This window comes from Parasphingorhabdus marina DSM 22363 (genome assembly GCF_900128895.1).
Classification (GTDB): domain Bacteria; phylum Pseudomonadota; class Alphaproteobacteria; order Sphingomonadales; family Sphingomonadaceae; genus Parasphingorhabdus; species Parasphingorhabdus marina.
The window spans coordinates 286,076-341,453 of record NZ_FSQW01000002.1 but is presented as its reverse complement, the minus strand read 5'-3'; the positions used below and the strand labels follow the sequence as shown (position 1 = coordinate 341,453).

Sequence of the window (55,378 nt, the reverse complement as noted above, 5' to 3'; positions counted from 1 at the left end):
TTGGGAACTATCTTAAGGACTTGCGCCTGTCTGGACGTTCCTGTCGATATCATTGAACCCTGCGGATTTCCATTCAGCGATCGCAGCTTGAAACGGTCCGGAATGGACTATTTTGATCAGGCGGATTTCACCCGGCACGCAGACTGGTCGACCTTTCTCAATCAGATCACTCCAGAATCAGCTCGGATCGTCCTGCTCAGCAGCAAAGCGAGCCACCCCCTGCACGAATTTGTCTTTCGTAAAAATGATATCCTACTTTTTGGTTCGGAAAGCGCAGGGGTGCCGGATGATGTACATCAACGTGCAAACGAGAGAATCACCATAAAGATGAAATCCGGCATGCGATCATTAAACCTTGCAGTTGCCAATGGCATGGCGTTAGGCGAAGCCCTTCATCAAACAGGACAGTTTCCGGAATGACAGACAAGACTCTTGACCAGCAGCAACTGACCGCACAATCCTGGTTCCGGGAACTGCGCGACTCCATCTGCGCGGAGTTTGAAGCGATTGAACGGGAAGCCGAAAGCACCGCGGCTTTCGATTATATTCCCTGGGAACGGAAAAATCCGGACGGCTCGCCTGGCGGTGGTGGAACCCAGGGGTTGATGAAGGGCAAGATTTTCGAAAAAGTCGGAGTCAATATTTCGACTGTCGACGGCACGTTCAGTGAAGAATTCGCCAAGTCCATTCACGGAGCAGCAGAAGACCCGCATTTCTTCGCAACCGGAATCAGCCTGGTTGCGCACATGGCAAACCCGCACGTCCCTGCGGTGCATATGAACACACGTTTCCTCTGCACGACCAAACGCTGGTTTGGCGGCGGAGCCGATCTGAACCCGCCTATAGAATATGAAGAAGATACCTCGGAATTCCATGGGCGCCTGAAACAGGCCTGTGATGCGCATGATCCGAATTATCACCCCAAGTACAAGAAATGGGCCGATGACTATTTCTACATTCCCCATCGCAAGGTGCATCGGGGTGTCGGAGGCATATTCTATGATCATCTGGAGCTGAATTCCGACGACGAGTTCGACCGGCATTTTGCTTTTACACAGGATGTTGGCCGCGCCTTTCTCGACATCTTTCCGAAACTGGTCCGCCGCCGCATGCAGATGGAGTGGTCACCGGAAGAAAAAGAGAAGCAGCTGGTCTGGCGCGGACGCTATGCCGAGTTCAACCTCGTCTATGATCGCGGCACCACGTTTGGACTGAAGACGGGCGGCAATGTGGATGCGATTCTCATGAGCCTGCCACCCGAAGCCAAATGGACCTGAAGCCCGATATCCCTGGCGCCATTGCTGTGCCGAACGACCAGATCCCGATGGTCGTGACCTATCTGGAGATGACCGCGAAGCCGGAAATCGAGAATATCGAATCGAATCTGCAGCTTGTATCCTGGCCTGCACCGGCAGCGGCAGACTATCTCTCCTTGTTTCGCAAGGTTGGCGAACCCTGGCTATGGGCTTCACGGCTGTACATGGATGAAGCCACCCTGTTCACACAAATTAATCATCCGGACGTCGACATCTATATTGTCGAGGAGGGAAACAGATTCGTCGGGATGCTCGAGCTCGATTTCCGTGAGCGCGGTCAGTGCGAGATCGCCTTTTTTGGGCTGGTGCCCGAGATGGCTGGCGGTGGTCACGGCCGGTGGCTGATGTCGGAAACACTCCGAAAAGCCTGGCGGAAAGGCATACAACGCGTCTGGTTGCATACCTGTACAGCTGACTCTCCCAAAGCCCTGCCCTTTTATATGCGATCCGGGTTTAGTGCCTATAAACGCGAATTGGAAATGATGGCGGACCCGAGACTGACCGGTCATTTGCCCCGCGATGCCGCGCCGCACATTCCCCTGATCAGCTGAACACTTCCGCTACACTGGTACCCTTGCCGGTCAGTTGCCGGTAAACGGATGCGACGTTGGCCAGCAGCAAGATCTGAAACCCGGTTCCCAGAATATTGGACAGGATATTTTGCGCCAGAGGCCATCCGGTACCGCCAGAAACCAGAGCGAGGACAAGGCCGATCACAACACCAAAGACAATCAATGTTACCAGGCCGACCATCAGGATGATCAGCAGAAAGAAAAAAGTCGACCATCCATTGTTCTTGGTCACTGCCCAGCCTCTCTGCAAAGCCGTTGCAGGGTTTCGCTCATTCTCGTCGGCGATCACCATGGGAACGACTGCGAGCCTGCCAAACAGATAAAGACCCGGCACAATAAAAAGGAACAGGCCGCCAACCATCAGCAGGGCGACGAGGATGTTTGTGGCAATGAAAAAAACGGCCAGTGCCGCTGCCTGGACGAGCGCGTTGCTGACCGTACCAGTGAAGGAGGGGCTGAGCAGCCGGTAGATTGAAAGGCTGCCAATTGCGGTCACGACAAACATCAGAAGATATGCCAGCCAGTGTTCCGCAAAAAAGGCCAGATTGGCTGCCTGAATGGCATCGGGATCAACCAGCCCCTCAACATTGGGTTCACCGACAAACTGAGCTAGCAGAACGGATGGCAGAAACAGGAACACCCCGGCAATGGCCAGAACGGCTTCCTTGTGTTCTTTCAGCAAAGCCATCGCACCGTTCCAGCATTCCATGTAATTCAACTTCATAGCATCTGCCTTCTGGTCATTTTTCCTGCAGAGTCCTATTGCCACCACGATATGAAGAGTGCACGAAAAAAAGCGATGACGGCACAAGCAGAAATCGAATGGCGAACCAGCACCGGGACCATTGAATATCCCGACGCCGTGTTGCAGCAGGAAGAGCGCAATGCAGCCATTCAGCGCGGCCAGCAACCCGAGCTGATCTGGCTGCTGGAACATCCACCGCTATACACGGCCGGGACCAGCTCCGACCCAGACGAATTGCTCTCCAGCCAGTTTCCCGTTTTCGAAACCGGACGCGGTGGGCGGCACACCTATCATGGACCAGGTCAGCGCGTGGGTTATGTCCTGCTAGACCTCAAGCGCCGACAGTCGGATGTGCGGAATTTTGTCCACGCGGTCGAAAACTGGGTGATTGCCGCGCTGGCGGAATTTGACGTTGCGTGCCGCGCGGTGGAAGGCCGTGTCGGAATCTGGTGTGATACGCCGGATGGCCAGGAAGCCAAGATCGGCGCGATCGGGATTCGCATCCGGAAATGGGTGACGATGCACGGGTTTGCGGTAAACATCGACCCTGACCTTTCCCATTTTTCCGGCATTGTTCCCTGCGGGATCAGCGAGTTTCCGGTCACCAGCCTGCATCAACTGGGAATCGCGGCAACAATGTCCGACTTTGACGAGGCCCTCAAAAAAACCGCGCCTTCCTTTTTCGAGGCAATCGCATAATATACCGCCCAGCAATCCCATAAAAAGAGATATCACATGTCTATCAAAACTGCTTCCGCCATCCTGGCTACCAGTCTCTTTCTCGTTGCCTGTTCCGATGATGCCGAATTGCCCGAATCCGACGAAGTCACTGAAACCCGCATGGACGAGGTCGATGTTATCGACGGAACCATCAGCGATGACATGACCAATGTCGATACCGCCAGTTCCGAAGAAACCGACGTGGCAGAGAACGAAGGATCGGAGGAAGACTCGTCGGACGCCGATTCCGAATAGTGTCAGGCCAGCCCCAGGATCTTGTGTGTCTGAAGTGAAAGACGCCATTTCGGGTTCAGCTGGACAAATTTGATCGCTGACCGGACATTGGCTTCGCTGACGACAGGATCTCCCAATGCATCCATCGGCTGGATCAGCAGATTGGCAAAGTCCCAATTCTCCATCTCCTCCCAGTCACTTCCGGACTGAGGCCAGACCAGCTTGAGTTCGTCTCCGGTCTTTTGCACCGTTTCGCTGCCAGCCTTCGGACTAATGCAAATCCAGTCAATGGCGCGAGGCACAGCGATAGTTCCATTGGATTCAATCGCAATTTCAAATCCGGCGTCATGCAGCGCATCAATCAACGCCGCGTCAACCTGCAACATCGGTTCCCCGCCCGTGAGCACGACAAACCTTCGTTCTTTTTCATCACCCCAGAGCCGGGCCACTGCGTCCGCGAAAGCATCGGCATCGGCAAAGCGCCCCCCGCCTTCCCCGTCCATGCCGACAAAATCGGTATCACAGAATCTGCAAACGGCATTCGCCCGGTCCTTCTCCAGACCGGACCACAGATTGCATCCGGCGAAGCGGGCAAACACCGCCCGGCGTCCGGCATGCACGCCTTCGCCCTGCAAGGTCAGGAACATTTCTTTTACCGCGTAATTCATGTCGATGACACATAGCGGGTCGGGTCAGCAATTCCCGCTTCCTCAAAGCCCTTCTGACGCAATCGGCAACTGTCACAGCGGCCGCAATGCAGATTTCCCTCGGCCGGGTCATAGCAGGACCAGCTGAGAGCCGGGTCGATTTGGAGTCTGTGCGCCTCTTTGGCGATATCTGCCTTGGTCATGAACTGCAGAGGCGTGCGGATATTGAAACCGCTGCCCTCATCTCCTGCTTTGGTCGCAAGATCGGCCAGACGTTCGAACCCTTCAATAAACTCGGGCCGGCAATCGGGGTAACCCGAATAGTCCAACGCATTGACGCCGATGAATATATCCCGCGCATCACGGGCCTCCGCCAGCCCGAGAGTCAGTGACAGGAAAATCAGGTTTCGCGCCGGCACATAAGTGACCGGAATGTCATTGGTGACGCCGGATTTCGGTACGGCAATGTCATCGGTCAGCGCCGATCCCCCGAACCGGCTCAGATCCAGCGGCAGGACAATATGTTCGGCGACACCCAGCTCTGCGGCAATCTGCAACGCAGACTGCAATTCGATTTTGTGCCGCTGGTTATAGTCAACAGTTAGCGCAACGATGTCATAGCCCTGCTCGCGCGCGATCGCACCGGCGACCATCGAGTCGAGACCGCCTGACAAAAGGATGATGGCTGTTTTCCGAACCTGGCTCATGGTTCGCCCCGCTAGTCATCTTCCTGCCGGGAAGCAAGCCTTCTGCGCGAAGACCAAATTGCCTGTGCAAAAAAAATGGGCCGTCTTTCGAAAGGAAAGCGGCCCAGTTTGGCTTCTAGTTCAAGCCATAAAGGGAGGAATTCATGCAATCGCATGATGCAGTTGTTGCTAAATGAACAAGGTTAAGAAATTGTTAAAGCAGTCCCGGTGCCCGGCTGTCTTCAGCAGGATCCGGTACGGCGGCCTTCTACTGAAAAGGAAAAAGGCGCGTTATTTTTGATACCCTGTGACTGGATCTGGACGAGCTGGCTGGATTCGCGACGAATGGTGGTTACACCATGGTCGCTTCCTCCGCATTTGTAACTCACCCGAACGGATTGAGGCCGATCCTCGATCACATAATAGGAGCAACTTTCCTGCGCATGCCGAATCTGCAGCAAAATCGCCGGATCACCAAGACATAGCTGCTGTCCGGCACCGGTGCTGCCACGGGGTTTCAGAGTCCATTGACCTTTCTGCAGTCCGTCGAGCAGGGCAAGAGCAGGAGCCTGAGCAGGTGCAGAGGCCGCAAAAGCAAAGAAAGTCACGGATACCGCGCCGAAATACTTCAGCATTTTTGTACCTTTCATTGCTCTTACTCCTGTTTTGTACCTCGGGTTTCCGCCTCGAGAATCATCCGATACCCGACGAATATGGCACTTATCGCGCTCAATTGCGGCATTTGATTGGACAGATTGGACAGTTGTTGCGCCGGATGCCCCCTTCGCATGCTTCTAATTGTTCAGACTTGCAGCCGTAATACTGAACTTCTTGCTGCAGAACGCACAGTCGATCGAGATGGTTCCGTCATCTCCTACCATATGTTCTTTGTCCTCTTTCGGAAATCTCGCAATGACATCCCGAATATGATCATCTGTACAACGACAAGCCTTAACACACGGTTTACCGCTCAAAACCCTCACTTCGTCGCTCTCGCTGAACAAACGCCACAGCAGGTCCGCCATCGGGAGGTTTTTGTCCGTCAGTTCCGACGGCTCGACACTCCCGGCCATGATTTCGACATGTTCCCATTCCGGATGATCCATCCGGACGTGCAGGCGTTCGCGGCCTTCTTCGCCTTCGGGCAGGTGCTGCACCAGCAAACCGCCCGCCGTGATATTTTCTCCGCTATCATCCACCGCCACCCGCACAAGTGTGGGCAATTGCTCGGACTGCACGAAATAATTCTGCACCGCTTCGGTCAGGCTGGCACCTTCGAGAGGCACAATCCCCTGGTTTCGCCCCTGCGGAGCCGGCAGATCGAACGTGATTGCGAGATATCCCTTGCCGAACAGAGCCATCAGACTGGGTTCCACCGGCTGTTGCACGAGACGTTCGGCATCAAACTGCACATAGCCACGCAATCCGCCGTCCTTATAGTCACAGGCGAGAAGGCTGATCACCCCGGCCTCGGTCTGCGCCTGCATGGTGAGCTGGGCGTCCTCGTGCTTCAGCAAAGCACCCAGCATGGCGGTAAGGCAAACCGCCTCTGCCAACACCGCCCGGATCTGCGGCGGATAGCGATGTGCCGTCAGGATATCATCCAGTGCCGGTCCCAGACGCACCGCCCTGCCCCGGCAATGTTTGGCAGGAATGGCAAAGGACAGGTTGCGGTCAATGAACGAGACGTCTGCCACTAGATCTGACCAAACACCCATCGCAGGATTGATTTTTGCGCGTGAATCCGGTTTTCCGCCTCATCCCAGACCACCGATTGCGGGCCATCAATCACCGACGGCATGACTTCCTCCCCGCGATGGGCGGGAAGACAGTGCAGAAACAGCGCGTCAGGTTTTGCCTGTTCCATAAGAACGTCATTGACCTGAAACGGCATCATCGCCGCCATTTTATTGTGGACATGCTCCTGACCCATGGACACCCAGGTATCGGTCACCACGACATCTGCTCCGGCCACCGCTTCGGCCTCATCTCGAAAAATCGTGACGCCCGCCCCGGCATTCTGTGCCGCTGCGATGAAGCTGCTATCCGGATCATAGCCTTCCGGACAGCCGATACGCACATTGAATTTCATCAGGCCCGCCGCTTCAATGATGCTGTTGAGCACATTGTTTCCGTCTCCCAGCCAGGCGACCTCCAGACCGGGCAATGCCTTGCCATGCTCGACAAGAGTCAGAAGGTCCGCAACAATCTGGCAAGGGTGGGACAGATCGGTCAAACCATTGATTACCGGCACATCCGCATATTCTGCCAGTTCCTCGATCTTCCCATGATCGTCGGTCCGGATCATGATGGCATCGCACATGCGGGACAGGACCCGGGCCGTGTCAGCCACGGTCTCCCCGCGGCCCAGCTGCATCGAGCCGCTGTCCATCACGATACTGGTGCCGCCCAGTTGCCGGATCCCGATGTCAAAAGACACCCGTGTCCGCGTACTGCTCTTCTCGAATATCATTGCGAGAACGTGATCAGCCAGCGGCGCATCCGCATCGGCCTTGCCTTTCGGCCAGTCTTTGCGCGCCGCCTTGCGATCCATTGCGTCATTGATCATTGCCGCGACCGCATCACCACCGGCGTCAGAGAGGTTCAGAAAATGCCGGGTCATGACTCCGGTGCCTCATAATCGGCAGCGCCCGCGGAGAGCTTCTCGATAAATGTCGCAATATGGCCTTCATCAATGTTGAGCGGTGGCAGGACACGGAGCGTGTTGTCGCCGGCGGCAACCGTCAGAAGGCCGTGATTGTCGCGCAAATGGGCCACGAAAGAACGTGTTTCCCGCGTCATGGTGATTCCCAGCATCAGGCCCTTGCCGCGGACACCCGTGAACAGGTCGGGATAATTGCCGATAAACTGCTCAATAGCCGCGCGCAGCTTTTCCCCGATAGTCCGGACATGTTCCAGAAATTCGTCATTGGCGACAACATCCCAGACCGCATTGCCGGCAGCCATGGCCAGCGGATTGCCGCCATATGTCGATCCGTGCGTTCCCACGACCATGCCCCGGGCGGCTTCCTCGGTGGCGAGGCAGGCGCCGAACGGGAAACCACCGCCGATACCCTTGGCACTGGCCATGATGTCCGGCGTAATGCCGTAAAGTTCATGCGCATAAAGCGCGCCGGTCCGGGCCACACCGCATTGCACTTCGTCAAGCACCAGCAAAATGCCATGCTCGTCCGCCAGTTCGCGCAGGCCTTTCATGAACGCGTCGGATGCGGGGCGGACACCACCCTCACCTTGAATCGGCTCCACCAAAAACGCCGCCGTATTTTCATTGATCGCGGCTTTGGCACCTTCGAGATCGTCGAAATCCACATAGCGAAAGCCGTTCAGCAGTGGCGAAAAGCCATGATGCATTTTTTCCTGATTGGACGCGGAGATCGTCGCCATCGTCCGGCCATGAAAGGCGTTTTTGAAGGTGATGATCTCGAACCGGTCACTGCCCTGCGACTGATGATAGGCGCGCGCGGCCTTGATCGCGCACTCCACCGCCTCCGCACCGGAATTGGTGAAGAACACCGTGTCCGCGAAAGTGGTGTCGACCAGGCGCTGCGCAAAGATTTCACCTTGCGGGCTGCCATAAAGGTTGGACACGTGCATCAAGGTTGCTGCCTGCTCCTGAATCGCTTGGGTCAGATGCGGGTGGCCATGTCCGAGCAGGTTCACCGCAATACCACTGGCAAAATCCAGCGCCCGGCTGCCATCTTCGGAAATCAGCCAGGCTCCTTCGCCTCGGACCGGACGAAAACCACACCGGGGATAAACGGGCATGAGAGGTGTAATCGTCATCATCTTTTCCTTTGATGGCCGGGGTTTGCCGGCGTTTCGCAAACAGAAAAGGCGACCCGACTGGCCGCCCTTCGATAGCGCGTTTTCCTATACGCCTGACGGCAACGGTCCGTCAATCCGTAGCGTCGAGAGAAGCCTTTGCCTTTTCCCAGTTTTGCCCGTCAAACTTGCGAATGCGCGGTTTCAGTCCATGCCCATCATCGAGGCAGTTGTAATTGATGCTCCAGCTGTCCGGATGCGAACGCGGCTGATAGTAGCTTTTGACTCCGCAATGCGTGCAGAACAGGTGATCCGCCTGCTTGCTGCCGAACTGATAATGCGTTCGGTCACCCTCCCCGCTCAGCAGACGAAAATCACTTTGGGGAACAATCAGGTGCAGAAATCCGGTTTTGGCGCATATTGAGCAATTACATTCCAAAAGTTCGGACTCAGGCGATACATCCGCTTCAAAACGCACGGCTCCGCAATGGCAACCACCGGTAATCTGGATCATTCGCGCACCAGCGTGCTGTGAATATCGATCCGGTTCTGCAAGGTCCGGTGCACCGGGCACTTGTCAGCAATCTCCATCAGTTTCTCGCGCTGCTCATCGGTTAGATTCCCGTGGATGGTAATCGACCGGTCAATCACATCGATGCGATTGTCGTCATTGTTGCAGGTCTGGCAATCCTCCACATGATCCCGGCTGTGCTCCAGTTCTATGTGCACGCCCTCCAGCGGTATGTCCTTGCGATCCGCATACATTTTCATGGTCATCGAGGTGCAGCTGCCGAGCGCGGCGAGAAGCAAATCATAGGGTGACGGCCCGCTATCCAGGCCACCAAACGACACGGGCTCGTCGGCCAGAAATTCGTGCTGGCCGACCTTGACCGTCTGTTGAAATTTCCCGCCAGCGGTCTCGACGGCGACAATGGAAGGATTGCTGGACATGACTACTCCACCGTGACCGATTTCGCGAGATTGCGGGGCTGATCGACATCGGTGCCCTTGGCCACGGCAACATGATAGGCCAGAAGCTGCACAGGTACAGCATAAACCAGCGGTGCAATCAGCGGATGGACGCGGGGCATTTCTATCGTCGCCATGCAGCCTTCGCCGGCTTCGGCAAGACCGTCAGCGTCGGAGATCAGCACGATCTTGCCACCCCGCGCTCGGACTTCCTGCATGTTTGACACGGTTTTTTCAAACAGCGGACCGGATGGAGCCAGCACGATGACCGGAACGGCCTCGTCAATCAGCGCAATCGGCCCGTGCTTCATTTCGCCTGATGCGTAACCTTCCGCGTGGATATAGCTGATTTCCTTCAACTTCAACGCGCCTTCCAGAGCCAGTGGATAGTCCGGTCCGCGGCCGAGATACAGCACGTCCCGGGCCGGAGCGACCAGATGCGCCATGTCGGCAATCGCCTCGTCATAGGCCAGTGCCGCATTCAACGCTGCCGGAGCTTCGGTCAGATGGCGGACAACGTCCATTTCCTCTTCGCGCGACATCTTGCCCTTCACCACCGCCAGATGCGCCGCCAGCGCGGCTAGAACCGCCAGCTGGCAGGAGAAGGCCTTGGTTGACGCCACTCCGATTTCCGGTCCGGCATGGGTGGGCAACAACAGGTCCGCTTCCCGCGCCATCGAGCTGGTCGGGACGTTGACAACTACGGCGATCTTCTGGTCATTCTCCTTGCTGTGCCGCAAGGCTGCCAATGTGTCGGCCGTCTCTCCCGACTGCGAGATGAAAAGTGCCAGTCCGCCAGGTTCCAGCACGGGTTCCCGATAGCGGAACTCCGAGGCCACATCGAGATCGACCGGCACCCTCGCGAATGTCTCGAACCAGTATTTGGCGACCATTCCGGCATAATAACTGGTGCCGCAGGCCACGATGGTGATCCGCTTGATGCTTTCGAGATCAAAACCCATCTGCGGCAGCGCCACCTGCTGCTCCAGTGGACGGATATAGCTTTGCAGCGTCTGGGCAACCACCGTCGGCTGCTCGAAAATCTCCTTCTGCATATAGTGCCGGTACTGGCCTTTTTCGATCGTCGCTGCAGAAACCCCCGACGTCGTCACTTCGCGCTCCACTGCCTTGTTCTGATTGTCATAAATGGTGGCACCATCTTCGGTCACGACCACCCAGTCTCCTTCCTCGAGATAGGAGATCTGCTGCGTCAGTGGTGCTAGAGCCAGCGCATCGGAGCCGAGATAGGTTTCTCCGTCCCCATAGCCAACAACCAGCGGTGAACCAAGCCGAGCTCCAATCAAGAGACCGGGATGGGAGCGGAAAGCAATGGCCAGCGCAAAGGCCCCGCGCAACTGCGGCAGCACGGCCTGCACCGCCTCTTCCGGAGATTTCCCGTCTTCTACCTGCTCGCTGACCAGATGTGCAACGACTTCGGTATCGGTTTCGCTTTCAAACTGCCGCCCGCGCTTGATCAGCTCGTCCCGCAGCGGCTTGAAATTCTCGATAATCCCGTTGTGCACCAGCGCGACTTCGCCGGTGGCATGCGGATGGGCATTGGATGTGGTTGGCGCACCATGGGTGGCCCAGCGCGTATGGGCGATGCCGGTATGGCCCGGTGCATCATCTGATTTCAGCACATTGACCAGATTGAACAGCTTGCCTTCGGCGCGGCGGCGGATCAGCTGGCTGTTTTCCACCGTGCAAACACCGGCACTGTCATAGCCACGATATTCCATGCGTTTGAGACCGTCGACCAGACGATCCGAGACAGCTTCCTTGCCAACAATTCCGATAATTCCACACATAGATTCTGGGCTTTCCGGTTAGAGAGTATAGGGGATGCGAATTCCCGGCATTTCCGCCGGAAAATCGCGATTGTTTCGGGTGATAAGGATCCGTCCGGTGAGCTGGGCGGAGGCGAGAACAACGGCATCCATCGCCTTCAGCCGCCGCCGGTCACTGCGCAGCAGAGCGGCGCGACGGGCGATCTCTTCATTGACTTCGATAACATTGAAAAAGGACAGGAATTCTTCCGCGCGATCGCCGTCATCGGGCAGGGCTTTGGTCAAAATCTCTATCCAGGTCAGTCTGCTGATATAACGCCGGTCATATCGCTGCAGCTCGACACTGGCACGACCAATGTCATTGAGTGCATCAAACAGGATGTTGGAATCAAAAACCGCTTCGTTCATGTGCGTCAGGCCTGCTTCCGGCGATAACGCTCGGCTTCGCGGTCATCATCAGCATCAAACAGATCGGGAAATTCCTTGCGGACATCCCAGTAATCGGGATCCCAGGGCCGGGTCCAGGAAGCCCGCTCCCGCCTTTGCCACTCGACCGGATCCTGCGGGCTGCGCCGGTCGCGCCAAATCCCGAAATATTTCTCGATCCCCTGTTTGGACGCATCCGCCCGGAACGCCGCCACGGCATCGCGCAACAATTGCGCCCGCGACGTCCCCTGCCCCACCGCCTGCGCGTCGAGCCACTGGACATCATCTTCCGAGAGATCTGCAAGAATGCGAGTCATGATATGGTGATATCATATCATGATATCATGTCAATTGGGAAAGTGACGGCGCATTTTTTCCTTCAACAATCTAATGAGATCAGAGTCCATGAAACGGTAGTTGTCCGGAATGCCCAACACGACGATTTTCTTGCCGTTTATGGCCGTTTTGAAACGTTGCTGAATCTTGGTCCGGTGTTGGCGCTCCATTGCCACGATGACGTCGGCCCACTCGACCTGCTCAGTATCGAGGGGGTTTTCAGCATCATTGTTGGTGCCGGCTGAGCTGACGTCAATATCTGTTCGTTCTGAAAAGATCTGCTCGGCGGTTGGGCTTCTCCATTTGTTTTGACTGCAAACAAACAGAAACTTCCGCTTCACTTCCCGGCCTTCTTCTTCGCGCTCACCGCGTTGAACCGGTCGGCCCAGCCCTTTTTCGCGGTTTGCTCGGGGCGCACCAATGCCAGATCTCCGGCTTTCACGTCTTTGGTGACTGTCGCTCCGGCCCCGACAATCGCGCCATCACCGATATTTACCGGCGCCACCAGTGCGCTGTTGCTGCCAATGAAAGCGCCTTTGCCGATGGTAGTTTTGTACTTGAAATAGCCGTCATAATTGCAGGTGATCGTGCCGGCACCGATATTGGCGCCCTCGCCCACTTCGGCATCGCCGAGATAAGTGAGATGGCTGGCCTTGGCACCCTTGCCCAGCACCGCCTTCTTCATTTCGACAAAATTGCCGATTTTTGCCCCTTCTTCCAGCACGGCACCGGGACGCAGACGTGCGAAGGGACCCGCCTTGGCCCCCGCCCCGATAGTTGCCCCCTCGATATGGCTGTGACCGAATATGGTCGCACCGGATGCAATGGATACGCCTGGTCCAAAAATGACATTGGGTTCTATGACGACATCTGAAGAAACGGCTGTATCATGCGAAAACCAGACGGTTTCCGGGGCAATCAGGGTCACACCATCGGCCATGGCCTGCTCGCGACGACGCGCCTGCCATTCGGCTTCGACGGCGGCCAGTTCACTGCGGCTGTTGACCCCCGCCACTTCCGCCGGTTCATCAACCTCGATAACCGCGCTGTGCTGGCCGGGCAGCATCACGATGTCGGGGAGATAATATTCGCCCGCCGCATTGTCATTGCTGATTTGGTCAAGCAAGATGAAGAGATCGGTCGACCGCACGGCCATCAGCCCGCTATTGCACAGATTCACCGCGCGTTCGGCGTCATTGGCATCTTTATACTCAACCATCCTGGCGATTTCGCCCTGGTCATCGGCAATAATCCGGCCATAGGCACCGGCATCGTTCGGCCGGAACCCCAGGACCACTGCACGGGGATCGGTGCCGTCGTTCAGGCGCGCTATCATCCGTTCCATCGTTGCAGCGCTGACCATCGGCACGTCGCCGTAGAGAATCAGCACGTCTCCCGCAAAGCCTTCGAGGGCGTCATGGGCCTGCGCCACGGCATGGCCTGTGCCGAGCTGGTCTTCCTGCACAGCGATATCGACCTGACGATCTGCGACACTGGCCTCGATTTGCTCCCGACGTGCGCCGACCACGACCACGGTCCGTTCCACACCGATAGAGTCCACTGTGTCCAGCAAGTGATGCAGCATCGGTTTGCCCGCGATTGGATGCAGAACCTTGTGGGTTTCGGACTTCATCCGGGTGCCCTGACCGGCGGCCAGAATGATTGCGGCGAGAGGTCGAGTGGTCATTGATATTTTCCCGTAAACATGACTTGCCGCCCCATGCCACGGGACAGCGGCTTATGCCAGTCTGATTGCAGTTGTGATGTCATGCAGCCCCCTGCCCCTTGCGCCACTTCACAAACAGATGCCGTGCGAGCATCAGCGGCGGCATCCGCAGCCAGTGAGAGCGAATATAGAATATCAGGCGGGTCAGTTTGCGCGTTTCCCGTCCCCAGCCGTCGCGCGCGAGCAGGCGGCGTTCATGGATCCAGTCAGAGAATTGCCCGACTCCGGCAACAGACTGCGAAACAGGTGTACCGTAAAGCCGGGCAGCAAGCCGCAAGGCGCGGGCCAAATGTGGGGCAAGACCATGCGCTTTTGCCCGTTCTTCGACGCTGACCCAGAATGCCTCGTCGCCTTTGGCAAATTCCCTGATCAGCTGGTCAATATCCCACAGGTTTCGGAGACCCCCGGCGAGGTCTCCGTCGGCAACAAGATGGGCCACGGCGTGCAGAACCATATCTGCCGGGGCCATAACATATTGGCCTGTTTCAAGCTGAACCGCGGCATCCAGCATCGCTCGTGCATCGGGTGTTGGCCTGGCCGTCAGCGGCAACGTCGTATGATGCACATCGATCATCCGGTCGCGATCCCGGTGGATCAGCGGCGGCAATTCATGCATGTGCTCGCGGTAATATTGATCGTCATAGGGATCCGGCTTGACCCATTCCCAGCCCGCGTCGAGCAGCATATGCTCAACCTGCTTCAGATCCTCCCGCGCCACCATGATGTCGAGATCACCGATGCTGCGGCCGATACCCGCGTCGAGATCGACAGCGACATAAGCAGTCCCTTTCATCAAGACCACTTTCCCGGAGTAACCGGCCAGCGCCCGGCGCGTGCAATCGGCTTCCCATAGAGCCTGTTGCCGGGCCAGTTGGTGCGCAGCGATGGCATCATCCAGCACCGGGCGTACCCGAGCGGGCACATCCTCCTCCTTTAACCGGTGCGCCAGACTGCCGATCAGGGATTCCGCGCGGGCCATGCTGACAAGATTGGTCCAGCCTGCCCCATCAAGCCCCCGGACCGAAGCCGGATCCCGCAGCGCGCGGACAAGAGGCCAGGCATTGCTCATGATGCCAGCTCGTCCCAAAGCCGGTTGATAATTTCCTCTGCTTCCGCACCCGACTGGTAGTCGATGGCACGCGCCGGCACCTGATCGACAAATTCGGTGAGCGCGCGAAAACCGGCCTCTCCCAAAGCAACATAATTGGTCGATGCCTGGGTCAGCCGGACAAAAATTTCTGATTGACCCATTTTGCGAATAGCGGGTTCGTAACCAAAGCGCGGGAACAGCAGAAGTGCAGGCCTGGCTGGTTCATGCATATTGGCAATGGCTTCGGCGGCAGGTTTGAGGTGACGAATGTCGCCCTTTGGCGTCGCCTTCAGAAGCGGTCCGAATCTGTCATCCGGAAGCTCCTTTTGCATCGCCGCGATGGCCGAGTTCTTCAAACTGACCAGACGCGGAAAGGCATATATCTGCCCGGTATCTGGGCACAGCAAAGCAAATTCATCACCCATGAAGCGCCAGCCCCGTTCTCCCAGCATTGCCGAAAGCGTGGATTTTCCGGACCCGGACAAGCCGGTCATGATCAACGCCCGGCCATCCTTCTCCACCGTACTGGCATGCAGCAAAAGGTGGCGCCGCCAGCCCAGTGCCATTTGCAGGTTCATTCCCATTTCTGCCGCCAGAAGGCCCTGCTCAAGCGGCAATGGCGCGGCGTCCGGCAACCAGAAATCTCCGGAAATATGGACAGAAGGCCGAATGAAGCGCCGCCATGGCTTGTCCGGTTCCAGACGGACGGTAAAATCGGCAAACCCGTCATCAGGATCGGGATAGTCGGCATATAGCCGTTTCAACAGTTCAAGCGGCTGCTTCCAGGCCAAAGCGATCCGGAACCGGGCAGGACCGATTGCCAGATGGGTTTCCTGTAGCGGATTCACGGCGCCGTACGCCGTTCCACCAGGCCCAGCTGCCACAGCTCCTCGAGCCGCGCTGCGACAACCGCCGCCACGTCGGCATCGGCCTGGAGATCAAACTGGCGTTGCAGACGTTCAGCGACCTGATCGCTGTCCACAAATTGATCGCTCAGGACTTCCAATATCGCCGGAACCGGATCGGTGACCAGATGCGTTATTCCAGATGACGCCTGAAAGACAGCGGTCATGCTGTCGAGCACATGCTCGATCAGGGTTTCCCCGGTCCTGAGTTTATACTGCTGGCTCATCGTGCTTTTACAAAGTTCCGCATCATGCAAGTCATTCAATTTGCATGGTTGGATAGCAGAAAAACGTTAAAATTGGTTGCCCGGAAAAACCGGCTTAAAACCCGCCTAGCGCGGCATCTGCAGAGATGCGTAGCAAGTGAATCCGCTTTGACCGGATTGCAGGCGGCGTACATAGTTCACATAAGCCTTGGACTGCTCCCGGGAAACACCGGGCAACGAACGACCGCTCATCGCGCGCCGGATTTCCTCTCCCGAGAAACTGTCATAGGCAGGCGGAAAAGCGCCTGGAGTGTCCGGTGGCACCACCTTTCCATCAGGCGCTATATATCCCCCGGCCGCATGATTGCCCGGGATGGGGATTTCACAGTTCAGCACGGATCCTGCGGTCTGGGCAAGCGCGGGTTTGATACTGACCACAGCAGAAGCGGTCACAGCCCCCATCATCAGAGCCCGACGACGGGTCACGATGCCAGCATTTTCGCCTTTCTGACGGTCTTGACCGCTTTGCGGATTGGGTTTGCTATCGTTCGCCATGCTGCTGTCCGTTCCTGTTGAACGGCCATATATAGGCAAATTCCGTTAATGGCGAGAAAACAGTTGGCTGCCTGATTTGTCGTCCACAATCGGGACAAATGCCGGTAACTTGTTAATGACGTCATGACGTCAGCGCCGGAAATCCCACAAATGCATTGCGATGTTGGCGCGATCGGGAGTAAAATCGATTCCGTACCAAGTTCCTCATCCGGGTGGCCGCTCCTTTGACCGTACGTTTCCTTGTTGCCATGTTCCTTGTCGTCGCCGGCGCGATACTGGCCAGCAGCGCCGCCAGCACTCTGGCGGAAATCCTGTTCATGTCGGTCATGGGACTGGCCGCTATTGCCGTTGTAGCCCTTCACAATCCAAGGGAAACACGGCCAGATCTGGCGCAGCTGGACCGGGAAAGAAAGCAGATATTGTTTCAGGGCCGGTCAGCAGCCTATCAGGATATTATCGATCCAATCACCGATCCGATCTTGCTGATCCGCAACGCGAAAGTAGCGGCAGCAAATCCTGCAGCAGAGGCGGTTCTGGGAAATCACATTGTTGGCGAAGACGTCCGTATCGCGATCCGCCACCCCGCTGCCGCCGATCGGCTGGCCAACCCTAATGCAAAGCATAGCGGCGAACCCATTCTGCTGGTTGGTGTCGGGAACGCCGAGCAGCGCTGGGAACTGCGCATTCACGGGTTGAATGACGGACTCAAGCTCGTGCAGCTGTCCGACCAGAGCAGCCGTTATGCCGCTGAGCGCATGCGGACAGATTTTGTTGCCAATGCCAGCCACGAGTTGCGCACGCCGCTGGCGGCAATCAAGGGCTTTCTGGAAACCCTTGAAGATCCCGCAGCCGGCAAGGATGATGACACCAGAGCCCGTTTTCTGAAGGTCATGTATGACGAAGCGGACCGCATGCAACGTCTTGTCGAAGACCTGATGTCGCTGTCGCGGATTGAGGCCGAAAAATTCCAGCTCCCCGAAGAACCGCTGGATCTTGAAAATCTGATCATGGACGTGCGGCGGTTTTATCTTGAGAGCCGGGGCCGGAAGGACGCAGATTTCAAGCTAAGCCTGCCTGACGAGATGCCCAAGATCCGCGGTGACTTGTCGCAACTATCGCAACTGCTCCACAATCTGGTCAGCAATGCCTATAAATATGGCCACAAGGCCAAACCGGTGACCGTCAAGGTGGAACCCAATCGCTCAGGCTCGATGTTGAGGCTCTCGGTCACAGATCAGGGTGATGGAATTGCTGTGGATCACATACCCCGCCTCACCGAAAGATTTTACCGGGTCGACAAAGGTCGCAGCAAGGCCATTGGCGGGACTGGTCTGGGACTCGCCATCGTGAAACACATCACCCAACGACATGGCGGCCGGATGGAAATCACCAGCGAATTGGGGGTCGGCACCACGGTATCCGTCTACCTGCCAGTCATGAAGGAATCTGCAACTGCAGATGAATCGGGAAAGGCCGCTGGCGAGGCTGTCACAAATTTGTAATATATCTGTCATCTACCGGACATTGCATCTGCCTAATAAGCGGTCATTCCGAACGGGAATTGGTTAGTGATTCTTGTACGAAAAACACGCTCTAACATTAGATTTACGGGGACAGCCAAATGATTAAGAAAATCGCGCTTCTCGCGATACCTGCGCTCGCACTCTCCGCCTGTCAGGACCAGGCGTCCGGAGGCCAGGGTGGAAACCGGAGTGAAATCCGCATTGTCGGATCATCCACCGTGTTTCCTTTTGCCAAGGCCGTGGCGGAACAATTCAGTGCCGATGAAGGCCGGAGTTCTCCGATTCTCGAATCAACCGGAACCGGCGGCGGCATGAAGCTCTTCTGTGCTGGCATCGGCTCGGAAACGCCGGATATTGCCAATGCATCGCGGCGCATGAAGGCCAGTGAATTCGAAATGTGCCAGACAAACGGTGTTACTGACGTTGTTGAATTGCAGGTCGGGATTGACGGAATTGCTATCGCCCAGGCTAATGAAGGCCCGGCGATCATGCTGACGCCCAGGCAGATCTATGAGGCCATTGCGGAAAATCCCTATGGCGAAAAGAACACCACCACGAAATGGTCTGACGTCGACTCCAGCCTGCCGGATATTGCGATCAGTGTTTACGGTCCCCCGTCAACCTCGGGCACACGCGATGCGCTGACCGAACTGATCATGGAAGTCGGGTGCAAAACCGATGATGCGACGAAAGCACTCAAGGATACGGATGGCGATGCGTTCGACGCGATTTGCCATGATGTCCGTGCCGACGGACCGTATATCGATACCGGTGAGAACGATAACCTTATCGTCCAGAAGCTGAAGGCCAACCCGAACAGCGTCGGAATTTTCGGATATAGCTTCCTGGAAGAAAATCTCGACAGTGTCCGCGGCATTTCCGTTTCCGGGGTGGAGCCAGCCTATGATGCGATCGCTTCCGGAGAATATCCCGGTGCCCGTCCACTTTATATCTATGCAAAGAAACAACATGTCGGTGTCATCCCCGGATTGCAGGATTTTCTGACCGCGTTTGTCGAAGCGGGTGGCGATGACGGGTATCTGGTGAAGATCGGGCTCATTGCATCGCCCGAAGACGTCCGCACCAACATGGCCACTGTGGCATCAGATCTTCCCGTTCTGACCGGCGACGAACTGAAATAATATCCGAAAAACGGAGCCCGGCCCCCACCGGGCTCCGTTTTCCCGACAAATCAGGGATATACACTGACTCGTGACTGGCTCCATTCTCTTTCTCCTGATTGTCATACTGGGAGCCCTCGCCTGGTTTTTCGGCAAGGCCAAGGCGGCGAGCTTTGCATCTTCGGCTGACAGCCGGAGCCTCGTCCATTCCCGCCCGAATTATCATGGCTGGTATGTCGCGCTGTGGGCGATTGTCCCGGCCACGGTTTTTCTCATCGTCTGGAATCTTGTCACTCCGGGCCTGGTCACCGAAACCGCGCTGTCCAGTCCTGCCGCCCAGCAGCTTCCGCAAGATGCCTTCACGCGTGGTTCGATCCTTTCGGAAGCACGAGCCATTGCGCAGGGTCAGCAGGATCAGGCATTCAACCCGCTGTCTGAAACAATGGTTGAGCCCTATCGCGCTGCGATTTCCTGGTATCAGACCCTGGGCATGGTCGCCGCGCTGCTGCTGGTTTTTGCCTGTGGGGTGTTTTCCTGGTTGCGGCTCAAGCCTGAACTTCGGGCGCGAACCAAGATCGAGCGGGTGACCATGATCACGTTGCTGCTCGCTTCGCTGATCGCAACGATCACCACTGTCGGTATTTTTGTGTCGCTCATTTTTGAATCCGTGCGCTTCTTTTCGATGGTTTCGCCTCTCGATTTTCTGTTCGGAACCGAGTGGAATCCGAAGGCTGTAGCGGGTCCGCGCGGAGAAACGGGCTTTGGCGCGATACCGCTATTCTGGGGCACGGTCTTCATTGGCGCCATCATTGCGATGATCGTCGCGATACCGCTGGGCCTGATGAGCGCCATCTACCTCACTCAATATGCACCCGCCAATTTCCGGCAGTGGATGAAACCGATACTGGAAATTCTCGCTGGGGTCCCAACGGTTGTTTACGGCTATTTCGCTGCATTGACTGTCGCACCGGCCTTGCGGGACTTCGCCGTTTCCATCGGCATTTCCGGGGCATCCTCCGAATCTGCGCTGGCTGCTGGTGTGGTCATGGGGATCATGATCATTCCCTTTGTTTCCTCCATGGCGGACGACAGCATCGCTGCCGTACCCAGCGCGATGCGCGACGGTTCCCTGGCGATGGGCGCAACCAAAAGCGAAACCATCAAGAAAGTCCTGATCCCGGCAGCTTTACCGGGCGTCGTCGGCGGCGTATTGCTGGCGGTGAGCCGGGCGATTGGCGAAACAATGATCGTCGTCATGGCAGCCGGCCTTGCCGCCAATATGACCGCCAACCCGTTTTCCAGTGTGACGACCGTGACAACCCAGATCGTCAAGCTGCTTACCGGTGATCAGGAATTTGACAGTCCGAAAACCCTCGCCGCCTTTGCGCTGGGTCTGGTGCTGTTCATTGTCACGCTTCTGCTCAACCTGATCGCCCTTCGCGTGGTCAAGAAATATCGGGAAGCTTATGAATAACGTGGCAACCACATCCGGGGTCCGCAGGCCAACCGACTGGCAAAGCGATGCCATGCAGAAGCGCATTGCCAAACGCTATGCCGCTGAGCGCCGCTTCAAGGCGCTGGGCCTGACTGCCATTGTCCTGTCGGCAGGATTTCTGGCGTTTCTGCTGCTTGTCATGATGGGCAACGGTTTGCGTGGTTTCACCCAAACCGAACTGCCGCTGGAAATTGACTTTCCTGCAATGACCGGCGGCGCATCTGCGAGCCAGTATGAAGGTCCGGATGCCGATGCCAAACTGCGCGCCCTCGGCCTGCAGGACATCGTCAACACCAGCATCGAACTGCAATATGGTGACGAAGGAACTGAGCTTTTCTCTGGCGGTGCCTGGCGAGCGGTGAGCAACGCCATTCTTGATGATCCCGCGCTACTGGAACAGACGGCGACCCTTTCCCTGCCCGTCGAGTCAGAACTGGATGTTGCCTATAAAGGCGATGGCAATCCCGAGGCGGAAAGGAAAGTGGAAGAACTTTCGGATCAACTGGGTACCGGATTCAACTGGAATTTCCTAGGCAATTCCGACGCGACGGATCCGATGCAGGTCGGAATCTGGGGCGCGCTCAAGGGCTCACTGATCACCATGTTCGTGACGTTGGCGCTGGCCTTCCCGATCGGCGTTCTCGCCGCCCTGTATCTCGAGGAATATGCGCCGAAGAACCGTTATACCGACATGATTGAGGTTTCGATCAACAATCTGGCAGCGGTTCCCTCCATCATATTTGGCCTTCTGGGTCTTGCCGTTTTTCTCAACCTTTTCGGCCTGCCCCGATCAGCCGCTCTGGTGGGCGGCCTCACGCTGGCCCTGATGACCATGCCGGTGATCGTCATTTCCGGTCGCAACGCCGTTAAGGCTGTCCCGCCTTCGATACGCGAAGCTGCGCTGGGCGTCGGCGCAAGCCCGATCCAGGTCGTGTTCCATCACGTCCTGCCACTCGCATTGCCGGGCATTTTGACGGGTACCATTATCGGCATGGCACGGGCTCTTGGCGAGACCGCTCCGCTGCTGATGATCGGGATGCGCGCCTTTATCGCGACGCCGCCCGACGGTGTGACCGATCCGGCGACGGTGTTGCCGGTTCAGATTTTTCTCTGGTCGGACGAGGTCAATCGCGGCTTTGTCGAAAAAACGTCGGCGGCGATTATCGTTCTGCTGATATTTTTGCTCACGATGAATGCGGTTGCGATATATTTGCGTAACCGCTTTGAAACGCGATGGTAGGTGATGATATGACTGACATGCAAACGGCCGAGATGGCCGACAACAATTCGCCGTCGACGGAAAGCACCCTGTCCGAGATCAGCGCCGGTGACGGTCCGCCAAAGATGACAACCCGCAATGTGAACGTTTTTTATGGCGAGAAACAGGCGATCAAGGATGTCTCGATCGATGTGAACATGGACAATGTCACCGCCTTTATCGGTCCGTCCGGTTGCGGCAAATCGACATTTCTGCGTTGTCTCAACCGGATGAATGACACCATTCCCATTGCCAAAGTGACGGGGGACATCACTTTGGAAGGCGAAGACATTTATGCACCGCAAATGGACGTGGTCCAGTTAAGAGCGCGGGTCGGCATGGTTTTCCAAAAGCCCAACCCCTTCCCCAAGTCGATTTACGACAACATCGCCTATGGTCCGAAAATTCATGGCCTTGCGACGGGCAAGGAGGAGCTTGACCAGATTGTTGAGAATTCCCTGCAACGCGCCGGGCTGTGGGGCGAGGTAAAAGACCGGCTGCAGGATAGCGGAACGGCACTTTCCGGCGGTCAGCAACAGCGATTGTGTATCGCCAGGGCCATCGCTGTCGATCCGGAAGTGATCCTGATGGACGAGCCCTGTTCGGCGCTGGATCCGATCGCCACAGCGAAAATCGAAGAGCTGATCCATGAAATTCGCGGCAAATATGCTATCGTGATCGTGACCCATAACATGCAACAAGCCGCACGCGTGTCCCAGCGCACCGCATTTTTCCATCTCGGAACGCTGGTCGAATATGGTGTGACGTCGGATATCTTTACCAATCCGGTACAGGACAAGACGCGGGATTACATTACCGGCCGCTACGGATAAGCGGGCCGGCAAGCGAAGGAACCCAGAATATGCCCAACACAGGCACAGAACATACCGTCAAGGCGTTTGATACAGATATCAACGAGCTGCGCGGCATGGTGGCGGAAATTGGTGGACGCAGCGAACAGGCGATCGCCCGCTCGATGGAAGCGCTCAAAAATCATGACCTCGACCTGGCGGCGCAGGTCGTCGAGGATGACAAGCTGATCGATGAACTCGAACAGAAAATCGACGATTTAACCTTCCAGACGATCGCCTTGCGCGCTCCGATGGCCGATGACCTCCGTGAACTGATTGCCACATTCAAAATCTCGGGCGTGGTTGAGCGAATTGGCGACTATGCAAAAAATATTGCCAAGCGCGTCCCGCTGATTACGGGTGGCAAGAAACTGGGGCCCATTTCGCTATTGCCTTCCATGTCGCGCATTGCGTCGGAACTTGTTCGCGACTCTCTCGAAGCTTTCGCCCGCAGGGATGCGGAGCTGGCGCTGGAAGTCAGTGAACGGGATCAGGTCGTCGATGACTTCTATACCAGCATTTTCCGCGCAGTGATCACCCACATGATCGAAAACCCCAAGGATATCGGGGAAGCGGCCCATTTGCTGTTCATCGCCAAAAATCTGGAGCGGATCGGTGATCACGCCACCAATGTGGCGGAAATGGTCTATTTCGCGGCCAGAGGCGAACCGATGCCGGAACGCGATCGGGGAGAGAATCCGACCGACCTCCTCGAACAACCGTCCGGGGATGAGGCCAGCTGATGCAAAATGCGAAGCTTCTTCTGGTCGAAGATGACGCCGCACTGGCTGAACTTCTCTCCTGGAACTTCAAAAAAGAAGAATATGACGTCCTGCATACGCCTGACGGCGAGGAGGCCTTGCTTCTGGTCAAAGAAAACCGCCCGGATGTAATTCTGCTCGACTGGATGATAGAAAACCTGTCCGGCATTGAAGTTTGCCGACGGCTGCGTCGTTCTCCCGAAACGGCCAACATCCCGATCATCATGCTCACCGCTCGCGGAGAAGAGGAAGACAAGATCCGTGGACTGGAAACCGGTGCGGACGACTATATCACCAAGCCATTCAGCCCGCGCGAGTTGATTGCCCGGGTCAAGGCCGTGCTGCGCCGGGTGCGCCCTGCTCTTGCCGGCGAAAAGCTGGCCTTCGCGGATCTGGAAATGGACACGGTCGGACACAAGGTGAAGCGCGGCGGCGATACCATACCACTGGGGCCGACCGAGTTTCGCCTGCTTCGGCACTTTCTGGAACATCCCAACTGGGTGTTTTCCCGCGAACGCCTGCTCGACAGCGTCTGGGGCCAGGACAGCGATATCGAATTGCGTACTGTGGATGTCCATATCCGGCGATTGCGAAAGGCACTAAATGCTGGCGGTCGACCGGATATTATCCGCACTGTCCGTTCGGCAGGATATGCTCTGGATACAGAGGCAGGGAACTAGGCGTCAGCCCCGCCTAGCTCTCAACAATCTTCATCAAACGCCGTTCCATCGGTGCCAGGACTCCGGCAAGTTCATGACCCCGCTTGAGGATCTGGCCATGCTCGCCATGCAGCGTCCACATGCCTTGCTTGTTGCGATTGGCAGGCCGTTTCTCGATCCGCATCTGCGGGCGTTCGGATGTACGCCGGAATGCGGCAAAAATGGCGGCTTCCTTGCCCATATCCATCGCATAGTCGCGCCAGTGGCCAGCGGCGACCATACGGCCATAAAGATTCAGAATGCGCTCCATTTCGCGCCGTTCGAAGCCAACTTGTACAGCCGGTGATCCGCGTCCCGGAAACACCGCAACATTGTTCGCGTCAGCGCGCGTCAAGCACTGTCTCTTTCATCGGTGATCTTGTCTGCAGACCCCGAATCCCGCTCTTCGGCATAGGCGGCGATGCGTTTCTGGAGCTGTTCCATTTCGCACTGCAGGATTTCCAGTTTCTGGGTCGCCGGATCGAACACTTCACTGCAGGGCGTTCCGTATGGCGTGAATTCCTTCTGATACTGTTCTACCTGCACCAGTGTCGGGCGCGCTCTTACGCCAACCATGGTGGCCCCCTCAGCCACGTCCTGTGTGACAACGGCATTGGCCCCGATCCGGGCCCTGCGACCGACGGTGATGGGGCCCAGTATCTGTGCACCTGAACCCAATATCGCGTCATCTTCGATGGTCGGGTGGCGTTTGCCACCGACACCATTTGCGGGATTGGTTCCGCCCAGAGTCACGCATTGATAAATCGTCACATTGTCACCGATTTCCGCGGTTTCGCCGATCACGGAAAAGCCGTGATCGATAAAGAGATGTCGTCCGATTTTCGCCCCCGGATGAATATCAATTCCAGTCAAGAAGCGGGCAATATGATTGATGAACCGGGCAAAGAAATAGAGCTCTCCCTTGAACAGCCAGTGCGCAATTCGGTGCATGCCGACTGCCAGGATGCCAGGATAAAGCAAAACCTCCCATCGCGACCTGGGAGCGGGGTCCCTTGCCTTGATGGAGTCCAGATATTCGCCAAGGTCCCGAAACATATTGCTCTCCGGTTTAGTAGAGAATGTAAAACTAGGCCTCGTTCAGATGTTTTTCCAGTCCTTTTTTGCAACTGATTGGCTCGGAAGACATATTCCCTCTCGCATTTATCACCAGAACAGATTAATGGGCTCCAATATATCGAGGAATTAGATTATGTCGTCCTATCTTCCTACTTTGAAACAGCTACAATATCTGGTGGCCCTGAAGGAGCACGGGCATTTCGGCCGGGCAGCCGAGGCCTGTTATGTAACGCAATCCACGCTTTCCGCCGGGATCAAGGAACTGGAAACACTATTGGATGTCGTTTTGGTCGAACGAACGCGTCGTGTCGTCCGGTTTACGGAACTTGGCAATCAGATGGTCGAAAAATCGCACCGCATCCTGCGCGAGGCGGAGGAACTGTCGGAAATGGCTCGTTCCGCCGGAAAACCGCTGGCAGGGGACGTCCGGATGAGCGTTATTCCGACCATTGCCCCGTTCCTTCTTCCCAAACTGCTTCCCAGGCTACGCGAAGACCGCCCCGAACTGAAACTGTACCTCAAGGAAGAGACCAGTCAGTCTGCTTGTGACTCCCTGCATCATGGCCAGGTCGATTGTGTTCTGCTTGCACACCCCTTTCCGTGCGGTGATGTTGAATCAGAATTGCTCTTCCGCGATGAAATCTTTGTCGCCTTCCCGAAGGACGACCCCCGCGATCCGCCCAAATCTGTCGATCCTGCCCTGATCGATGAAAACCGGCTTTTGCTTCTCGAGGACGGGCATTGCCTGAAAGATCATGCACTCGCCGCCTGCAACCGTCCGGAACTCCGGGCGTCGGCACGGATGATGGGCACTTCGCTCCACACGCTGGTGCAAATGGTCGACAACGGGCTCGGGCTCACCCTGCTGCCGAAAATGTCGGTCGACAGCGGCATATTGGAACATACGAACATCATCGCGCGCCCGATAAAATCCGACCGTGCCTACCGTGAGATTGCCCTCGTCTGGCGACGCAACAGTCCGCGCAAGGAAGAATTCCGGTTGCTGGCCGAAATCATGCGGGACGGTCAGGACTGGATGCGATCGAAAGACCGGAAGGCGGCTGCCTAGGCGCGGCCTTTCCATTCCGCGGCTGCATCAAGATCTGACTGCCGCTCCTCCACCCAGGTTTCAGAACCGTCTTTCCAGATTTCCTTTTTCCAGAACGGCGCAACAGTCTTGAGCTTGTCCATGATGAACGAACAGGCGGATATCGCTGCCTGGCGATGATCCGAGCCGGTGCAGACCAGAACAATCTGATCATTGACCTGCAGCCGGCCAACCCTGTGGATGATGGTAATTCCGTGCAGCGCCCATTTTTCAGCCGCGTCATCGGCAATGGTTCGCAGAGCCTGCTCAGTCATCGCCGGATAATGCTCCAGTTCCAATGCCACAAGATCAGCATCCCCGCGAACCTGTCCTGTAAAGCTTGCCACGGCGCCACCGCCAAGATCAGCGATTTTCCGAATCTCGGCTCCTGAATCGAAATCCTTTTGCGAGACGGATATGGTAATCATCCGCCTGTCACTGGCGGAAAAATCGCCAGTTCCCGGGAATTGTCCAGCTTTGCATCTGCGTGAACCAGTTGCTGGTCGAGCGCGAAGCGAAGGCGGGAGCGATCTGCAAACACCTGATCATAGCTGGCATCCTGCTGACACAGATAATCGATCAGTCCACCTACAGTGCTTACGCCGTCGGGAACCGCAATCCTGTCTTCCGGTCGGCCAAGACGTTCCTTGACCCAGGCGAAATAGACGATGTCGAGTTCTCCGGCCATGATCGACTGTCAGTCCATGTGCTTCAATCCGACCCGGAGATAGTCCCAGCCGGTGATCAGGGTCAATATTGCGGCCGCCCACAATGTCCAGATGCCCACGCTTTCTATCAAGCCATATTGCGGCAAACCGGCAGCCAGAATCAGGGATCCGAGCGATATCAACTGAAATGTCGTTTTCCACTTGGCGAGCTGGGAAACCGGGACGCTGACTTGCAACCCGGCCAGAAACTCGCGAAGCCCGGAAACCGCGATTTCGCGCAGCAAAATGATCAGTGCCGCGACTACATGAGGGCCTTCGATATACTGCTTGGCACAAAGCATCAGGATCACCGATGCCACCATGATCTTGTCAGCTATCGGATCCAGAAATATTCCCAGCTTCGATACCGTTCCCTGGGCTCTTGCCAGATAACCGTCGAAATAGTCCGTGATCGCCATCAGCGAATAGAGCCCGAAAGCCAGCAAATAGCCTAACTCCCATTTTTGCCACCAAAGCAGGGCAACCAGAAACGGCAGCGCAAATATGCGGGACAGGGTCAGGATGTTGGGGAGATTTAGCATTTCGGGAATGCCCATAAACGGATTTTGCACAAAGGGAAATCCCAACCTTTGCCAGCCCCTGCCTTCGCCGGTCTTGCTGATTGGAAGTTTCGAAAATTCAATATCTTGCGCTTCGCGGCCACATCGTTACGGTGGCACTCGAAAAAGCCCTGTCGGAACACTGGACACAACAGGAATTCCCGAACATGTCATCCGCCCTCAGACTTCTGGCCAAGCGCCGTTTTTGGCCGCTTTTCATCACCCAGCTATTGGGGGCATTCAACGACAACCTTTTCAAATTCTCGATGGTCATTCTCGTGACCTACGGGATTTATCAGGACCCTGCGCAGGAATTCCAGTTCAACGCGCTTGCTTCCGGAATTTTCATTTTGCCCTTTTTCCTGTTTTCATCCCTGGCCGGCCAGCTGGCTGATAATTATGACAAGGCCCGGATAACACGCTTTGTCAAAACGCTCGAAATTGTGATCGCCATTATTGGTGGTCTCGGTCTCTGGTACCAGTCCGTTCCGACAATGCTCACCGCGCTGTTTTTGCTCGGCTTGCAGTCAACCTTTTTTGGGCCAATCAAATATGCGGTTCTCCCGCAACATCTGGAGAAAGATGAAGTATTGGCCGGCACAGGTCTGGTCGAGGCGGGAACCTATATCGCCATTCTGGCAGGAACCATTCTTGGCGGCATCATCATTGACAGCGAAGGAAACGGGGTCGAAATTGCGGTATTTTCCGTACTTGCAGTTGCTATCGTGGGCCGGATCGGATGCGAATTCATGCCCGCGGCCCCACCGCAAAAGAAGCTCGAGAAAATTGACTTCAACTTCATTCGATCCTCCATTCAGCTTATTTCCGCCACCATGCATATTCGCCGGCTGTATCTGGCCATTGTTGCCATCAGCTTTTTCTGGACCATCGGCTCGGTGCTGGTCATTCAGTTTCCGCCGCTGGTCAAGAACGTACTCACTTCCACACCCGCCGTTGCCAGCCTGTTTTTGGGAGTCTTCTCCATAGGAATCGCCCTTGGTTCCATCCTGATCAATCGGCTGTTGAAGAGTGAAGTATCCGCGCGCTTTGCTCCCATAAGCGTTATATTGATGGGAGTATTTGTCGTCATCCTGTTCTTCATTGCCCGGAACTGGCAGGGTTTGTCGGGTGGCGAGCTGTACACGTTCCAGACCTTCATGATGCATGACGGTGCCTGGGTTCTGCTCGCCACTCTGGCCGGGGTTGCGATATTTGGAGGCATGTTTGTCGTTCCGCTCTACGCATTTTTGACCACGACTGTCGATATCAGTGAAACGGCCCGCACGATCGCTGCGAACAATGTGGTCAATTCGGGATGCATGGTGCTGGGGGCACTTGCGGCCCTCGGTCTCAGCATGCTGGGAGTCTCAACAACCGATCAGCTGCTCCTGGTCGCCGCCATGTGCGTGGTGGCCGCCTGGTTGGGCCAGCAGCTACATTTGGCCTGTGACTGAAACCGGAGAACAGCCGGCGACAGTTGTTCGCAAATCAAAAGATGAACAGATAAAAGGCCGTGAAGAACGCCAGGAAACTGAGAACGAACATGTGTACGTCCTCATTCAGCAAAAGTCGGCGTTCTGGCTCGTTGACCAGTACCCTTTCTTCCGGGGCAACAATCAGCGCTTCTCTTGGCAGTTTTAATCGAAAAGGGTGCCTTGCCCCCTCGTTGCGCAGTGCCAGCGCCCTGTTTCTTTCCTCAACCATGGCAGTGCGTTAACAATTTATTAGGGATTTGCACCAGTTCAAAATCCTGCCTTGTACGCCACTGTTCCAATGCGGCACAGATCTGCCATCCCCTTCACCCTGCTGCTTCATGGCCCTCTGAAATCGCAGACCGGATGTCATCCTGTTCTATCGGCCGGGCGTCAGTTGCTGCCGCCGTTCTCCAGAAGCTCGCCGGACCAGTTACCGATGGAACTTCGATATTATGCAAACAATTCCGTAACTTGCGAGGTTTATGGTTCTTTCCGGCCAAACCCGTTCAACCCCTCATGTGTGATCTTTGCCACAACTGCACAAAATCGGTGGGCGATTATGAAATCTGGTTGATTTCAAAGCATTGTTGTGGCATCTGCCACGCTATTGAATGAAATGCGAAACCCTGAAGGAGCAAAATATGCGTTTCGGTAAAGTAGGTATGGCGGCTGTTGCAGCTGCATCGCTGGTAAGTGCACCTGTGTTCGCACAGGCTGTTCAGCCAGTTTCCAGCCAGGTTGAGCGCGTAGGCGCTGCAACTTCCGACGAGAGTGAACTCGAAGGCGGATCCGGCATCATCATCGCTGTTTTGGCTGCTGCTGCAGTTATCGCAGGCATCATCATCGCAGCTGACGGCTCCGACGATACCCCGACCAGCCCCTGAGGCCATTGGGAAAACAGTTTTAAAGATGGCGGCCATTTGGTCGCCATTTTTTTTGGCCGAAAGACTAGTGGAATCGGACCTTGGGAGAAATTGGAATGATAATGGTACAGGGATGGGTTGAAATCGCGGAGCAGGACTTTGCGACCATCAGACCCGCTGTAGCCGACATGATGAAGACGTCAGCCTCCGAACCGGGATGTCTGCATTACAGCTTTTCACAGGACGCCGCCCGGCCAGATCTTTTCCACATTGTGGAACGGTGGAAATCGGAAGCGGATCTCAATGCCCATTTTCAAACCGAACATATGGCCCGGTTCAACGCCGCCCTCGCATCCGTGAAGATCGGGAAGATGGATGTCCGCATGTATGAGGGCGAAGAAGTGCGGGTCATGATGCAAAGCTGAACAGTTGTGGTTGCACAACGGACCTCTATTTCCCATATGCCGTTTCATGATAGAAAATCAGCAACATGGCATGCAGCAGTGGCATGGCACTACCATTTTATCCGCCCGTAAGAATGGCAAGGTCGTAGTGATCGGCGACGGCCAGGTTTCCATGGGTCAGACGGTGATGAAACCCAATGCCCGCAAGGTCCGGCAGCTGCATGACGGCTCGGTCATTGGCGGATTTGCTGGTGCAACAGCCGATGCCTTTACACTTTTCGAACGCCTTGAAGCCAAGCTGGAACGTCACAACGGCCAGCTGATGCGCGCGGCCGTGGAACTGGCCAAGGACTGGCGAACAGACAAATATCTGCGCAATCTCGAGGCGATGATGATCGTTGCCGACAAGGAAGTGACGCTGATCCTGACCGGTAATGGCGATGTTTTGGAACCTACGCACGGCATTGCCGCGATTGGTTCAGGCGGCAATTATGCCCTGTCCGCTGCCCGCGCACTGATGGACTATGAGAAGGATGCGGAAACTCTGGCCCGAAAATCGATGGCCATTGCAGCAGAAGTCTGCGTCTACACCAATGACCAGGTGACGATTGAGAGCCTCGACAGCAGCAGCTGAACGGCCATATCGCCATCCCCTGCCCACAAGTAACTCTTCCCTTATAAAGGCCCAACATGCTGGATGAACTCACTCCCAAAGCGATAGTCAAAGCTCTGGACGAACATATTGTCGGACAAAAGGACGCCAAGCGTGCTGTTGCGGTCGCCTTGCGCAATCGCTGGCGTCGACAAAAGCTGCCGGCGGAACTGCGTGATGAAGTCACGCCAAAGAATATTCTGATGATCGGACCCACGGGCTGCGGCAAAACCGAAATTTCGCGGCGTCTGGCAAAGCTCGCGGATGCGCCATTTATCAAGATCGAGGCAACCAAGTTCACCGAGGTCGGATATGTCGGACGTGATGTCGAACAGATTGCCCGCGATCTGGCCGAAGAGGCTGTAAGGCTGGAACGCGAACGCCGTCGTCTCGCGGTCAGGGACGCAGCGTCAGAAGCCGCGATGAAGCGGCTGCTCGATGTCCTGTGCGGCGAGAATGCCAGCGAAGCGACCCGTGAAAGCTTTCGCCAGCGGGTGATCGACAATCACATGAACGACACCGAGATCGAAATCGAGGTGGAGGACACACCCAACGCGCCCATGGAGATTCCGGGCATGTCTGGTCAGGTGGGCATGATCAATCTGTCCGACATGATGGGCAAGGCCTTTGGTCAGGCCAACATGAAGCGCCGCAAGATGCGGGTCGCAGATGCCTGGGACAAACTGATCGAGGAGGAGTCAGACAAGCGCCTCGATGACGATGATATTGCACGTTCTGCGATCACCGACGCGGAATCCAACGGCATCGTTTTCCTCGATGAAATTGACAAAATTGCCGTCAGCGATGTGCGCGGCGGTTCGGTCAGCCGTGAAGGTGTGCAGCGCGATCTGCTTCCGTTGATCGAAGGAACGACCGTGGCCACAAAATATGGCCCGATGAAAACCGATCATATCCTGTTTATCGCATCGGGTGCATTCCATGTCTCGAAACCCAGCGACATGCTCCCCGAATTGCAAGGGCGTCTGCCCATACGCGTGGAATTGCGTGCGCTTACGGAAGAAGATTTTGTCCGGATATTGACGGAAACCAAGGCCAATCTGCCCGAACAATATGTCGCGCTGCTTGGAACCGAGGATGTGACGATCAATATCACATCTGATGCGATTGAAAAACTGGCACAGATCGCCGCCAACGTGAATGAAACGGTTGAGAATATCGGCGCCCGGCGTCTCCAGACAGTGATGGAAAAGCTGCTCGACGAAATCAGCTTCGAGGCCGAAGACAAAAAGGGACAATCCGTTACGGTTGATGCCGAATATGTCGACCGGCAGTTGTCCGATGTTGCCAAAGATACGGATTTGTCCAAATATGTGCTGTAACTTTTGACACCATGCCAGCGAATACCGGGAAATTTAAACGAGGATGATTCATGACCAGTATCCGATCCACTGTTCTGGCAGCCGCATCAGCGCTCGCCCTGACCGCCTGCGGCACAGCTGAAACCGCCCCCGAAAACGGTGATGCAGAATCCGCGGCATCACAAATGCCCAAAGCCGAACCATTGGGACTTGAAGACTTGCCGACTATAGATGCGGGTCTGACACTCGGAGAAACCGCCCCTCTCGACTCAGTATTTCAAACTGAAGATGGGCAAGCTTCGCTTTCCGAAATCGTCGCAAAAGGCCCCGCGGTACTGGTTTTCACGCGGTCGGTTGAATGGTGCCCATTTTGCCAGACACAGCTGAAAGGCATTAACGGGATTGTGAGTGACCTGGAGCAACGCGGATATACACTGTACGGTGTCAGTTATGACAGCGTGGAAAGCCAGAACCGGTTCTCCAAAAACCAGATGCTCAACTACCGGATGCTCTCGGATGAGAGCTCGGCTGCAATCGACGCCTTCGGCCTGAGAGACCCGCAATATACCGAGGGCAAAGCCGTGGGTGTGCCCTATGCATCAGTGGTAGTGATCGATACGAGTGGCAAGATCACAGCCAAATCGGTCTCTGGTGACTATCGCAAGCGGCCAACAAATGAGCAGGTCCTGGCCATCGTCGATTCAGCCAGCTGACCGTCTGCTTATTTCCTAACTGCCCTGCGCATCACCTCGACGGGATTCCGGCAGGACCACAAGTTTCCAGCGCCGGGAATCGACAAGATACTTGTTCGCAAGCGCCTGTATTTCTGCCGGTGTGATGACCGTGTAGTCCGAAAGAAAAGTGCGCAAAACCTCGAATTTGCGGGGATTGAACGTCGCACCTTCCATCTGGCTCATCCAGAAGCTGTTGCCGCTGCTCGCCCGGGCAATAAGCTGACGCAAAGGTTCAATGACGCGCTTCAGCTCATCTTCGCTGACCGGGTTTTCGCGCAAATCCTTCGCGATCAGGCCCGCGACTGAATAGAAGCGGTCAATATTGTCAGGCGTCAGCTGGCTGGAGGCACTGATAAAACCGCCGCTGTCAAATTCCACCGGCCAGTTGTTCACGACCTGGGGGCTGTAACTGGCCCCTTCCCTGGACCGCAGGATTTCGAACATGCGGTCATTGAATATCGAAACCAGGACTTCCAGTTTTCGGCTTTCACGAACCTGATCCAGCCCTCCGCCTGTCGGCCAGGCGATCAATGCGGCAGCCCGTTCGGGATCACCCTTGTGAACGAGAATTTCCGGACCGGTTTGCGGCGATGGAAATTCCGGCGACTGTATCTCATCGCCCGACTCTGGTGCGCGCCGTTTCCGCAGCGCCCCGAAAGTCTTCAGAACGGCTTCGACCGCTTCGTCCCGGTCAAAATCTCCAAACAGCATCAATTCGACCGGACCGCTCCGCAGGATCGGTTTCCAGAACTGCCGAAAGCGCTTGGCTGTCAGCTGCTCGAAATCGGTCTTGTCAGGTGTTTTCCAGCGCGGATCCTTGTCACGGATCAGCCAGTCAAGATCGCGACGCAATACAGCCTGTGGTGATGCCGAATAGCTGTCATAGCCGATTATCGATGCCGCTCGCGCCCGGACCACCGGGGCCTCGTCCCAGCGGGGATATTTCAGCTTGGCAGCGATCAGATGCAATTGATCTTCCAGATCTGCCGCGCGGGTATCGGCAGTGATTTCAAAGGCGTCATTGTCGATCGCGAAGTTCAGACTGATCCGTCTGCCGGTCGTGATCTTGTCGATCTCTTCTTGTCCCAGCTTGCCGACACCACTGGCCATAAGAGCCAGCGCACCGGACCAGGCCAGGCCTTCCTCATCAGCCGAAAGACCGGCATATCCGCGACCAAATCGCGCATTGACCATGATCTTGTTGCGTTCAGCCTTGTTCGGGAACATCAGCACCCGCACGCCGTTGGATAGTATCAGTTTTTCGACATCAAAGCGGCGGATCTTCTCGCTCGATTTCACCCGCCCCTTGCGGCCGATTTTTCTGAGCGAGTCAAAGCCCAGATCCTTTTGCACGACGCGGACATCGCGCGCGGCCTCGACCTCCTTGCTGAGGACGGTGGCCAGTTTCTCCTTGCCGTCTTCGATAACGCGCGGAGAGGTCAGCAGTGCCCGGGTGGCAACGCCCTCGAACAGTTTGCGCGTCGATTCCAGCAGCCGCTCGGGCGTATACAGGTCGCGCATGTCTCGGAAGACATCGAGCGCGGTTTGTGGCGTCGCCACAGTTTCCCGGATATCGACGGCATTGACAATATCATCCGCCTGTTTGCGAGCCGCTTCGGTAGCATAGCTTTCCACGCCAATCGCCAGTGCCGCATCAAATTCAGCTATTTCCCGGGCGATATCGGCTTCTGAAGGAGCGTAAGTCGTGGCATCGGCAATAACCGCGCGGACATCGCGCAGAGCCGCCTGCCAGTCTTCTTCGATCGGGATAATGCTGATGAAGGTGCCATCGACGGACCGGCTGACATCTTCCTGGCTGACACTCGCCTGCAAATAGCTGCCTCCCGCCCGTGCACGGGCCTCCAGCCGGCGATTGATCATTTGTAGCGCGAGCAGGTCGATCAGTATCTGCTGATTGTAGACAATCGTGTCATCAACCTGGCGCCAGGGGCGGACCACGGCCATGGAAACAAATTGTGGCAATGTCGGTTCAATGACGAGACGACTGGTGTCAGCGGTGGCAACCGGGTCACCAAATGATGGGGCCAGACCCGCTTCGCCCTTGCCTTCCCAGTTGGAGAAATGCTTGCGGATCAGTTCCTCGAATTTTTCGGGCTCGCCGTCTCCGGCAATAACGATCACCGTGTTTTCCGGACGGTACCAGCGCTGATGAAACAGTTGCAGATCTCTCGGATTCGCATTTCGCAACGTCTCGGGCGTTCCAATGGGAGATCTGTTAGCCAGACGTTGGCCGGCGAAAAACAGCGCACGGGTCGCGTCCTGAACCTTCGTCTGCGGCCCCTGCCTTTCCTGCAGTTCGGCAAGAACCACCGGGCGCTCGGCATCCACAGCTGTCTGAGTCAGCCCGGGCGAAGACATCATGCCGGAAATAATTTTTATGCTTTCGTCGAGACTCTCTGCGCTCGCATTGGGCAAATCCAGTTTGTAAACTGTCTGGGTCGGTGTGGTTTCAGCATTGCTGTCACTGCCAAAGGTTGCGCCGAGCCTTTGCCATACCCGTTTTGCTTCGCCATCCGGGACATAGGTAGAGCCTCGGAATGACAGGTGCTCCATAAAATGGGCAAATCCCTGTTCGTGATCCATTTCCATCAGCGATCCGACATCGAGACGTACGCGGATGGAAACCTGCCCCGGCGGAACACCATTGCGTTTTACGGCATAACGCAACCCGTTTTCCAGACTGCCGAACGTCCAGCTGCGATCAACCGGGACATCGCTGCGCTCGTAGAGCCAGGGAAGAGGTTCGCTCTGTTCGGAAACGGTCGTGGTGTCCGTTGCATCTGCCGGTTGCGACAGCGCCGGAAACGGAGAAAATACAAGGGCCAGGGCAAATACGGCGTACAGCAAGCCATTTGCCTTTTTCGGGAGAGTTGCGTTCATATCCCGGATATAAGCAGCCCAATTCTGACTGACCAGTGAATAATGGCGGGTCCAAAGCCGCAATTTCTCTTCGATCGGGACATTTTGACCTTGATAGCCATGACAATTGGCACCACATTATACTCATGCTGATAGAAACCGAAAAGACGCCAAATCCCTCAACACTGAAATTTCTCGTTGGCCAGACCGTGATGCCGGAAGGCACGCGCGACTTTGCTTCGCCAGAAGATGCAGAAGTTTCGCCTCTTGCCGAGGCCCTGTTCACGCTGGGCGATGTGACCGGTGTATTTTTTGGTTCGGACTTCATTTCCGTCACCGCTGGTCCGGGATCTGACTGGTCTGACCTCAAGCCTCAGGTACTGAGCATATTGCTGGATCATTTCACGGCGGCCATTCCGCTGTTCAAACCAGGATCGGCTGGCGAGATTCATATTCCACCAGAAGAAGAGGTGCATGATGATCCGGAAGATGCCGATATCGTCGCCCAAATCCGGGAATTGATTGAAACCCGTGTGCGCCCGGCTGTGGCCAATGATGGCGGCGACATTATCTATCGCGGTTTCAATCGCGGCGTCGTGTTCCTCAAGATGCAGGGCGCCTGTGCCGGATGCCCATCGTCAACCGCTACGCTGAAGCATGGTATTGAATCGCTGCTGAAACATTATGTGCCGGAAGTTGTTGAAGTCAGGGCCGCCTGATTCATTACAAGGTTATTCAGGGAAACTTTTCATAATGAACATGCCGCTCACTGACGATGCACTGGACCAGCTGTTTCGCGAAGCGCGAACCTATAACGGCTATCATGACAAGCCGGTTACGACTGACCAGTTGCATGCAATCTGGGACCTGATGAAAATGGGTCCAACCAGCGCCAACATGCTCCCCGCACGCCTGGTCTGGTGCCACTCGGAAGAAGCGCGCAACAAACTTGCCGACTGCTCTGCGGAAGGCAATCAGGACAAGATTCGAAAGGCGCCCGCAGCAGTGGTTATCGGCATGGACCAGGATTTCCATGACCATTTGCCGGAACTGTTCCCCCACACCGATGCCAAAAGCTGGTTCGAAGGTGATGCTGAGGCACGAAAAGTGCATGCCATGCGAAACAGTTCGCTCCAGGGTGCCTACTTTATTCTTGCGGCACGGGCGCTGGGTCTCGACACCGGGCCAATGTCAGGCTTTGACAATGACGCCGTGGACAAAGCGTTTTTTGCGGACCAGCCCAGTGTGAGATCCAATTTCATATCCACCCTCGGATATGGCGATCCCGAAACCATTTTTGAACGCAGCCCCCGACCGGAATTTGGCAAGTTCAACAAGATAATCTGACCGGCGACTGTGAGATGGACTGCCGCATCCTCGCAATTGATACAGCTACAGCGGCTTGTTCAGCGGCTCTTTTTGAAAATGGTGAAGCGATTGCCTGTGAGTATCAGGAAATCGGTCGCGGGCATGCCGAGAAACTGATCCCGCTGATTGCGTCCCTGCCTGACAAGGGGAAAGCTGATCAGATCATCGTTAATGGGGGGCCTGGCAGCTTCACAGGCATTCGAATAGGCCTCTCTGTTGGCAAGGCACTGGGACTGGCCTGGCGCGCGCCGGTCTATTCCTATCAGTGCCTGGATCTGGTGGCAGCGCAGGCGCTGGCCGCCCATCATCATGATGATTTTATCATGGTGGCAATGCTTGGCGGACATGGTGAGTATTTTGTCCAGAATTTTGATAGCAAGGGAACTGCAGTGGATGCACTTCTGTCCCTCCCGCCGACCGAGGCTCTCGCCCGTGCAAAGGGTGTGCATGTTGCTGGAACTGCCGCAGAAGCACTGGCCGAACAGTCGGAAGGCCTGTCCGCCCTCCCCATGCTGCCAGACGCCGCCAACGCCTTGCTTTTATCCGCTCCGGCCAGAAGTCTGGCTGCGAGGGCTATTTACGGACGCCGACCTGATGCAAAAACCATGCAGGAAACGTAAAACGTGGCGACTGTAAATGGCCCCAATCTGGATCGACAACCGTCCGTTCTTCTTTGCGAGGCGGGACCGGAAAAGCTCGATTCCGTTATGGACGTAATGGCCCGGGCCTTTCCTAGCGAGTTCGGGGAGTCCTGGAACGAAGGCCAGTGCCGGTCGATGCTTACCCTGATCAACACCCATCTCATGCTGGCAGGCATCCGGGACGATGGCCAGATATCTTATTGCGGGTTCTGCATCTACAGAATGGTGGCGGGCGAACTGGAGCTGCTGATGATCGCTGTGGATCCCGATCACCAGCAAGCCGGGATCGGGCAGAAGATGATTGGACAGCTCATCGAGAATGCGCAACAAAACCAGGTGGAGGCCATCTTTCTCGAAGTCCGGTCGAACAACCCGGCTCAACATTTGTATCGCAAACTGGGATTTGTCCAAATTGGCGAGCGGAAAGCCTATTATACTGGCAGTGGCGGACAAAAACATGACGCAATCACCTATCGCAAAACACTATAGGCCCAAATTCCTGTTTCGCGCAGAAAACTGTGGACTTTGGTAGTTGCCAACGACCTATATCTTTGCAAATAAGTCATCGGGGGCAACCCAAATACCCTAGCAAAAAAAACAAGTCGCAAATGAGGGATATTATGACAAATGACGAGATGGTTCTCGATGAGACCCTGATTACACTTACATCGGACATTGTAGCCGCACATGTAAGTAACAATAGTGTGGCCGTATCAGATTTGCCGCTGATCATTAACAATGTACACGGTGCCCTGGCAGGCCTGTCGGGGAAAGCGGCCGAGCAGGCCAAACCAACCCCGGCAGTATCGATCAAATCATCGATCAAGCCGGATTATGTCGTATGCCTGGAAGACGGCAAAAAGCTGAAAATGCTGAAGCGTCATCTCATGACACATTATGGTCTGACACCTGACGAATATCGCACCAAATGGGGACTGCCCAGCGATTATCCGATGGTCGCGCCAAATTATGCCGAAAAGCGTCGGCAACTGGCGAAATCCATTGGTTTGGGAAAGAAACGCGGCAAACGCTGAACCGGCAGGCTCCCAAAGGCCTGCCCAAACCGCCTGCGATTGACATTTTCCGCTTTGCTTTATCGGCACGGCGCAATAAAGTCTGCACTGCTAGACAGGACGAACATGCATGCCCGATAAAATCGATCTCGAGAAATTATGTGCGGAGAAAGGTCTGAGGATTACGGACCAGCGGCGCGTGATTGCCCGCGTGATCTCGGAAGCTGATGATCATCCAGATGTTGAGACTTTGCATGAACGGGCCGCCGCGGAAGATTCGCGCATTTCCATCGCCACCGTCTACCGGACAGTCCGTCTGTTTGAAGAAGCCGGAATTCTCGACCGGCATGACTTTGGCGACGGCCGGGCGCGTTACGAGGCCGTTCCCGAGGCACATCACGATCATTTGATAGATGTGGAAACCGGCAAAGTCATCGAATTTGTCGATCCCGAACTGGAAGCACTGCAAAAACAGATCGCGGAAAAGCTGGGATACCGGCTTGTTGACCACCGCATGGAGCTTTATGGCGTATCCTCTGACCGCAAAAACTGACGGTTCGGAAAAACCCGTTTCCATTTTTGGCTTTTTGCTGCTCTGCCTGCGAGTGACGGGCATTGTTCTCAGCCTGCTTGTCTGCCTTCCTCTGCACTATCTCTGGCGTCTTTTTCGCCTGCCATCGCCCTGGCCCCGGTTTTTCCTGTGGCTGGTCGCCACCAATTGCGGTGCGGTCATCAAGACAAAGGGAAAACGGCTGAAGCAGGATGTGTTTTACGTTTCCAACCATATCAGCTGGTTTGACATTCCTGTGGTTGCAGGAATGACTGGCTGCACATTCGTCGCCCAGGACGGGATCGCCAGCTGGCCAATCATCGGATGGCTGTGCCGGATCAACAAGACGATTTTTGTATCACGCACTAACCGGATGGACGTCAACGGCCAGGTTGAAGTGATCCGCGAAGCGATCGAAGAAAAATATCCGATCACCGTATTCCCAGAAGGTACAACCACAGAAGGCCACGAATTGCTGCCATTCAAACCGTCCCTGTTTCAGGCCATGGCCCCGCCGCCGAAACCCATCCGGGTGCAACCCATGCTGCTTGACTATGGCAAGATCAGCAAGGACATCGCGTGGGTTGGCGAAGAAACCGCTGCACATAATGCCATGCGGCTGTTTTCCAGATGGGGAATTATTCCGGTCACCCTGCATTTCCTAGAACCGTTTGATCCGGCAGAATTTGGTGATCGCAAGGCAATTTGTGCCGAAGCCGAGCGCCGTATCTCGCTGGCGCTTTCCGCTTCCCTGTCAGGACGCCCCGTTGTATAGGCGCCCGCTATGAATCGCAAAAATCCCACGAAGTTCCGGGTCAAATCCTTTGGCTGTCAGATGAACGTCTATGATGGCGAACGCATGTCCGAGATGCTGACCGATCAGGGCATGAGCAGCGCAGGCGAAGATGAAGATGCAGATCTGGTTGTTCTGAACACCTGCCATATTCGCGAGAAGGCTGCCGAGAAAGTCTATTCGGACATTGGGCGTTTGCGCGGTAAGGACGGAGAAAGCCCGCTCATCGCTGTCGCCGGCTGTGTGGCGCAGGCGGAAGGTCGCGAAATTTCCCGTCGCGCGCCAAGTGTAGACATTGTCGTTGGCCCCCAGGCTTATCATCGCCTTCCCGAACTTATTGAACAGGCCAAGAGCGGCAAACGGGCGCTTGATACCGACATGCCGGTACAGTCGAAATTCGACATATTGCCTACCCGCAAGAAACAGGCCCGTCCCACAGCATTTCTGACCATCCAGGAGGGTTGCGACAAATTCTGCACCTATTGTGTGGTCCCCTACACCCGCGGTGCCGAGATTTCGCGCCCATGGGGTGATCTGGTGGATGAAGCCAGGGCCCTGGTTGATGGCGGCGCGCGGGAAATCACGTTGCTTGGCCAGAATGTCAACGCATGGTCTGGCGAAGACGACCGCGGCGTAACGACCGGGCTCGATGGTCTGATCCGCGCCCTGGACCGGATTGATGGCCTACAACGCATCCGGTATACGACCAGCCACCCGAATGACATGAGCCAGGCACTGATCGATGCCCATGGGGATGTGCCCAAGCTGATGCCCTATCTCCATTTGCCCGTGCAGTCCGGCAGTGATCCCATCCTGAAGGCCATGAACCGGTCGCACAGCACCGAAAGCTATCTCGATATCCTGGACCGGATCCGGAAAGTCCGGCCCGATATAGCCATTTCCGGGGATTTCATTGTCGGTTTTCCGGGTGAGTCCGACGAGGATTTCGAAAAAACCATGGAGCTGGTGGCCGAAGCCAGTTACGCACAGGCCTATTCGTTCAAATATTCCCCGCGACCGGGCACTCCCGCGGCCGTCATGGAACAACAGATTGCACGTGAAGTGATGGACGAAAGACTGCAACGGCTTCAGGCTTTGCTGAACGAACAGCAGCACCAATTTAACCGCCAGACCGTCGGGCGAAAGACCAGCATTTTGCTGGAACGGAAAGGCAAGCTGGAAGGGCAGCTGGTCGGCAAGACGCCCTGGCTGCAATCGGTCCACGTGGTAGCCCCCGGCCTTGCCATTGGTGACATGGTCGATGTGGAAATTGAATCCGCCGGACCCAACAGCCTGCAGGGACGGATGCCAAGGAGTATAGCTGCCTGATGGCCAAGAAAGCGCAAAGCGAACAACCGCGAGGAGTCATCACGCTGGATCTGGAATTTGACGATCCGCAGCTGCTCGGTGACCTGTTTGGAGAATATGACCGCAATATCGTGGCGATCGAAAATCGTCTCGGTGTCTATATTGCCGCGCGCGGAACAAACCTGAAAATCGAAGGCGAGGAAGACGCGGCAACGAGGGCACGGGACGTGTTGACCGGCATTTATAACCGTCTGGAAAAAGGACAGGAAATCGACGCCAGCGCCGTTGAGGCCATTATCGCCATGGCTGCAGATCCGCGAATCGAGAAAGCCGCAAAGGGCACGGGCGCTTCCGGCGCACGCGGCAAGAATGATATTTCCGAACCACCCAAAGTGATGATCCGCACCCGCAAAAAGACCATCGTTCCGCGGTCGGTCGGACAGGCCCATTATATGGAAGCCCTGGCCCGGGATGACATGATCTTTGCACTGGGTCCGGCTGGCACTGGCAAGACCTATCTCGCAGTCGCCCAGGCCGTGGCGATGCTGATCACAGGCGCTGTGCAGCGCCTCATTCTGTCTCGCCCGGCTGTCGAAGCCGGTGAACATCTCGGTTTTCTTCCGGGCGACATGAAAGACAAGGTCGACCCCTATCTCCGCCCGATTTACGATGCGTTGTTCGACTGCCTGCCCGCCGAACAGGTGGAACGGCGGATCGAGTCCGGTGAAATCGAAATCGCCCCGCTGGCATTCATGCGCGGACGCACGCTGGGCGACGCCTTCATCATTCTGGATGAAGCACAGAACACGACGCCCGCCCAAATGAAGATGTTCCTGACCCGATTTGGCATGAGCAGCCGGATGGTCGTCTGCGGCGACCCGCGGCAAGTCGATATTCCGGGCGGTGACAGCCGGTCAGGCCTGAACGATGCGGTCAGCCGGCTGGAAGGCATTGACGGCATCTCCACCATTCGTTTCACCAGCAGTGATGTCGTTCGCCATCCGTTGGTGGGCCGGATCGTCGATGCCTATGAAGGCCCGGATGCCAATTAAGCTCCCCGAACTGTGGTCAGTTTCCATTGCTTGACGTCGCGACATTGAACGAAGGGTGGGGTGAAACCATCAACTGGCAGAAATTGGCAAGGTCAGCGGTCGACAATGCCATGAGGCTGACTCCCTATCAGTCATTGAGCCAGCTGTCGGCAAATCTGGAAGTTGCGATCCGGTTTACGTCGGATGACGAAGTCCGCAAATTGAACGCCGCCTATCGGGACAAGGACAAGCCAACCAATGTGCTCTCCTTTCCGTTGGTGGCGCAGGACATGCTCGGCGGCCTGGCCAATACAGACGACGGCGAAATCTTGCTGGGTGACATTATTCTTGCCAAAGAAACTTGCGTTAACGAGGCAGAGGAAAAGCAGATTTCCGTGTCAGATCATGCCGCACATTTGATTGTTCACGGCACCCTGCATTTGCTAGGCTATGACCACCAGAATGAGGCTGATGCATTGACAATGGAGGCTTTGGAAACCAGAGCATTGGCAAATCTCGGGATTGCCAACCCCTATCCCGATGCACATATGGAATAAGTGACCAAAACAACGATCATGCCAGACGAAAATATCAGCAATACGGGGAATGGCAGTGCCACACCCGTCAAGAGCGAAGACGAAGAACCCGGGCGAATATGGCGCAGCCTGAAGGCCCTGCTTTTTGGTGAAGCAGAGGATAACAGCCTGCGCGCACAGCTCGAGGAAGTGATTGACGAGCACGAGAACGAAACCGACGGAGACAGCGGCAAAGCCGAAGATCTTTCTGCGGTCGAGCTGGAAATGCTGCGCAACTTGCTGCATTTCAGTGATCACCGGGTCGATGACATCGCGGTTCCGAGGGCGGATATCATCGCCATCGAGGAAAGTGCACCATTCAGCGAATATGTCGAGATTTTCTCCGAACATGGTCACAGCCGGCTCCCGGTCTATCGGGAAAATCTGGATACGATCATCGGCATGGTGCACATCAAGGACATATTTGCCCTCGTTGCCAAAGGTGGCACGCCGCCGTCGGATATCAGCCCCTTCCTGCGACAGCCGCGTTTCGTTCCGGAATCCATGGGCGTGCTCGATCTCCTGGCCGAAATGCGGGCAACGAGAACCCATCTCGCGATCATCTTTGACGAATATAACGGCACCGAAGGACTGGTGACCATCGAAGATATTGTCGAGGAAATTGTCGGCGATATTGAGGACGAGCATGATGACGAACCGGTGCCCATGTTCAAGCAGTTGCATAACGGGATATGGGAAGTTGATGCGCGCGCCGAACTGGACGATGTCGGAGAGGAAGTTCACCCCGCGCTGGCCGAGATTGACGAGGATGTCGACACTATTGGCGGATTGTCTTTCGTGCTTGCCGGCCACATCCCGAAAGCCGGAGAGATTCTGGGTCATCCCAGTGGCTGGCGGCTCGAAGTCATCGAGGCAGATGACCGGCGGGTCAGGCGACTGAAATTGCACCCACCGGAAGGCGACGATCAGGACAGCGACTGATCACTGTTTTTCAGCCAGCTGTTCCGCGCGTTTCCGCCACGTGCTGGCGAGCACTGGCGAGCTGGCAAGCCACTGCAATTCGGTCTTTCGACCGTCGTGGTCGCCGCTGATGAGAATCCGGAACAGTTTATCCAGCGGCCAGTCTGGATGGGGTCGCTCGCATTGGGAAATCCGGTCACCGGCCTGCACCCTTCCCGGCTCGATCACCCGAAAATAACTGCCGGATCGTGCCGTCCGGATCACCGTTTTCATCACGTCTTTCTCGCCAAAACGGTGATTCAGCTTCCAGCAGGGCTGGCGCGCATGGCTGCATTCGATCAGGGCTTCTCCCACCCGAAACATGTCACCCAGACAGAGGCGATCTTCGGTCAGGCCGGTACAGCTGAAATTTTCCCCAAAAGCGCCCGGTTGATTCAATATTCCCAATCCGGGATATCTTTGCCGCCACCATGAATAGTGTTCGGCCGCATAAAGATGCACCGCTTTGTCCTGGCCGCCATGATGAACGGGATCGGCAACCTCGTTGCCTTCCAGCCCCAGTGGCCCCAGAAAAATGGCGTCCGGCACTTTTGTCTTGACAATGGCGCTCATCTCTCCGTCGTCCCGAAACGGTTGCGGTGTGCCAATCAGCAAATGATCCAGTTTCGTCTCAATCATAAGCTGTCGCTAGACCAGCAAGATGAGATTGGCAATTTCCGCGTGACTGTGCTTGAAGCAGCCGATGGAAATCAGTGATCTTCGTATTGCCTTGTACAGCGGCAACTATAATTTTGTGCGGGACGGTGCCAATCAGGCACTGAACCGCCTCGCCGGATATCTGCTGGATCAGGGTGCTGCTGTCCGGGTATATTCACCGACCACGGATACACCGGCGTTTGAACCGACGGGCGACCTGATCAGTGTGCCCTCGGTGGCTTTTCCCGGTCGCGGCGAATACCGGTTTCCGACACATATGTCGTCCGTCGCGCGGCGCGATCTTCAGCAGTTCCGGCCCAATGTCATGCAGATTTCGAGTCCCGATTTTGTCGGACACCGCATGGTGAGCTGGGCCCGAAAACAGAACATTCCTGTGCTCGCATCTGTCCACACCCGTTTCGAAACCTATCCGCGCTACTATAATCTCGCGTTTCTGGAGCCGGTCATCGAGGCCATTTTGCGCCGTCTGTACCGGCGTTGCGATGCGATTGTCGCACCTTCTGAATCCATGGCCCAGGTCTTGCGCGAACAACGCATGAACTATGATGTTGGCATCTGGTCGCGTGGGGTGGATCGGGAAGTCTTCAATCCTGGGCGCCGTGACCTTGAATGGCGTCGTTCCTTCGGAATCGCAGACCATGAACCGGTCATCGGCTTCCTGGGCCGGCTGGTGATGGAAAAGGGGCTGGATGTATTCTCTGACAGCATTGACGAACTCAAGCGCCGGAATGTTGCGCATCGCGTGTTGGTGATCGGAGAAGGTCCCGCCAAGCAATGGTTCGAGGACCGGATCCCCGAAGCAATATTTGCAGGATTTCAGCAAGGGAAAGATCTCGGTCGCGGCGTTGGAAGCATGGATATGCTTTTCAACCCGTCGGTCACCGAAACATTCGGCAACGTCACGCTGGAAGCAATGGCATGCGGAATCCCGGTTGTGGCCGCCAAGGCTACCGGCAGTCAGAGCCTTGTCCGGGACGGAGAGTCCGGACGATTGATCACTCCTGGAGCCATTCGCGAATTTGCCGACGCGCTGCAACTCTACTGCGAGAACAGCAATATCCGCGGCGAACATGGTGCAGCCGGCGAGAAAAGGTCGGATGAGTTCAGCTGGGACCAGATCAATAACACCGTGGCCCAGAGCTATTTGCGTCTGATTCGGCAGAGGGAGCTGGGGCACGGCCCGATCAGTCAGGAAGCCATCCGGTAAAGTCAGATGAAGTCCGATCCCCCTCACCTCACTTCCGCTGCAAGATGTCATCCGAAGCATGAGGTGCCCGGCACATGACGGATCTGTTCCAGAAGGAGACGACGACAGATCCGGGCAATCCTGCTGCCCCACTGGCCGAACGCTTGCGCCCGACCCAACTGGACGACATTGTCGGGCAAGACCATCTGGTCGGTCCGGAAGGCAGTCTGAGCCGGATGCTTGTCTCCGGCAAATTGTCTTCGATTATCTTCTGGGGACCTCCGGGAACCGGAAAAACCAGTCTCGCCCGATTGCTGGCCGAGCAAACTGATCTACATTTCAAGTCAATTTCTGCCGTATTTTCAGGTGTCGCTGATCTCAAGAAGGTCTTTGCGGAAGCCGAACAGCGTCTTGAGCTGGGACAGCAGACCCTTTTGTTTGTTGATGAAATTCACCGCTTCAATCGTTCGCAGCAGGACAGTTTTCTCCCCTATGTCGAGAAAGGAGCAGTCACACTGGTCGGAGCGACCACGGAAAATCCGTCCTTTGAACTCAATGCCGCCCTGCTCAGCCGGACTCAGGTGCTCATACTCAATCGTCTCGACAGCGCAGCGCTGATGCAGTTGCTGGAGAAAGCCGAAGCGCTGGAGGAACGTGAACTTCCGCTAACGCCTGACGCCCGGGAGGCACTGGTGGCCAGCGCGGATGGCGATGGCAGGTTTCTGCTCAATCAGGCTGAAACGCTTTTTTCAATGAACATGGAGGCCCCGGTCGAGCCGGCTGAACTTGCAAAGCTGCTGCATCGCCGGATGGCTGTTTATGACAAGGATCGAGACGGACATTACAACCTCATTTCCGCCTTGCACAAATCGCTCCGTGGTTCCGATCCCCAGGCCGCTTTGTACTATCTGGCCCGCATGCTGGTTGCCGGAGAAGAACCGCTCTATGTGTTGCGCCGGATCGTGCGATTTGCCAGCGAGGATATTGGTCTCGCTGATCCGCAGGCGCTGGTGCAGGCACTCGCAGCCAAACAGGCCTATGAGTTTCTGGGCAGTCCGGAGGGTGAGCTGGCGATCGTGCAGGCCTGTCTCTATTGCGCCACCGCGCCCAAATCCAATGCTGCCTACAAGGCCCAGAAATCTGCCTGGAAATCAGCCAGAAAAACCGGTTCTCTGGTGCCCCCGCAAAACATTCTGAACGCACCCACCAGCCTGATGAAGGACATCGGTTATGGTGAGGGTTACAGTTATGATCATGAAAAAGACGAGGGCTTTTCCGGCGACAATTACTGGCCGGAATCGATGCAGGCAGAAGAGTTCTATCAGCCGGTAGATCGCGGACTTGAACACAAGATCAGGGAACGACTGGCCTATTGGGACAATCTCAGGAACCAGAAAAATGACGGGTAACGTGCTTTCGGTAATGGTAACGGCTGCACTGATTGCTCCCCCAGCACATGGCGCTGCCAGTTCAGATCCGGTTCCGTCTGCCGAGAGAGCGGACTGGTACCTTGTTGACGAGATCATCGAGGATGAATCACCGGACTATCGCAGCGAAATCTATTTTGCCGACAAGGCAAGTGTTGAGCGCGACAAGAAGGCCGTCACCCTTGCCGTTTCCAGGATTGTCATGACTGGCCGCGAGGATCGGTCGCTGCGTGAGAATATCCGGGATTTGCGTTCCGATATGATTATCGATTGTTCGACCGGGAGTTACCGCATGCGAAATCGATCAACATATGACGGCGCCGAACAGCCGGCTGCTCCGTACGAACAGGACTCACCGCAAGAGCGTGTTGTGCCATCCACATCCGAAACCGGGTATGGAGCCATAGTCCGGTTTGCCTGTGATGCTGATGCCACCATCGGACAGCGGCAATCCCATCCCCACATGCAGCCCCTCACATGGCTCATTGCCTATATCAACGCAGACTGGAGCAAATAATGAAGATCGGAAAATTCCTATTGCAGGGAGTGATTGCTTCTTCCGCCTTCGGCTTGCTGGCTACCCGGCCCGCCGGAGCCGAAGAGCCTTCTGACTATGACCGCGCTCTGGCGGCCGGTTACAAAGCCCAATTTGTCTGCTCCGGCCTGTGGAACGGCGGCAAATCGCTCGCAGATATTGAAGCGGATGAACTGACCGGGATCTATGACCGGGTGGCCGAAATCGTACCAACACTGGAACTGGAGATCGATCAGAAAAACCGTCAGGTACAGGTCAGCTACAGTGACCACAGTCCACCGCGCACTGCACTCTGGAACCCGGTGACCGGCTGTACCGGCATGCCCATTCGCTTTGATGGACAATACAGGACAGATCCCACTGCGGTCCGGCCCAGCTTTGACATTCAACCCTGGCCGATGGGAGATGAAGATGCGATGGCCGCTCCTTCCGCGATTCCCAAAGAACTGGGTCGCGTGGTGGCCGCAGCCCAAAATGACGCGCAATTTGGCGGGAAAACCAGCGCCGTCCTGATCATCAAAAATGGTCGGATCATCGCCGAAACGTTCAAGCCAGGGCATGACCGGCATACGGCCCAGCGGACCTGGTCAGTAGCAAAATCCATCGCTGGCACGCTCATCGGACACGCGGTGCATACTACCGGTCTCGATATCCATGCGCCCGGCCAGATTCCGGAATGGACGGACGACAGTGATCCGCGAAAGCAGATCACGCCGGATCAGCTGATGCGAATGGCCAGCGGATTGACCAGCGACACCGCCGGCAATCGCACCGACCCGATCTACCTGGGCGGTGCCAGCGTAACGGAACGCACCACCAGCTGGCCCCTCCTATACAGACCGGGCAGTCGCTTTCGCTACGCCAATAACGACACTTTGCTGGCGGTGCATGCCGCGCGGCTGAAGCCGTTTGCGCCATATGAGTTTTTCATGAAACTCGGCATGACGCGGACCTATGCCGAGACCGACTGGCAAGGCAGCCCTGTCCTCTCCAGCCAGGTCTGGACCACGGCAAGGGATCTCGGGCGACTGGGCCTGCTCTATCTCAACAATGGTGTTTGGGAGCATGGGAAAGCTAATCCAGAACGACTGCTTCCGGAAAACTGGCGATCCTATGTGAGCACCGCATCCGGACCGCAACCTGAGCGACAATTTGGCTATGGTGCCACCTTCTGGTTGATGAACAAGACCGATGGCGTACCGCCTGACAGCTTTGCCGGATTTGGCAATCGCGGGCAGTTTCTGGTGATCATTCCGTCCCGCGATCTTGTGATCGTCCGGCGTGGTTATGATACGCGAGCCAACCGCTTTGACATCGCGGCCTTTACCCGGGCAATCGTGGAAGCGACCGGGTCATGAGCGGCACCTGGCGCGCAGCAGTTTGCACGGCCCTAACGGGTCCCGGCTCGGTTGAGATTCAGGACAAGGAGACAGCGCCACTGGGTGCCAATGAGGTGCGCATCGCCGTCAAGGCAGCAGGTCTCAACTTCCCGGACCTGCTGATGACATATGGCAAATACCAGTTTCGGCCAGACCCCCCGTTCGTGCCCGGACTGGAGGTCGCCGGCGACATAATCGAAGCTGGCGCCGAAGTCGTGGACTTTGCCGTCGGTGATCGTGTCATGGCGGGCAACAAGGGTGGCGGCTTTGCGGAACAGATGACGGTCGGACAAGATGCAGTGAAAATATTGCCGCCTGCCCTGTCCTACGCAGATGGCGCCTGCTGGCAGACAGCCGCCATTACCGCGTGGCACGCGCTGCATGACAAGGGGGACACGCAACCCGGACAGACGGTACTTGTCCTCGGTGCCAGCGGCGGGGTCGGGCTGGCCGCCGTAAAGCTGGCAAAATACAAGGGTGCGCGGGTGATCGGTACAGCGTCGAGTGAAACCAAGCGGAAAGTGGTTCTGGATTGCGGCGCGGACCATGCACTGGACCCCGCAGACCCGGATCTGGCAAAAAAGGTGAAGGCACTGACCGACGGCAAGGGTGCAGATATTGTCTATGATCCGGTTGGCGGCGATCTGGCCCTTGCCGCAACCCGGGCCATTGCCTGGGGCGGGCACTATCTGATCGTGGGCTTTGCCAGCGGCGACATCCCCTCCTTCCCGGCCAATCATGCGCTGATCAAGGGATACAGCCTGATCGGCCTTCGCGCCGGTGAAAGTGCCCGCCGCGATCCGGATCTGGCCAGTCGCAATGCGGCAGCCATGCAGGAGCTTGCCGAAAAGGGCGTGATGAAACCGCATATCTCGCACCGATTCGCCTTGCAGGACGCCGCCGAAGCGTTGCGAATACTGGAAAGACGCGAAGCGATCGGCCGCGTCGTTCTGGAAATGTAAAACAGGCTTTCCCGGATACATCTGATTACATTTGGACAGCCACCCGCACAGACTCTCGCCTGTTTATTCTTCGCTTTTCGTGGTAAATGGTTGGCATTGAAACCGAATTCAGAAGGGGAATGAATATGGATGGTTTGTTTGGTAACTACGTGCTCGATATGGACGTAGCCAGCGAGTGGGGGCTCATGATCCTTCAGGCTGTAGCGATTTGGATCGTGACTTGGCTGGTCGCCAAGGGAAGCAAATGGGCTTTTGCAAAACTTGTGGACAATATTTCCTTTCTGCAGCGAGATTTTGGCGGAAGCGGTGAATCCATCGGAATGTCTCTTGGTCGGATAGTGAGTCTTCTGATCTGGCTGTTTGGCTGGATCGCCATATTGACCGTATTTAAACTCGATGCGGTAACCGAGCCGCTGCAGGAGCTTCTTGACACGGTGATGGGCTTTATTCCCAATATCGTTGGAGCCGGGATCATCTTCTTCATCGGTTCGATCGTTGCCAAAATCGTCAAGGATCTGGTCATCACATTCATGCAGACGATCAATCTCGACAAATGGGCCAATCGCGCAGGTGCAGAGCAGGTGACCGGGAATACCGCCATCAGCAACACAATCGGCACGATCGTCTATGTCCTGATCATCGTTCCGGTATCGATCGCAGCGCTTCAGGCCTTGCAGATCTCCGCGATCAGTGATCCGGCGGTTACCTTGCTGGAAACGATTTTGAGTGCGATTCCGCTGATTATTGGTGCGGCCCTCGTACTTGGTGTGGCCTATCTTATTGCGCGCTGGGTTGGCAGTCTGGTGGAAGAATTGCTTCCGGGCCTCGGTGTTGACCGTTCAGTGGGCGCACTGGGTATCCTGCCCGAGGGCAGCAAGATTTCGTCGCTGGTCTCCAAAATTGCCATGATTGCGATCATGCTGTTTGCAGCCATTGCCGCAACGCGCTTGCTCAATTTCCCAGAGCTGACCAACATTCTCGACAATGTTCTCGACCTCGGTGGTCGCGTCATTTTCGGTGGTGTGGTGATTGCCCTTGGCTTCTTCATTGCCAACATGCTGGCACGGCTGATGGGCGAAAACGCCATGGCCGCTTCGGTGGTGCGCTACGCCGCCCTGTTGCTCTTCGCATTCATGGGGCTCCAGTTCATGGGTGTCGGCGAGGAAATCGTGCAGACGGCCTTCACTGCCATTGTTGCAGCCATTGCGGTGGCAGGGGCTCTGGCCTTCGGCCTCGGTGGACGTGACGCAGCGGCCAAGACGCTGGAAGATTTGCGCAAGAAGTAATCGCAGATTTCAAGGATCAAAATGGGGCGGGCTCGCAAGGCCCGCCCCTTTTCTTTTGACGATTCGACAGGCAGGAACAGGACATGCGCAATTTCGAAAATTTTGCCTGTGTCGACTGGTCCGGAGCCAGAATCGAACGCCCGCCCGGAATTGCGGTTGCCACCATTGGATCAGACGGTCCGCCCGCACTCCTCAACCCCTCGCCGCGCTGGTCGAGAGAGGATGTCAAAAACTGGCTGCTGCGGCTTGCTGACAATAAAGTGAATATTCTTGTCGGCTTCGATCTTTCCACGGCGCTGCCATTCCGGGATTGCGGTTGCTACTTTCCGGAATGGACTGAAAGCCCGAAGGATGCACGGAGCCTGTGGCGCCTCGTTGACGGGCTTTCCCGGAATGACCCCTGGATGAGTGTCGGGAATTTTCTGCAACATCCCGAGGCACAACGGCATTTTCGTCATGGCCGGGATAATGTCGGAGACCTGTTTACAGGCGGTATTGGTCGCCTGCGACGGGTCGAACAACATCAGCGCGATACCGGACAGGCCAACAGCGCCAGTTGTTTCAATCTTGTCGGGGCCGCCCAGGTTGGCAAATCCAGCCTCACCGGTATGCGCCTGTTGCACCAACTGGAGGGCACCATCCCGGTCTGGCCATTTGATCCGGTACCGGACAGCGGTCCCGTCATTGTCGAAATATACACCACAATTGCGGCACTGGCGGCCGGTCTGCCGCGCGGCCGCAGCAAGGTCCGCGACCGTGATGGACTGGAAAAGGCACTGGGCAAGCTGGACGTGCCCTCCCCCGCCCGCCTCGATCGCTATGATGATCACAGGACCGATGCGATGATCACCGCGGCCTGGATGAAGCAGGCCAGCAGGGATCCCCGGCTGTGGGCACCTCCTGAACTGACCAGCGAGATCGCGCAAAAAGAGGGCTGGACCTTTGGCGTATTTTGAGCCAAAGAGCGCTCGCTGCGGGTTAGGCCCGTGCAACCAGCGCCGAATTAGCTCAGCTGGTAGAGCAACCGCCTTGTAAGCGGTAGGTCATCCGTTCGAGTCGGATATTCGGCACCATTTTTTCGGAAAGAAAGAATGTCTTGGAGACATTCTCCCGAAAAAATCCCGACCGCAAGGGAGGGGTTCTCCAATCCAGTCCTCGAGAGATCCGGAACAGCCCCCTGGCCAAGATCACCCAACCAAAAAAGCCCCGCCAGTTTCCCGGCAGGGCTTTTCTTCGGTCGTGACGATCTCTTTTAGAACTTGATACCGGCTGCAACACCATAACGCCGCGGATCCAGCGTAAAGATGTTGGTGAACAGCCCCGATGAAGCATCTGTCAGATATTGTCCGGTAATGGAATTGCTGTCAAAAATATTCTGGACAAACGCCCGGACAAACCATTTTTCGTCCGTTCCATTCAACTGGATCGAAGCATTGGCTTGCGTGAAGCCCTCGATCTTGTTGACATTACCGTTAAAAATGCTTGCCGTTTGGTCGCCGGTATAAGCGATATCGACGCGTGGTACGAGAGACCAGCCGCTGTCAAAATTATGCGTATACTGGACGCCGGCTGATACCTTGACATTCGGTGCTTGTGGCAGGTTGTTCCCACGCAGGTTCACCTGAACGCCGGGGCTGAGAACTTCGACCCCGCCAAATCCTGTACCTACAGTTGGAGCCAAGGCTTCCAGAATTCCACAGAAACTGAATGCACCGGTCGATGCTATGCCTCCATCAGAAGGAAATGCGGTAGTGCCCTGAAGGTTGGCACCAGGCTGGATTTCCAGACCGGGGCTGGTGGGATCCAGGTCGAGTCCGCCGTTTATCAAAGTGTTTACGGTATTCACAAAGCCATTTGAGCCAGCGGCGTTTCCAGCCGTGGTTGGAATGACCGCACAATTGGCTCCATTCGAAATGTCTTTGATGATCACCGCATCCGCACGTCCGCCACCCGGATCACGTGGATTGCTGAAGAACTGGTCTCCCTTGACTTCGGTATTCAGGTAACTGAAGCCCAGATTGATAACCCAGTCCGGATCCGGACGAAGAAAGCCTTCAATCTCCAATCCGTAAATGTCTGCGTCAATCGTGTCATTGACTGCCGTACGGGCAATGATCCGGCTCAGCTGAAGATCCTTGTACTTATAGTAGAAGGCCGTCAGATTGAGCTGCAGAGCACCGTTCGCGAATGTGTTTTTCGAACCGATTTCAAAGGCATCGATCTGCTCCGAACCGAAGGACTCCGGTACAGCGAAAATCGGCTGCAAGGGCGGATTTATACCCCCCGATTTATAACCACGTGAATAGGAAGCATAGAGCAGGTTGTCATCGGTGAACTGCCAGTCAACAACGAAACGTCCGGTGATCTCGTCAAAGGCCACACTGCGTTGTTGAACGAGTTGATTGCCGGCGGTACCCGGATCAGCATCAAAGCCACCAACAAAAGGAGAGGTGAAGGCATCGGTTGTTTGACCAAATGGCACCAGGAAGCTCGCCAGTGTTGATCGCGCTTCCACAAACTTTTTGTCATTATTGTAACGCAAACCGCCTGTAAGCTTCAGATTATTGGTCAAGTCAAAATAGACTTCTCCGAAAATGCCATAGGACTCCAACTCAAATTCCCGTGTATTGTTCCGGAAATATGGGGTCGCCAAAAAGCCGCCGTTGGACGCACCCAAAATACCGGCAATATAGTCGATCGCGAAGGTATTTACGTAGTAGCTATTTTGACCAAGATTATTCTCAGCATAGATACCGCCCAACAAGAAATTAAACGGTCCATCGAGATCACTGCTGATAATGCCTTCGATTGACCAGCTTGTATTGTCTTGGTTGGAACGATCAAGCGAGATCGGCGTATCAGCACAAATACGGTTGCCACCGTAGGAACCGAGGCCGATTGTATCGGTATCCGAAGTACATAATTGCGTGCCCGAGGTTACTGCATTCAGTACCGGTGCAAAGGCCTCAAACGGCCCGCCGGGCCCCGTCGTGGCACCCAGCAGCGCTATTGTTGGATCAATTGTGCCGCGTGACAATACCGAAAGGTTGTAGTCCTGACGGGAATCCACTGCCGTTTCCTGGTACAGACCTGTCAAAGAGACTTGGATTGGCCCGAAATCATGTTCCAGATGTGCCTGCAATTGCAGTTCGTCGGTAAAGTATTCCGGATTGAAATCCGTATTCACGACACGCACATCATCGGGTTCAGTAAAGTTGGAATGGCCGTTGGAGTTGGGATCATAAATACTGCCAAGACCCAATGCCGCAAAGCCGGCACCCCCTTGTGACGCCAAGAATTCTCGCGATCCTAATGTTCCAGTGAACGTGGCATTGGTATTCACTTTGCCGAACTCGAGACGGTTGTTCAAACAACCCAGCACGCCGGTCGGATCAGTTTGACAGAGCTGTTTCTGAATCCGCAGACGATCGTCATCTTCCCGGAAATAGTAAGCCATCAGGTCTATTGTCGTGTCAGGTGTCGGTTCCCATTTCAGAGACCCTCGAACAGCATACATG

General features: G+C 56.0%; 63 protein-coding genes and 1 tRNA gene (2 of these 64 cut by a window edge). 38 read left to right on the top strand and 26 right to left on the bottom strand.

Going from position 1 to position 55,378, the window contains the following annotated elements; translation table 11 throughout:
• The 3 genes in view from BUQ90_RS11275 to BUQ90_RS11265 are tightly spaced (each overlapping or abutting the next) and all read left to right on the top strand, a layout consistent with a single transcriptional unit that may run on beyond the window.
• On the top strand, positions 1-420 hold the 3' portion of the coding sequence (locus BUQ90_RS11275; protein WP_074205310.1) for a tRNA (cytidine(34)-2'-O)-methyltransferase. Its footprint begins 39 nt before the window's first position; only the last 420 of its 459 coding nucleotides appear in the window; the start codon falls outside the window, past its left edge; the stop codon is at positions 418-420.
• Entirely contained in the window at positions 417-1,277 is an 861-nt protein-coding gene (hemF, locus tag BUQ90_RS11270; protein ID WP_074205309.1) for an oxygen-dependent coproporphyrinogen oxidase, read from the top strand. The genes BUQ90_RS11275 and hemF overlap by 4 nt, the downstream gene beginning before the upstream one ends.
• Positions 1,268-1,867: a GNAT family N-acetyltransferase gene (locus BUQ90_RS11265; protein WP_074205308.1), complete on the top strand. Its 600-nt coding sequence runs from the start codon at positions 1,268-1,270 to the stop codon at positions 1,865-1,867. Before hemF ends, BUQ90_RS11265 begins: the two co-directional genes overlap by 10 nt.
• Here BUQ90_RS11265 and BUQ90_RS11260 read toward each other — a convergent pair.
• Positions 1,860-2,612, bottom strand: coding sequence for a hypothetical protein (locus tag BUQ90_RS11260; RefSeq protein ID WP_074205307.1), 753 nt, complete (start codon positions 2,610-2,612; stop codon positions 1,860-1,862). The genes BUQ90_RS11265 and BUQ90_RS11260 overlap by 8 nt on opposite strands.
• 75 nt (positions 2,613-2,687) lie before the next feature.
• Here BUQ90_RS11260 and lipB point away from each other — a divergent pair, with 75 nt between their 5' ends.
• The gene (gene lipB / locus BUQ90_RS11255; protein ID WP_074205306.1) at positions 2,688-3,332 is read left to right on the top strand and encodes a lipoyl(octanoyl) transferase LipB; all 645 of its coding nucleotides are present in this window, start codon (positions 2,688-2,690) and stop codon (positions 3,330-3,332) included.
• Positions 3,333-3,368: 36 nt separating this feature from the next.
• Positions 3,369-3,608, top strand: a complete 240-nt coding sequence (locus tag BUQ90_RS11250; protein WP_074205305.1) for a hypothetical protein — start codon at positions 3,369-3,371, stop codon at positions 3,606-3,608.
• Between the two features lie 2 nt (positions 3,609-3,610).
• Here the strand turns inward: BUQ90_RS11250 and queE are convergent, their stop codons facing one another.
• The 17 genes from queE to BUQ90_RS11165 all read right to left on the bottom strand — a co-directional run bounded on the left by queE (position 3,611) and on the right by BUQ90_RS11165 (position 16,703).
• Positions 3,611-4,255 carry a 7-carboxy-7-deazaguanine synthase gene (gene queE / locus BUQ90_RS11245; RefSeq protein WP_074205304.1) on the bottom strand — a complete coding sequence of 215 codons (645 nt, stop codon included), beginning with the start codon at positions 4,253-4,255 and terminating at the stop codon, positions 3,611-3,613.
• On the bottom strand, positions 4,252-4,941 hold the full coding sequence (gene queC / locus BUQ90_RS11240; RefSeq protein ID WP_074205303.1) for a 7-cyano-7-deazaguanine synthase QueC: 690 nt from the start codon (positions 4,939-4,941) through the stop codon (positions 4,252-4,254). The genes queE and queC overlap by 4 nt, the downstream gene beginning before the upstream one ends.
• Positions 4,942-5,162: 221 nt before the next feature.
• Complete coding sequence (locus tag BUQ90_RS11235) at positions 5,163-5,570, bottom strand: DUF3617 domain-containing protein (protein WP_084192674.1); 408 nt, start codon at positions 5,568-5,570, stop codon at positions 5,163-5,165.
• A 144-nt stretch (positions 5,571-5,714) separates the two neighbouring features.
• Complete coding sequence (hslO, locus tag BUQ90_RS11230; protein WP_074205302.1) at positions 5,715-6,638, bottom strand: Hsp33 family molecular chaperone HslO; 924 nt, start codon at positions 6,636-6,638, stop codon at positions 5,715-5,717.
• On the bottom strand, positions 6,617-7,543 hold the full coding sequence (argF, locus tag BUQ90_RS11225) for an ornithine carbamoyltransferase (RefSeq protein WP_074205301.1): 927 nt from the start codon (positions 7,541-7,543) through the stop codon (positions 6,617-6,619). The genes hslO and argF overlap by 22 nt, the downstream gene beginning before the upstream one ends.
• Positions 7,540-8,724 carry an aspartate aminotransferase family protein gene (locus tag BUQ90_RS11220; RefSeq protein ID WP_074205300.1) on the bottom strand — a complete coding sequence of 395 codons (1,185 nt, stop codon included), beginning with the start codon at positions 8,722-8,724 and terminating at the stop codon, positions 7,540-7,542. Before BUQ90_RS11220 ends, argF begins: the two co-directional genes overlap by 4 nt.
• Positions 8,725-8,836: 112 nt before the next feature.
• Positions 8,837-9,217, bottom strand: a complete 381-nt coding sequence (locus BUQ90_RS11215; protein WP_239447418.1) for a GFA family protein — start codon at positions 9,215-9,217, stop codon at positions 8,837-8,839.
• Positions 9,214-9,654, bottom strand: a complete 441-nt coding sequence (locus tag BUQ90_RS11210) for an OsmC family protein (RefSeq protein WP_074205299.1) — start codon at positions 9,652-9,654, stop codon at positions 9,214-9,216. The genes BUQ90_RS11215 and BUQ90_RS11210 overlap by 4 nt, the downstream gene beginning before the upstream one ends.
• Positions 9,655-9,656: 2 nt before the next feature.
• The gene (glmS, locus tag BUQ90_RS11205) at positions 9,657-11,480 is read right to left on the bottom strand and encodes a glutamine--fructose-6-phosphate transaminase (isomerizing) (RefSeq protein ID WP_074205298.1); all 1,824 of its coding nucleotides are present in this window, start codon (positions 11,478-11,480) and stop codon (positions 9,657-9,659) included.
• A gap of 18 nt (positions 11,481-11,498) precedes the next feature.
• Complete coding sequence (locus tag BUQ90_RS11200) at positions 11,499-11,867, bottom strand: type II toxin-antitoxin system VapC family toxin (RefSeq protein WP_074205297.1); 369 nt, start codon at positions 11,865-11,867, stop codon at positions 11,499-11,501.
• Positions 11,868-11,872: 5 nt separating this feature from the next.
• A complete protein-coding gene (locus tag BUQ90_RS11195; protein ID WP_074205296.1) occupies positions 11,873-12,202 on the bottom strand; it encodes a CopG family transcriptional regulator in 330 nt (109 codons plus the stop codon).
• Positions 12,203-12,232: 30 nt separating this feature from the next.
• The gene (locus BUQ90_RS11190; protein WP_074205295.1) at positions 12,233-12,562 is read right to left on the bottom strand and encodes a low molecular weight protein tyrosine phosphatase family protein; all 330 of its coding nucleotides are present in this window, start codon (positions 12,560-12,562) and stop codon (positions 12,233-12,235) included.
• The gene (gene glmU / locus BUQ90_RS11185) at positions 12,559-13,908 is read right to left on the bottom strand and encodes a bifunctional UDP-N-acetylglucosamine diphosphorylase/glucosamine-1-phosphate N-acetyltransferase GlmU (protein ID WP_074205294.1); all 1,350 of its coding nucleotides are present in this window, start codon (positions 13,906-13,908) and stop codon (positions 12,559-12,561) included. Before glmU ends, BUQ90_RS11190 begins: the two co-directional genes overlap by 4 nt.
• A gap of 79 nt (positions 13,909-13,987) precedes the next feature.
• Positions 13,988-15,016, bottom strand: a complete 1,029-nt coding sequence (locus tag BUQ90_RS11180; RefSeq protein WP_074205293.1) for a nucleotidyltransferase domain-containing protein — start codon at positions 15,014-15,016, stop codon at positions 13,988-13,990.
• A complete protein-coding gene (locus BUQ90_RS11175; protein WP_084192673.1) occupies positions 15,013-15,885 on the bottom strand; it encodes an HprK-related kinase A in 873 nt (290 codons plus the stop codon). Before BUQ90_RS11175 ends, BUQ90_RS11180 begins: the two co-directional genes overlap by 4 nt.
• A complete protein-coding gene (locus tag BUQ90_RS11170; protein WP_074205292.1) occupies positions 15,882-16,169 on the bottom strand; it encodes an HPr-rel-A system PqqD family peptide chaperone in 288 nt (95 codons plus the stop codon). Before BUQ90_RS11170 ends, BUQ90_RS11175 begins: the two co-directional genes overlap by 4 nt.
• A 105-nt stretch (positions 16,170-16,274) precedes the next feature.
• The gene (locus BUQ90_RS11165; RefSeq protein ID WP_074205291.1) at positions 16,275-16,703 is read right to left on the bottom strand and encodes a hypothetical protein; all 429 of its coding nucleotides are present in this window, start codon (positions 16,701-16,703) and stop codon (positions 16,275-16,277) included.
• Between the two features lie 224 nt (positions 16,704-16,927).
• Between BUQ90_RS11165 and BUQ90_RS11160 the strand changes: the two genes are divergently transcribed.
• The 7 genes from BUQ90_RS11160 (at position 16,928) to phoB (ending at position 24,392) form a co-directional block, all read left to right on the top strand.
• Entirely contained in the window at positions 16,928-18,205 is a 1,278-nt protein-coding gene (locus tag BUQ90_RS11160; RefSeq protein WP_239447417.1) for a sensor histidine kinase, read from the top strand.
• A 119-nt stretch (positions 18,206-18,324) separates the two neighbouring features.
• Positions 18,325-19,368, top strand: coding sequence for a substrate-binding domain-containing protein (locus tag BUQ90_RS11155; RefSeq protein ID WP_084192672.1), 1,044 nt, complete (start codon positions 18,325-18,327; stop codon positions 19,366-19,368).
• Between the two features lie 70 nt (positions 19,369-19,438).
• Complete coding sequence (gene pstC, locus BUQ90_RS11150) at positions 19,439-20,821, top strand: phosphate ABC transporter permease subunit PstC (RefSeq protein ID WP_074205289.1); 1,383 nt, start codon at positions 19,439-19,441, stop codon at positions 20,819-20,821.
• A complete protein-coding gene (gene pstA / locus BUQ90_RS11145) occupies positions 20,814-22,082 on the top strand; it encodes a phosphate ABC transporter permease PstA (RefSeq protein ID WP_074205288.1) in 1,269 nt (422 codons plus the stop codon). Before pstC ends, pstA begins: the two co-directional genes overlap by 8 nt.
• 104 nt (positions 22,083-22,186) lie before the next feature.
• Positions 22,187-22,933 (top strand): phosphate ABC transporter ATP-binding protein PstB, encoded by a 747-nt coding sequence (gene pstB, locus BUQ90_RS11140; protein ID WP_239447464.1) that lies wholly within the window; start codon positions 22,187-22,189, stop codon positions 22,931-22,933.
• A 29-nt stretch (positions 22,934-22,962) separates the two neighbouring features.
• Positions 22,963-23,694, top strand: coding sequence for a phosphate signaling complex protein PhoU (phoU, locus tag BUQ90_RS11135; RefSeq protein WP_074205287.1), 732 nt, complete (start codon positions 22,963-22,965; stop codon positions 23,692-23,694).
• Positions 23,694-24,392, top strand: coding sequence for a phosphate regulon transcriptional regulator PhoB (gene phoB, locus BUQ90_RS11130; protein WP_074205286.1), 699 nt, complete (start codon positions 23,694-23,696; stop codon positions 24,390-24,392). Before phoU ends, phoB begins: the two co-directional genes overlap by 1 nt.
• Positions 24,393-24,405: 13 nt before the next feature.
• On the opposite strand, the gene BUQ90_RS11125 is transcribed toward phoB, so the two are convergent.
• Both BUQ90_RS11125 and epsC read right to left on the bottom strand, forming a co-directional pair.
• Entirely contained in the window at positions 24,406-24,765 is a 360-nt protein-coding gene (locus BUQ90_RS11125; protein ID WP_074205285.1) for a DUF2794 domain-containing protein, read from the bottom strand.
• Positions 24,762-25,466 carry a serine O-acetyltransferase EpsC gene (gene epsC, locus BUQ90_RS11120; protein ID WP_074205284.1) on the bottom strand — a complete coding sequence of 235 codons (705 nt, stop codon included), beginning with the start codon at positions 25,464-25,466 and terminating at the stop codon, positions 24,762-24,764. Before epsC ends, BUQ90_RS11125 begins: the two co-directional genes overlap by 4 nt.
• Positions 25,467-25,620: 154 nt before the next feature.
• Between epsC and BUQ90_RS11115 the strand changes: the two genes are divergently transcribed.
• On the top strand, positions 25,621-26,556 hold the full coding sequence (locus tag BUQ90_RS11115) for a hydrogen peroxide-inducible genes activator (RefSeq protein WP_074205283.1): 936 nt from the start codon (positions 25,621-25,623) through the stop codon (positions 26,554-26,556).
• Here BUQ90_RS11115 and BUQ90_RS11110 read toward each other — a convergent pair.
• The 3 genes from BUQ90_RS11110 to pgsA are packed head-to-tail and all read right to left on the bottom strand — an operon-like array spanning position 26,553 to position 27,823.
• The gene (locus tag BUQ90_RS11110; protein ID WP_074205282.1) at positions 26,553-27,002 is read right to left on the bottom strand and encodes a molybdenum cofactor biosynthesis protein MoaE; all 450 of its coding nucleotides are present in this window, start codon (positions 27,000-27,002) and stop codon (positions 26,553-26,555) included. The genes BUQ90_RS11115 and BUQ90_RS11110 overlap by 4 nt on opposite strands.
• Positions 26,999-27,262 carry a molybdopterin converting factor subunit 1 gene (gene moaD, locus BUQ90_RS11105; protein ID WP_074205281.1) on the bottom strand — a complete coding sequence of 88 codons (264 nt, stop codon included), beginning with the start codon at positions 27,260-27,262 and terminating at the stop codon, positions 26,999-27,001. The genes BUQ90_RS11110 and moaD overlap by 4 nt, the downstream gene beginning before the upstream one ends.
• A 9-nt stretch (positions 27,263-27,271) precedes the next feature.
• A complete protein-coding gene (gene pgsA / locus BUQ90_RS11100) occupies positions 27,272-27,823 on the bottom strand; it encodes a CDP-diacylglycerol--glycerol-3-phosphate 3-phosphatidyltransferase (RefSeq protein ID WP_074206366.1) in 552 nt (183 codons plus the stop codon).
• A gap of 185 nt (positions 27,824-28,008) precedes the next feature.
• Between pgsA and BUQ90_RS11095 the strand changes: the two genes are divergently transcribed.
• From BUQ90_RS11095 to BUQ90_RS11065, 6 genes are all read left to right on the top strand, one after another.
• Entirely contained in the window at positions 28,009-29,295 is a 1,287-nt protein-coding gene (locus BUQ90_RS11095) for an MFS transporter (protein WP_074206365.1), read from the top strand.
• Positions 29,296-29,957: 662 nt separating this feature from the next.
• A complete protein-coding gene (locus BUQ90_RS11085; protein ID WP_074206364.1) occupies positions 29,958-30,200 on the top strand; it encodes a hypothetical protein in 243 nt (80 codons plus the stop codon).
• A 95-nt stretch (positions 30,201-30,295) separates the two neighbouring features.
• Positions 30,296-30,604 (top strand): putative quinol monooxygenase, encoded by a 309-nt coding sequence (locus BUQ90_RS11080; RefSeq protein ID WP_074205279.1) that lies wholly within the window; start codon positions 30,296-30,298, stop codon positions 30,602-30,604.
• Positions 30,605-30,674: 70 nt separating this feature from the next.
• Entirely contained in the window at positions 30,675-31,217 is a 543-nt protein-coding gene (hslV, locus tag BUQ90_RS11075) for an ATP-dependent protease subunit HslV (protein WP_143182919.1), read from the top strand.
• Positions 31,218-31,273: 56 nt separating this feature from the next.
• Complete coding sequence (hslU, locus tag BUQ90_RS11070) at positions 31,274-32,575, top strand: ATP-dependent protease ATPase subunit HslU (RefSeq protein WP_074205277.1); 1,302 nt, start codon at positions 31,274-31,276, stop codon at positions 32,573-32,575.
• Positions 32,576-32,625: 50 nt separating this feature from the next.
• Positions 32,626-33,267, top strand: coding sequence for a peroxiredoxin family protein (locus BUQ90_RS11065; protein ID WP_074205276.1), 642 nt, complete (start codon positions 32,626-32,628; stop codon positions 33,265-33,267).
• A 15-nt stretch (positions 33,268-33,282) separates the two neighbouring features.
• On the opposite strand, the gene BUQ90_RS11060 is transcribed toward BUQ90_RS11065, so the two are convergent.
• Complete coding sequence (locus BUQ90_RS11060; RefSeq protein WP_074206363.1) at positions 33,283-36,189, bottom strand: M16 family metallopeptidase; 2,907 nt, start codon at positions 36,187-36,189, stop codon at positions 33,283-33,285.
• A gap of 125 nt (positions 36,190-36,314) precedes the next feature.
• On the opposite strand from BUQ90_RS11060, the gene BUQ90_RS11055 reads away from it, so the two are divergent.
• The 11 genes from BUQ90_RS11055 to BUQ90_RS11005 all read left to right on the top strand — a co-directional run bounded on the left by BUQ90_RS11055 (position 36,315) and on the right by BUQ90_RS11005 (position 44,389).
• Entirely contained in the window at positions 36,315-36,887 is a 573-nt protein-coding gene (locus BUQ90_RS11055) for a NifU family protein (protein ID WP_074205275.1), read from the top strand.
• A 34-nt stretch (positions 36,888-36,921) separates the two neighbouring features.
• The gene (locus BUQ90_RS11050) at positions 36,922-37,515 is read left to right on the top strand and encodes a malonic semialdehyde reductase (RefSeq protein WP_074205274.1); all 594 of its coding nucleotides are present in this window, start codon (positions 36,922-36,924) and stop codon (positions 37,513-37,515) included.
• Positions 37,516-37,529: 14 nt separating this feature from the next.
• A complete protein-coding gene (gene tsaB / locus BUQ90_RS11045; protein ID WP_074205273.1) occupies positions 37,530-38,156 on the top strand; it encodes a tRNA (adenosine(37)-N6)-threonylcarbamoyltransferase complex dimerization subunit type 1 TsaB in 627 nt (208 codons plus the stop codon).
• A gap of 3 nt (positions 38,157-38,159) precedes the next feature.
• Complete coding sequence (gene rimI, locus BUQ90_RS11040) at positions 38,160-38,666, top strand: ribosomal protein S18-alanine N-acetyltransferase (protein ID WP_143182842.1); 507 nt, start codon at positions 38,160-38,162, stop codon at positions 38,664-38,666.
• A gap of 131 nt (positions 38,667-38,797) precedes the next feature.
• Complete coding sequence (locus tag BUQ90_RS11035) at positions 38,798-39,211, top strand: Ros/MucR family transcriptional regulator (protein WP_074205271.1); 414 nt, start codon at positions 38,798-38,800, stop codon at positions 39,209-39,211.
• Between the two features lie 109 nt (positions 39,212-39,320).
• The gene (locus BUQ90_RS11030; protein WP_074205270.1) at positions 39,321-39,743 is read left to right on the top strand and encodes a Fur family transcriptional regulator; all 423 of its coding nucleotides are present in this window, start codon (positions 39,321-39,323) and stop codon (positions 39,741-39,743) included.
• Positions 39,715-40,515 carry a lysophospholipid acyltransferase family protein gene (locus tag BUQ90_RS11025; RefSeq protein WP_084192671.1) on the top strand — a complete coding sequence of 267 codons (801 nt, stop codon included), beginning with the start codon at positions 39,715-39,717 and terminating at the stop codon, positions 40,513-40,515. The genes BUQ90_RS11030 and BUQ90_RS11025 overlap by 29 nt, the downstream gene beginning before the upstream one ends.
• Before the next feature lie 9 nt (positions 40,516-40,524).
• Entirely contained in the window at positions 40,525-41,862 is a 1,338-nt protein-coding gene (gene miaB, locus BUQ90_RS11020) for a tRNA (N6-isopentenyl adenosine(37)-C2)-methylthiotransferase MiaB (protein WP_074205269.1), read from the top strand.
• A complete protein-coding gene (locus BUQ90_RS11015; RefSeq protein WP_074205268.1) occupies positions 41,862-42,893 on the top strand; it encodes a PhoH family protein in 1,032 nt (343 codons plus the stop codon). The genes miaB and BUQ90_RS11015 overlap by 1 nt, the downstream gene beginning before the upstream one ends.
• Before the next feature lie 26 nt (positions 42,894-42,919).
• Complete coding sequence (gene ybeY / locus BUQ90_RS11010) at positions 42,920-43,429, top strand: rRNA maturation RNase YbeY (protein ID WP_074205267.1); 510 nt, start codon at positions 42,920-42,922, stop codon at positions 43,427-43,429.
• An 18-nt stretch (positions 43,430-43,447) separates the two neighbouring features.
• On the top strand, positions 43,448-44,389 hold the full coding sequence (locus tag BUQ90_RS11005) for a hemolysin family protein (RefSeq protein WP_074206361.1): 942 nt from the start codon (positions 43,448-43,450) through the stop codon (positions 44,387-44,389).
• On the opposite strand, the gene BUQ90_RS11000 is transcribed toward BUQ90_RS11005, so the two are convergent.
• On the bottom strand, positions 44,390-45,046 hold the full coding sequence (locus BUQ90_RS11000) for an MOSC domain-containing protein (RefSeq protein ID WP_074205266.1): 657 nt from the start codon (positions 45,044-45,046) through the stop codon (positions 44,390-44,392).
• 64 nt (positions 45,047-45,110) lie between these two features.
• On the opposite strand from BUQ90_RS11000, the gene BUQ90_RS10995 reads away from it, so the two are divergent.
• The 8 genes from BUQ90_RS10995 to BUQ90_RS10960 all read left to right on the top strand — a co-directional run bounded on the left by BUQ90_RS10995 (position 45,111) and on the right by BUQ90_RS10960 (position 52,933).
• Complete coding sequence (locus BUQ90_RS10995; RefSeq protein WP_074205265.1) at positions 45,111-46,292, top strand: glycosyltransferase family 4 protein; 1,182 nt, start codon at positions 45,111-45,113, stop codon at positions 46,290-46,292.
• A 74-nt stretch (positions 46,293-46,366) separates the two neighbouring features.
• Entirely contained in the window at positions 46,367-47,680 is a 1,314-nt protein-coding gene (locus BUQ90_RS10990; protein ID WP_074205264.1) for a replication-associated recombination protein A, read from the top strand.
• On the top strand, positions 47,670-48,215 hold the full coding sequence (locus tag BUQ90_RS10985; protein WP_143182841.1) for a surface-adhesin E family protein: 546 nt from the start codon (positions 47,670-47,672) through the stop codon (positions 48,213-48,215). Before BUQ90_RS10990 ends, BUQ90_RS10985 begins: the two co-directional genes overlap by 11 nt.
• A complete protein-coding gene (locus BUQ90_RS10980; protein WP_074205262.1) occupies positions 48,215-49,591 on the top strand; it encodes a serine hydrolase domain-containing protein in 1,377 nt (458 codons plus the stop codon). The genes BUQ90_RS10985 and BUQ90_RS10980 overlap by 1 nt, the downstream gene beginning before the upstream one ends.
• Entirely contained in the window at positions 49,588-50,574 is a 987-nt protein-coding gene (locus tag BUQ90_RS10975) for an NADPH:quinone oxidoreductase family protein (protein ID WP_074205261.1), read from the top strand. The genes BUQ90_RS10980 and BUQ90_RS10975 overlap by 4 nt, the downstream gene beginning before the upstream one ends.
• Before the next feature lie 125 nt (positions 50,575-50,699).
• Positions 50,700-51,860, top strand: a complete 1,161-nt coding sequence (locus BUQ90_RS10970) for a mechanosensitive ion channel (protein ID WP_204244789.1) — start codon at positions 50,700-50,702, stop codon at positions 51,858-51,860.
• Between the two features lie 83 nt (positions 51,861-51,943).
• Positions 51,944-52,816, top strand: a complete 873-nt coding sequence (locus tag BUQ90_RS10965; RefSeq protein WP_074205260.1) for a hypothetical protein — start codon at positions 51,944-51,946, stop codon at positions 52,814-52,816.
• Between the two features lie 41 nt (positions 52,817-52,857).
• Positions 52,858-52,933: transfer RNA gene (locus BUQ90_RS10960), tRNA-Thr, on the top strand.
• A gap of 179 nt (positions 52,934-53,112) precedes the next feature.
• On the opposite strand, the gene BUQ90_RS10955 is transcribed toward BUQ90_RS10960, so the two are convergent.
• Positions 53,113-55,378, bottom strand: partial view of a TonB-dependent receptor gene (locus tag BUQ90_RS10955; protein WP_074205259.1) — the 3' portion only. It continues 659 nt past the right edge of the window; only the last 2,266 of its 2,925 coding nucleotides appear in the window; its start codon lies beyond the right edge, outside the window — the gene reads right to left on this strand; it ends in the stop codon at positions 53,113-53,115.

Bases quoted from the DNA above. Each gene is read 5' to 3' on its own strand.
- hemF (WP_074205309.1), top strand. From the start codon at position 417: ATGACAGACAAGACTCTTGACCAGCAGCAACTGACCGCACAATCCTGG.
- BUQ90_RS11265 (WP_074205308.1), top strand. From the start codon at position 1,268: ATGGACCTGAAGCCCGATATCCCTGGCGCCATTGCTGTGCCGAACGAC.
- BUQ90_RS11260 (WP_074205307.1), bottom strand. From the start codon at position 2,612: ATGAAGTTGAATTACATGGAATGCTGGAACGGTGCGATGGCTTTGCTG.
- lipB (WP_074205306.1), top strand. From the start codon at position 2,688: ATGACGGCACAAGCAGAAATCGAATGGCGAACCAGCACCGGGACCATT.
- BUQ90_RS11250 (WP_074205305.1), top strand. From the start codon at position 3,369: ATGTCTATCAAAACTGCTTCCGCCATCCTGGCTACCAGTCTCTTTCTC.
- queE (WP_074205304.1), bottom strand. From the start codon at position 4,255: ATGAATTACGCGGTAAAAGAAATGTTCCTGACCTTGCAGGGCGAAGGC.
- queC (WP_074205303.1), bottom strand. From the start codon at position 4,941: ATGAGCCAGGTTCGGAAAACAGCCATCATCCTTTTGTCAGGCGGTCTC.
- BUQ90_RS11235 (WP_084192674.1), bottom strand. From the start codon at position 5,570: ATGAAAGGTACAAAAATGCTGAAGTATTTCGGCGCGGTATCCGTGACT.
- hslO (WP_074205302.1), bottom strand. From the start codon at position 6,638: ATGGGTGTTTGGTCAGATCTAGTGGCAGACGTCTCGTTCATTGACCGC.
- argF (WP_074205301.1), bottom strand. From the start codon at position 7,543: ATGACCCGGCATTTTCTGAACCTCTCTGACGCCGGTGGTGATGCGGTC.
- BUQ90_RS11220 (WP_074205300.1), bottom strand. From the start codon at position 8,724: ATGACGATTACACCTCTCATGCCCGTTTATCCCCGGTGTGGTTTTCGT.
- BUQ90_RS11215 (WP_239447418.1), bottom strand. From the start codon at position 9,217: ATGATCCAGATTACCGGTGGTTGCCATTGCGGAGCCGTGCGTTTTGAA.
- BUQ90_RS11210 (WP_074205299.1), bottom strand. From the start codon at position 9,654: ATGTCCAGCAATCCTTCCATTGTCGCCGTCGAGACCGCTGGCGGGAAA.
- glmS (WP_074205298.1), bottom strand. From the start codon at position 11,480: ATGTGTGGAATTATCGGAATTGTTGGCAAGGAAGCTGTCTCGGATCGT.
- BUQ90_RS11200 (WP_074205297.1), bottom strand. From the start codon at position 11,867: ATGAACGAAGCGGTTTTTGATTCCAACATCCTGTTTGATGCACTCAAT.
- BUQ90_RS11195 (WP_074205296.1), bottom strand. From the start codon at position 12,202: ATGACTCGCATTCTTGCAGATCTCTCGGAAGATGATGTCCAGTGGCTC.
- glmU (WP_074205294.1), bottom strand. From the start codon at position 13,908: ATGACCACTCGACCTCTCGCCGCAATCATTCTGGCCGCCGGTCAGGGC.
- BUQ90_RS11180 (WP_074205293.1), bottom strand. From the start codon at position 15,016: ATGAGCAATGCCTGGCCTCTTGTCCGCGCGCTGCGGGATCCGGCTTCG.
- BUQ90_RS11170 (WP_074205292.1), bottom strand. From the start codon at position 16,169: ATGAGCCAGCAGTATAAACTCAGGACCGGGGAAACCCTGATCGAGCAT.
- BUQ90_RS11165 (WP_074205291.1), bottom strand. From the start codon at position 16,703: ATGGCGAACGATAGCAAACCCAATCCGCAAAGCGGTCAAGACCGTCAG.
- BUQ90_RS11155 (WP_084192672.1), top strand. From the start codon at position 18,325: ATGATTAAGAAAATCGCGCTTCTCGCGATACCTGCGCTCGCACTCTCC.
- pstA (WP_074205288.1), top strand. From the start codon at position 20,814: ATGAATAACGTGGCAACCACATCCGGGGTCCGCAGGCCAACCGACTGG.
- pstB (WP_239447464.1), top strand. From the start codon at position 22,187: ATGACAACCCGCAATGTGAACGTTTTTTATGGCGAGAAACAGGCGATC.
- phoU (WP_074205287.1), top strand. From the start codon at position 22,963: ATGCCCAACACAGGCACAGAACATACCGTCAAGGCGTTTGATACAGAT.
- phoB (WP_074205286.1), top strand. From the start codon at position 23,694: ATGCAAAATGCGAAGCTTCTTCTGGTCGAAGATGACGCCGCACTGGCT.
- epsC (WP_074205284.1), bottom strand. From the start codon at position 25,466: ATGTTTCGGGACCTTGGCGAATATCTGGACTCCATCAAGGCAAGGGAC.
- BUQ90_RS11115 (WP_074205283.1), top strand. From the start codon at position 25,621: ATGTCGTCCTATCTTCCTACTTTGAAACAGCTACAATATCTGGTGGCC.
- BUQ90_RS11110 (WP_074205282.1), bottom strand. From the start codon at position 27,002: ATGATTACCATATCCGTCTCGCAAAAGGATTTCGATTCAGGAGCCGAG.
- moaD (WP_074205281.1), bottom strand. From the start codon at position 27,262: ATGGCCGGAGAACTCGACATCGTCTATTTCGCCTGGGTCAAGGAACGT.
- pgsA (WP_074206366.1), bottom strand. From the start codon at position 27,823: ATGCTAAATCTCCCCAACATCCTGACCCTGTCCCGCATATTTGCGCTG.
- BUQ90_RS11095 (WP_074206365.1), top strand. From the start codon at position 28,009: ATGTCATCCGCCCTCAGACTTCTGGCCAAGCGCCGTTTTTGGCCGCTT.
- BUQ90_RS11085 (WP_074206364.1), top strand. From the start codon at position 29,958: ATGCGTTTCGGTAAAGTAGGTATGGCGGCTGTTGCAGCTGCATCGCTG.
- BUQ90_RS11080 (WP_074205279.1), top strand. From the start codon at position 30,296: ATGATAATGGTACAGGGATGGGTTGAAATCGCGGAGCAGGACTTTGCG.
- hslV (WP_143182919.1), top strand. From the start codon at position 30,675: ATGCAGCAGTGGCATGGCACTACCATTTTATCCGCCCGTAAGAATGGC.
- hslU (WP_074205277.1), top strand. From the start codon at position 31,274: ATGCTGGATGAACTCACTCCCAAAGCGATAGTCAAAGCTCTGGACGAA.
- BUQ90_RS11065 (WP_074205276.1), top strand. From the start codon at position 32,626: ATGACCAGTATCCGATCCACTGTTCTGGCAGCCGCATCAGCGCTCGCC.
- BUQ90_RS11060 (WP_074206363.1), bottom strand. From the start codon at position 36,189: ATGAACGCAACTCTCCCGAAAAAGGCAAATGGCTTGCTGTACGCCGTA.
- BUQ90_RS11055 (WP_074205275.1), top strand. From the start codon at position 36,315: ATGCTGATAGAAACCGAAAAGACGCCAAATCCCTCAACACTGAAATTT.
- BUQ90_RS11050 (WP_074205274.1), top strand. From the start codon at position 36,922: ATGAACATGCCGCTCACTGACGATGCACTGGACCAGCTGTTTCGCGAA.
- tsaB (WP_074205273.1), top strand. From the start codon at position 37,530: ATGGACTGCCGCATCCTCGCAATTGATACAGCTACAGCGGCTTGTTCA.
- BUQ90_RS11035 (WP_074205271.1), top strand. From the start codon at position 38,798: ATGACAAATGACGAGATGGTTCTCGATGAGACCCTGATTACACTTACA.
- BUQ90_RS11030 (WP_074205270.1), top strand. From the start codon at position 39,321: ATGCCCGATAAAATCGATCTCGAGAAATTATGTGCGGAGAAAGGTCTG.
- BUQ90_RS11025 (WP_084192671.1), top strand. From the start codon at position 39,715: ATGGCGTATCCTCTGACCGCAAAAACTGACGGTTCGGAAAAACCCGTT.
- miaB (WP_074205269.1), top strand. From the start codon at position 40,525: ATGAATCGCAAAAATCCCACGAAGTTCCGGGTCAAATCCTTTGGCTGT.
- BUQ90_RS11015 (WP_074205268.1), top strand. From the start codon at position 41,862: ATGGCCAAGAAAGCGCAAAGCGAACAACCGCGAGGAGTCATCACGCTG.
- BUQ90_RS11005 (WP_074206361.1), top strand. From the start codon at position 43,448: ATGCCAGACGAAAATATCAGCAATACGGGGAATGGCAGTGCCACACCC.
- BUQ90_RS11000 (WP_074205266.1), bottom strand. From the start codon at position 45,046: ATGATTGAGACGAAACTGGATCATTTGCTGATTGGCACACCGCAACCG.
- BUQ90_RS10995 (WP_074205265.1), top strand. From the start codon at position 45,111: ATGGAAATCAGTGATCTTCGTATTGCCTTGTACAGCGGCAACTATAAT.
- BUQ90_RS10990 (WP_074205264.1), top strand. From the start codon at position 46,367: ATGACGGATCTGTTCCAGAAGGAGACGACGACAGATCCGGGCAATCCT.
- BUQ90_RS10985 (WP_143182841.1), top strand. From the start codon at position 47,670: ATGACGGGTAACGTGCTTTCGGTAATGGTAACGGCTGCACTGATTGCT.
- BUQ90_RS10980 (WP_074205262.1), top strand. From the start codon at position 48,215: ATGAAGATCGGAAAATTCCTATTGCAGGGAGTGATTGCTTCTTCCGCC.
- BUQ90_RS10975 (WP_074205261.1), top strand. From the start codon at position 49,588: ATGAGCGGCACCTGGCGCGCAGCAGTTTGCACGGCCCTAACGGGTCCC.
- BUQ90_RS10970 (WP_204244789.1), top strand. From the start codon at position 50,700: ATGGATGGTTTGTTTGGTAACTACGTGCTCGATATGGACGTAGCCAGC.
- BUQ90_RS10965 (WP_074205260.1), top strand. From the start codon at position 51,944: ATGCGCAATTTCGAAAATTTTGCCTGTGTCGACTGGTCCGGAGCCAGA.